55 protein-coding genes and 4 tRNA genes are annotated in these 57,174 nt (G+C 43.3%); 37 read left to right on the forward strand and 22 right to left on the reverse strand.

Annotated elements, in window-relative coordinates; translation table 11 throughout:
- Nucleotides 1–249: 249 nt before the first annotated feature.
- The 3 genes from mltC to mutY all read right to left on the reverse strand — a co-directional run bounded on the left by mltC (nt 250) and on the right by mutY (nt 2,780).
- A complete protein-coding gene (mltC, locus tag GKR71_RS17300) occupies nt 250–1,323 on the reverse strand; it encodes a membrane-bound lytic murein transglycosylase MltC (RefSeq protein ID WP_154634634.1) in 1,074 nt (357 codons plus the stop codon).
- A gap of 123 nt (nt 1,324–1,446) precedes the next feature.
- Nucleotides 1,447–1,716: an oxidative damage protection protein gene (locus GKR71_RS17305; RefSeq protein WP_006657365.1), complete on the reverse strand. Its 270-nt coding sequence runs from the start codon at nt 1,714–1,716 to the stop codon at nt 1,447–1,449.
- Entirely contained in the window at nt 1,713–2,780 is a 1,068-nt protein-coding gene (mutY, locus tag GKR71_RS17310) for an A/G-specific adenine glycosylase (protein WP_154634635.1), read from the reverse strand. Before mutY ends, GKR71_RS17305 begins: the two co-directional genes overlap by 4 nt.
- Before the next feature lie 237 nt (nt 2,781–3,017).
- On the opposite strand from mutY, the gene trmB reads away from it, so the two are divergent.
- The 5 genes from trmB to GKR71_RS17335 all read left to right on the forward strand — a co-directional run bounded on the left by trmB (nt 3,018) and on the right by GKR71_RS17335 (nt 7,032).
- On the forward strand, nt 3,018–3,734 hold the full coding sequence (gene trmB / locus GKR71_RS17315; protein ID WP_108479449.1) for a tRNA (guanosine(46)-N7)-methyltransferase TrmB: 717 nt from the start codon (nt 3,018–3,020) through the stop codon (nt 3,732–3,734).
- A 2-nt stretch (nt 3,735–3,736) separates the two neighbouring features.
- The gene (locus GKR71_RS17320; protein ID WP_036954142.1) at nt 3,737–4,066 is read left to right on the forward strand and encodes a YggL family protein; all 330 of its coding nucleotides are present in this window, start codon (nt 3,737–3,739) and stop codon (nt 4,064–4,066) included.
- 36 nt (nt 4,067–4,102) lie between these two features.
- Nucleotides 4,103–5,071 (forward strand): glutaminase B, encoded by a 969-nt coding sequence (gene glsB, locus GKR71_RS17325; RefSeq protein WP_410431244.1) that lies wholly within the window; start codon nt 4,103–4,105, stop codon nt 5,069–5,071.
- A gap of 42 nt (nt 5,072–5,113) precedes the next feature.
- Complete coding sequence (locus GKR71_RS17330) at nt 5,114–5,845, forward strand: DUF2884 domain-containing protein (RefSeq protein ID WP_036954148.1); 732 nt, start codon at nt 5,114–5,116, stop codon at nt 5,843–5,845.
- Between the two features lie 236 nt (nt 5,846–6,081).
- A complete protein-coding gene (locus GKR71_RS17335; protein ID WP_154634636.1) occupies nt 6,082–7,032 on the forward strand; it encodes a siderophore ABC transporter substrate-binding protein in 951 nt (316 codons plus the stop codon).
- Nucleotides 7,033–7,114: 82 nt separating this feature from the next.
- On the opposite strand, the gene hemW is transcribed toward GKR71_RS17335, so the two are convergent.
- From hemW to rsmE, 9 genes are all read right to left on the reverse strand, one after another.
- Nucleotides 7,115–8,254, reverse strand: a complete 1,140-nt coding sequence (gene hemW / locus GKR71_RS17340) for a radical SAM family heme chaperone HemW (RefSeq protein ID WP_036954150.1) — start codon at nt 8,252–8,254, stop codon at nt 7,115–7,117.
- Nucleotides 8,247–8,840 (reverse strand): XTP/dITP diphosphatase, encoded by a 594-nt coding sequence (locus GKR71_RS17345; protein ID WP_036954156.1) that lies wholly within the window; start codon nt 8,838–8,840, stop codon nt 8,247–8,249. The genes hemW and GKR71_RS17345 overlap by 8 nt, the downstream gene beginning before the upstream one ends.
- Before the next feature lie 15 nt (nt 8,841–8,855).
- Complete coding sequence (locus GKR71_RS17350; protein WP_036954157.1) at nt 8,856–9,440, reverse strand: YggT family protein; 585 nt, start codon at nt 9,438–9,440, stop codon at nt 8,856–8,858.
- 21 nt (nt 9,441–9,461) lie between these two features.
- A complete protein-coding gene (proC, locus tag GKR71_RS17355) occupies nt 9,462–10,283 on the reverse strand; it encodes a pyrroline-5-carboxylate reductase (protein ID WP_036954159.1) in 822 nt (273 codons plus the stop codon).
- A gap of 16 nt (nt 10,284–10,299) precedes the next feature.
- Nucleotides 10,300–10,992 carry a YggS family pyridoxal phosphate-dependent enzyme gene (locus GKR71_RS17360; protein WP_036954160.1) on the reverse strand — a complete coding sequence of 231 codons (693 nt, stop codon included), beginning with the start codon at nt 10,990–10,992 and terminating at the stop codon, nt 10,300–10,302.
- 128 nt (nt 10,993–11,120) lie between these two features.
- Nucleotides 11,121–11,540, reverse strand: coding sequence for a Holliday junction resolvase RuvX (ruvX, locus tag GKR71_RS17365; protein ID WP_036954161.1), 420 nt, complete (start codon nt 11,538–11,540; stop codon nt 11,121–11,123).
- Nucleotides 11,540–12,103: a YqgE/AlgH family protein gene (locus tag GKR71_RS17370; protein ID WP_108479443.1), complete on the reverse strand. Its 564-nt coding sequence runs from the start codon at nt 12,101–12,103 to the stop codon at nt 11,540–11,542. The genes ruvX and GKR71_RS17370 overlap by 1 nt, the downstream gene beginning before the upstream one ends.
- 142 nt (nt 12,104–12,245) lie before the next feature.
- A complete protein-coding gene (gene gshB, locus GKR71_RS17375; protein WP_036954166.1) occupies nt 12,246–13,193 on the reverse strand; it encodes a glutathione synthase in 948 nt (315 codons plus the stop codon).
- A gap of 9 nt (nt 13,194–13,202) precedes the next feature.
- Nucleotides 13,203–13,934 (reverse strand): 16S rRNA (uracil(1498)-N(3))-methyltransferase, encoded by a 732-nt coding sequence (rsmE, locus tag GKR71_RS17380; RefSeq protein ID WP_036954167.1) that lies wholly within the window; start codon nt 13,932–13,934, stop codon nt 13,203–13,205.
- A gap of 277 nt (nt 13,935–14,211) precedes the next feature.
- Between rsmE and GKR71_RS17385 the strand changes: the two genes are divergently transcribed.
- Nucleotides 14,212–14,889 (forward strand): prepilin peptidase, encoded by a 678-nt coding sequence (locus GKR71_RS17385; RefSeq protein ID WP_154600398.1) that lies wholly within the window; start codon nt 14,212–14,214, stop codon nt 14,887–14,889.
- Here the strand turns inward: GKR71_RS17385 and GKR71_RS17390 are convergent.
- Together GKR71_RS17390 and GKR71_RS17395 are read right to left on the reverse strand one after the other, a co-directional pair.
- The gene (locus GKR71_RS17390; RefSeq protein WP_154634637.1) at nt 14,882–15,526 is read right to left on the reverse strand and encodes a DsbA family protein; all 645 of its coding nucleotides are present in this window, start codon (nt 15,524–15,526) and stop codon (nt 14,882–14,884) included. The two genes, GKR71_RS17385 and GKR71_RS17390, sit on opposite strands and share 8 nt — an antisense overlap.
- A 146-nt stretch (nt 15,527–15,672) precedes the next feature.
- Entirely contained in the window at nt 15,673–16,545 is an 873-nt protein-coding gene (locus GKR71_RS17395) for an MBL fold metallo-hydrolase (protein ID WP_154634638.1), read from the reverse strand.
- 125 nt (nt 16,546–16,670) lie between these two features.
- On the opposite strand from GKR71_RS17395, the gene GKR71_RS17400 reads away from it, so the two are divergent.
- Nucleotides 16,671–17,585 carry a LysR family transcriptional regulator gene (locus GKR71_RS17400; protein ID WP_154634639.1) on the forward strand — a complete coding sequence of 305 codons (915 nt, stop codon included), beginning with the start codon at nt 16,671–16,673 and terminating at the stop codon, nt 17,583–17,585.
- Here GKR71_RS17400 and GKR71_RS17405 read toward each other — a convergent pair.
- The gene (locus tag GKR71_RS17405) at nt 17,565–18,500 is read right to left on the reverse strand and encodes a LysR family transcriptional regulator (RefSeq protein ID WP_108479438.1); all 936 of its coding nucleotides are present in this window, start codon (nt 18,498–18,500) and stop codon (nt 17,565–17,567) included. The two genes, GKR71_RS17400 and GKR71_RS17405, sit on opposite strands and share 21 nt — an antisense overlap.
- 123 nt (nt 18,501–18,623) lie before the next feature.
- Here GKR71_RS17405 and lysA point away from each other — a divergent pair, with 123 nt between their 5' ends.
- Nucleotides 18,624–19,898: a diaminopimelate decarboxylase gene (gene lysA, locus GKR71_RS17410; RefSeq protein ID WP_154634640.1), complete on the forward strand. Its 1,275-nt coding sequence runs from the start codon at nt 18,624–18,626 to the stop codon at nt 19,896–19,898.
- 94 nt (nt 19,899–19,992) lie between these two features.
- On the opposite strand, the gene fadE is transcribed toward lysA, so the two are convergent.
- A complete protein-coding gene (gene fadE, locus GKR71_RS17415; RefSeq protein WP_036954180.1) occupies nt 19,993–22,458 on the reverse strand; it encodes an acyl-CoA dehydrogenase FadE in 2,466 nt (821 codons plus the stop codon).
- 341 nt (nt 22,459–22,799) lie between these two features.
- On the opposite strand from fadE, the gene lpcA reads away from it, so the two are divergent.
- Together lpcA and GKR71_RS17425 are read left to right on the forward strand one after the other, a co-directional pair.
- On the forward strand, nt 22,800–23,378 hold the full coding sequence (gene lpcA, locus GKR71_RS17420) for a D-sedoheptulose 7-phosphate isomerase (RefSeq protein WP_036954182.1): 579 nt from the start codon (nt 22,800–22,802) through the stop codon (nt 23,376–23,378).
- 26 nt (nt 23,379–23,404) lie between these two features.
- A complete protein-coding gene (locus tag GKR71_RS17425; protein ID WP_108479434.1) occupies nt 23,405–24,172 on the forward strand; it encodes a class II glutamine amidotransferase in 768 nt (255 codons plus the stop codon).
- Here GKR71_RS17425 and GKR71_RS17430 read toward each other — a convergent pair.
- On the reverse strand, nt 24,143–24,880 hold the full coding sequence (locus tag GKR71_RS17430) for a L,D-transpeptidase family protein (protein WP_036954185.1): 738 nt from the start codon (nt 24,878–24,880) through the stop codon (nt 24,143–24,145). The genes GKR71_RS17425 and GKR71_RS17430 overlap by 30 nt on opposite strands.
- A 415-nt stretch (nt 24,881–25,295) precedes the next feature.
- Between GKR71_RS17430 and GKR71_RS17435 the strand changes: the two genes are divergently transcribed.
- The 8 genes from GKR71_RS17435 (at nt 25,296) to nqrM (ending at nt 32,640) form a co-directional block, all read left to right on the forward strand.
- Complete coding sequence (locus GKR71_RS17435; protein ID WP_036954187.1) at nt 25,296–26,639, forward strand: Na(+)-translocating NADH-quinone reductase subunit A; 1,344 nt, start codon at nt 25,296–25,298, stop codon at nt 26,637–26,639.
- Nucleotides 26,640–26,643: 4 nt separating this feature from the next.
- Nucleotides 26,644–27,882: an NADH:ubiquinone reductase (Na(+)-transporting) subunit B gene (locus GKR71_RS17440; protein ID WP_036954189.1), complete on the forward strand. Its 1,239-nt coding sequence runs from the start codon at nt 26,644–26,646 to the stop codon at nt 27,880–27,882.
- The gene (locus tag GKR71_RS17445) at nt 27,875–28,669 is read left to right on the forward strand and encodes a Na(+)-translocating NADH-quinone reductase subunit C (protein WP_036954191.1); all 795 of its coding nucleotides are present in this window, start codon (nt 27,875–27,877) and stop codon (nt 28,667–28,669) included. The genes GKR71_RS17440 and GKR71_RS17445 overlap by 8 nt, the downstream gene beginning before the upstream one ends.
- The gene (locus GKR71_RS17450) at nt 28,662–29,291 is read left to right on the forward strand and encodes an NADH:ubiquinone reductase (Na(+)-transporting) subunit D (RefSeq protein ID WP_036954193.1); all 630 of its coding nucleotides are present in this window, start codon (nt 28,662–28,664) and stop codon (nt 29,289–29,291) included. The genes GKR71_RS17445 and GKR71_RS17450 overlap by 8 nt, the downstream gene beginning before the upstream one ends.
- A gap of 4 nt (nt 29,292–29,295) precedes the next feature.
- Entirely contained in the window at nt 29,296–29,892 is a 597-nt protein-coding gene (gene nqrE / locus GKR71_RS17455) for an NADH:ubiquinone reductase (Na(+)-transporting) subunit E (protein WP_006657396.1), read from the forward strand.
- A 15-nt stretch (nt 29,893–29,907) separates the two neighbouring features.
- Complete coding sequence (nqrF, locus tag GKR71_RS17460; RefSeq protein WP_036954195.1) at nt 29,908–31,134, forward strand: NADH:ubiquinone reductase (Na(+)-transporting) subunit F; 1,227 nt, start codon at nt 29,908–29,910, stop codon at nt 31,132–31,134.
- Nucleotides 31,135–31,365: 231 nt separating this feature from the next.
- A complete protein-coding gene (locus GKR71_RS17465) occupies nt 31,366–32,397 on the forward strand; it encodes an FAD:protein FMN transferase (RefSeq protein ID WP_108479433.1) in 1,032 nt (343 codons plus the stop codon).
- 15 nt (nt 32,398–32,412) lie between these two features.
- Nucleotides 32,413–32,640 carry a (Na+)-NQR maturation NqrM gene (gene nqrM / locus GKR71_RS17470; RefSeq protein ID WP_006657399.1) on the forward strand — a complete coding sequence of 76 codons (228 nt, stop codon included), beginning with the start codon at nt 32,413–32,415 and terminating at the stop codon, nt 32,638–32,640.
- A 104-nt stretch (nt 32,641–32,744) separates the two neighbouring features.
- Here the strand turns inward: nqrM and GKR71_RS17475 are convergent, their stop codons facing one another.
- Together GKR71_RS17475 and GKR71_RS17480 are read right to left on the reverse strand one after the other, a co-directional pair.
- Complete coding sequence (locus GKR71_RS17475) at nt 32,745–33,110, reverse strand: hypothetical protein (protein WP_154600391.1); 366 nt, start codon at nt 33,108–33,110, stop codon at nt 32,745–32,747.
- A gap of 209 nt (nt 33,111–33,319) precedes the next feature.
- A complete protein-coding gene (locus GKR71_RS17480) occupies nt 33,320–34,216 on the reverse strand; it encodes a glycerophosphodiester phosphodiesterase family protein (protein ID WP_108479432.1) in 897 nt (298 codons plus the stop codon).
- Between the two features lie 234 nt (nt 34,217–34,450).
- Here GKR71_RS17480 and dinB point away from each other — a divergent pair, with 234 nt between their 5' ends.
- Nucleotides 34,451–35,506, forward strand: a complete 1,056-nt coding sequence (gene dinB, locus GKR71_RS17485; RefSeq protein WP_036954203.1) for a DNA polymerase IV — start codon at nt 34,451–34,453, stop codon at nt 35,504–35,506.
- Between the two features lie 81 nt (nt 35,507–35,587).
- Here dinB and pepD read toward each other — a convergent pair whose 3' ends face one another.
- A complete protein-coding gene (gene pepD / locus GKR71_RS17490; RefSeq protein WP_036954204.1) occupies nt 35,588–37,048 on the reverse strand; it encodes a beta-Ala-His dipeptidase in 1,461 nt (486 codons plus the stop codon).
- Between the two features lie 319 nt (nt 37,049–37,367).
- On the opposite strand from pepD, the gene gpt reads away from it, so the two are divergent.
- The 18 genes from gpt (at nt 37,368) to luxS (ending at nt 54,827) form a co-directional block, all read left to right on the forward strand.
- Nucleotides 37,368–37,832, forward strand: a complete 465-nt coding sequence (gene gpt / locus GKR71_RS17495; RefSeq protein ID WP_108479429.1) for a xanthine phosphoribosyltransferase — start codon at nt 37,368–37,370, stop codon at nt 37,830–37,832.
- Between the two features lie 169 nt (nt 37,833–38,001).
- Nucleotides 38,002–39,252, forward strand: coding sequence for an esterase FrsA (gene frsA / locus GKR71_RS17500; RefSeq protein WP_036954206.1), 1,251 nt, complete (start codon nt 38,002–38,004; stop codon nt 39,250–39,252).
- Nucleotides 39,253–39,323: 71 nt separating this feature from the next.
- Entirely contained in the window at nt 39,324–39,725 is a 402-nt protein-coding gene (gene crl, locus GKR71_RS17505; RefSeq protein ID WP_036954207.1) for a sigma factor-binding protein Crl, read from the forward strand.
- A gap of 115 nt (nt 39,726–39,840) precedes the next feature.
- Nucleotides 39,841–40,944 (forward strand): glutamate 5-kinase, encoded by a 1,104-nt coding sequence (gene proB / locus GKR71_RS17510; RefSeq protein ID WP_036954225.1) that lies wholly within the window; start codon nt 39,841–39,843, stop codon nt 40,942–40,944.
- A 2-nt stretch (nt 40,945–40,946) separates the two neighbouring features.
- On the forward strand, nt 40,947–42,200 hold the full coding sequence (gene proA / locus GKR71_RS17515) for a glutamate-5-semialdehyde dehydrogenase (RefSeq protein WP_154634641.1): 1,254 nt from the start codon (nt 40,947–40,949) through the stop codon (nt 42,198–42,200).
- A 132-nt stretch (nt 42,201–42,332) separates the two neighbouring features.
- Entirely contained in the window at nt 42,333–42,830 is a 498-nt protein-coding gene (gene aroL / locus GKR71_RS17520) for a shikimate kinase AroL (RefSeq protein WP_108479426.1), read from the forward strand.
- Nucleotides 42,831–42,956: 126 nt separating this feature from the next.
- Nucleotides 42,957–45,104, forward strand: a complete 2,148-nt coding sequence (gene aas / locus GKR71_RS17525) for a bifunctional acyl-ACP--phospholipid O-acyltransferase/long-chain-fatty-acid--ACP ligase (RefSeq protein WP_108479425.1) — start codon at nt 42,957–42,959, stop codon at nt 45,102–45,104.
- A gap of 1 nt (nt 45,105) precedes the next feature.
- Entirely contained in the window at nt 45,106–46,308 is a 1,203-nt protein-coding gene (gene lplT, locus GKR71_RS17530; RefSeq protein ID WP_036954211.1) for a lysophospholipid transporter LplT, read from the forward strand.
- Between the two features lie 14 nt (nt 46,309–46,322).
- Nucleotides 46,323–46,838, forward strand: a complete 516-nt coding sequence (gene pncC / locus GKR71_RS17535; RefSeq protein WP_036954226.1) for a nicotinamide-nucleotide amidase — start codon at nt 46,323–46,325, stop codon at nt 46,836–46,838.
- Nucleotides 46,839–46,930: 92 nt separating this feature from the next.
- On the forward strand, nt 46,931–47,998 hold the full coding sequence (gene recA / locus GKR71_RS17540; protein WP_036954212.1) for a recombinase RecA: 1,068 nt from the start codon (nt 46,931–46,933) through the stop codon (nt 47,996–47,998).
- Nucleotides 47,999–48,323: 325 nt separating this feature from the next.
- A complete protein-coding gene (alaS, locus tag GKR71_RS17545) occupies nt 48,324–50,951 on the forward strand; it encodes an alanine--tRNA ligase (RefSeq protein WP_154634642.1) in 2,628 nt (875 codons plus the stop codon).
- A gap of 225 nt (nt 50,952–51,176) precedes the next feature.
- The gene (csrA, locus tag GKR71_RS17550) at nt 51,177–51,362 is read left to right on the forward strand and encodes a carbon storage regulator CsrA (RefSeq protein ID WP_004264815.1); all 186 of its coding nucleotides are present in this window, start codon (nt 51,177–51,179) and stop codon (nt 51,360–51,362) included.
- A gap of 438 nt (nt 51,363–51,800) precedes the next feature.
- Nucleotides 51,801–51,893, forward strand: a tRNA-Ser gene (locus GKR71_RS17555).
- A gap of 11 nt (nt 51,894–51,904) precedes the next feature.
- Nucleotides 51,905–51,981 (forward strand) — tRNA-Arg (locus GKR71_RS17560).
- A gap of 173 nt (nt 51,982–52,154) precedes the next feature.
- Nucleotides 52,155–52,231: transfer RNA gene (locus tag GKR71_RS17565), tRNA-Arg, on the forward strand.
- Between the two features lie 102 nt (nt 52,232–52,333).
- Nucleotides 52,334–52,410, forward strand: a tRNA-Arg gene (locus GKR71_RS17570).
- Between the two features lie 184 nt (nt 52,411–52,594).
- On the forward strand, nt 52,595–54,154 hold the full coding sequence (gene gshA, locus GKR71_RS17575; protein ID WP_108479422.1) for a glutamate--cysteine ligase: 1,560 nt from the start codon (nt 52,595–52,597) through the stop codon (nt 54,152–54,154).
- A gap of 157 nt (nt 54,155–54,311) precedes the next feature.
- Nucleotides 54,312–54,827 carry an S-ribosylhomocysteine lyase gene (luxS, locus tag GKR71_RS17580; protein WP_036949818.1) on the forward strand — a complete coding sequence of 172 codons (516 nt, stop codon included), beginning with the start codon at nt 54,312–54,314 and terminating at the stop codon, nt 54,825–54,827.
- 84 nt (nt 54,828–54,911) lie between these two features.
- On the opposite strand, the gene GKR71_RS17585 is transcribed toward luxS, so the two are convergent.
- Entirely contained in the window at nt 54,912–56,198 is a 1,287-nt protein-coding gene (locus GKR71_RS17585; RefSeq protein WP_036949821.1) for a CNNM domain-containing protein, read from the reverse strand.
- Nucleotides 56,199–56,243: 45 nt separating this feature from the next.
- On the reverse strand, nt 56,244–57,035 hold the full coding sequence (locus GKR71_RS17590; protein WP_154634643.1) for a cytochrome C assembly family protein: 792 nt from the start codon (nt 57,033–57,035) through the stop codon (nt 56,244–56,246).
- Between the last annotated feature and the right edge of the window lie 139 nt (nt 57,036–57,174).

Below are 57,174 nucleotides of genomic sequence, written 5' to 3' on the forward strand. Positions count from 1 at the left end.
TCGAACCAAGGACACGGGGATTTTCAATCCCCTGCTCTACCGACTGAGCTATCCGGGCAACGGAGCGTATTAAACCTGATTTAAGAGAGTGAGTCAAGGCGGTTTCTAAAAACTTTTGATTGAATGCGTTTTTTTTCAGCGTTTCAATTAATTTTTAAGCAAATCAATGCAAAAACTCACAAAAGGTGAAAAAAAATGCCAACAACCGTGATGGTTTACTGGCATTTTTATCGCTATTTTAAGGATTTATTAGCGTAGATATTTTTTCTGCGCTTTATTCACTTTAATAAGATAATTACGAGATTCCGCCGCAGGGTGCTTGGTGGAAAGCGTTTCGTAAACTTCCCCCGGCTCGAGATTGTTAATACGCTGAGCCGCTTGTTTCTTATCATTGTGGAATACGCGTAGCACGCTGCCTGCGCCGCCGTTATAAGCCGTAATGACCGCATAGCGACGTGAAGTTGGGTTGCTGATATCGCCTAAATAACTATTTTGTAAGATAGCTAAGTATGCTGTACCCGTATCAATGTTTTGCTCTGGGTCAAACAGATAACTGCGGCTTGGTACCCCAGACTTACCTTGAGAGCGGAACACATCTTTACCGGCCGTGTTTGGCATAATTTGCATCAAGCCTAGCGCATCAGAACGGCTAACCGCGTATGGGTTGAAGCTCGATTCAATTTGCATAATAGCCAGAATTAATGATTCATCCACGCCGTATTTTGCGGAGGATTTCTTAATATAAGGCAGATATTTATGGGCGCGTTTATCTAAGTGGTTTGGTACTAATTGCATGGTCACCGACCAAACAATATTCATACCAGACTGTCTGCGCTGCATTTTATTGCTGATCAGATAATCTGCAAATTTAGTGGCTCGCCACTCCCAGCGGATCGGTTCCCCTGTATTATCCATCACCTGACCAAACAGGAACGGCTCTTTACTGTAGGGAATGTCGTTTATATCAGAATAGAGATCGATGGAATTCGGATCATCGCTCATCAATAAAGTGGTGACAATGGCTTTTTTCAGGTGTTCTGACGGTTCAACGGCGGAGATGGTCTCAACCGTGATAGTCCCTGCATCAAAGTTAATGTGGCTACGAGTACGATACTCATCAGTATATTTCACATAATCTTTTGGTCCTGCAATGAGGACTTCTTTGATCCCCCATATGTTTTCGATGTTATGAGCAAATTGCCCCATCAAAATATCAAAGCCATTAGTATCTTTGACGTAGTCGGGATTAAAGTCGGATTTCTGATTACTGGAGCAAGAGACAATCAGGGGAATCAACAATGTGAGTGCAAATAATTTTTTCATACGATCCACAATATTAATGCAAGCTAGCTACTTATTTGGTCGTTTACTCTAAAACATTCAAGTTGCAGGAGGTTAGTAAACCGAGCCATGCAACTTGAGGTTCGATAGGTATAGACCTAAAAACTATTTTTCCGGGGTATAGCCATCAATTTGAATATCGTGACCTTCAAATAAGAATTTCACCATTTCTTGTTCCAGCATTTTGCGATCGTCTGGGTTCATGGTGTTTAATTTCTTTTCATTGATCAGCATGGTCTGTTTTGTCATCCATTGACTCCATGCTTCTTTCGAAATCTCATTAAAAATACGCTTTCCTAATTCACCTGGGTAAAGCTGGAAATCTTGCCCATCAGCGTCACGTTGTAAGAAAGTGCAAAAAATGGTTCTACTCATTTATTTTTTCCTCGAATATCAGGTAGTAAGGCAAGTTGTTTTAGTAAACTTTCAACCGGAGCTGCAAGCCCAACGGTTGCGCCTAGGTGTAAGTTATACCAGAGTCCGTTGCCTTCATCCATGGCAGAGTTAAATGCCTGAATATTAACTTTTACAGGGATAATATCTAAATGGAAATGGCTAAACGTGTGGCGAAAAGCAATTAATTGTTCTGGCGTGTCATGTTGCAGACCAGAACCAGCCAGCCACTGAGCCAGTTGCTCATGGCTCTCAAACTGTGGGAATGCGAATAAGCCGCCCCAAATACCCGAAGGTGGGCGCTGTTCTAACCAGACATTATCTTGATGTTGAAGGATCAAAAACCATGCACTTTTTTCCGGAATTTTCTGCTTAGGTTTTTTCCCCGGATATTCTTGCCAAGAGTGGTTAGCATAAGCAATACAGCCGGTATTGAGTGGGCATAGCTCACATTTGGGTTTACTACGAGTACACACCATCGCCCCAAGATCCATCATGGCTTGGTTAAAATATTCCACTTCCACTTTGGGGGTGACATTGGTGCTGATTTCCCACAGGCGATTTTCTACTTCTTTTTTACCAGGCCAACCCGCGACAGCATAGCAGCGAGCAAGCACGCGTTTTACGTTACCGTCCAAAATTGGGTAATGCTGTTGTTGAGAAAGGGAGAGAATGGCGCCTGCCGTTGAACGTCCCACCCCCGGAAGCGCATTCACTTCCTCAAATGTGGTAGGAAATTGACCATTATATTGGGTGGCAATCACCTGCGCGGCTTTATGCAGATTACGCGCTCGTGCGTAATAGCCGAGTCCTGTCCATAAATGTAGAACTTCATCAAGGGGCGCATTCGCCAGCGCGGTAATATCCGCAAAGCGTTGGGTGAACTTTTCAAAATAGGGAATGACTGTGCTGACTTGGGTCTGCTGCAACATGACTTCAGAGAGCCAAACATGGTAGGAGGATTTTTCCTGCTGCCATGGCAAGGTTTTACGACCATATTTGTGATACCACTTGAGCACTGCACTTGAGAATTGTTGAGCTTCCATTATTTATAATATTTTTATCGCGATTTCAGTCATGGAGAGGATTGCAACATAGACGGTGATAGCTGTAAACCGCTTCTTGTGTAAAGTTATCCAATTATCAACTGCAAGATCCTTGAAGTTTTGCTAAACTCCCTTTCCCACCATACTTAGATATTAATTAATTAGGTATGTTTGGTTTTTTTTATACTCTTGTTGGCACATTATCTAACTGGACAACGAATTTTTTAGAACTTTATTATGATCAATAACGTTATCTCCCCCGAATATAATGAAGAAGGGCGGGTTATGCGCCGTGTCCGTAGTTTTGTCCGCCGTCAAGGGCGTCTGACAAAACGTCAGGAAGAGGCATTAGAAAGCGAATGGGCAGAAATGGGCATCGATTTTGTTAACGAACCCTTTGATTTCGCAAAACTATTTAATAATTCAAATCCAGTCACTCTGGAAATTGGATTTGGAATGGGCACCTCATTAGTGACGATGGCAGCACAAAACCCAGATCAAAACTTTCTGGGTATTGAAGTGCATGCACCGGGCGTTGGGGCTTGTTTGGCATCAGCAAAAGAAGAGAACATCACCAACCTACGCGTGATGTGCCACGATGCCATTGAAGTTTTAGACTTCATGATCCCGAACGGCAGCTTAGCAATGGTTCAGTTATTCTTCCCTGATCCTTGGCATAAAGCGAAACACAATAAACGTCGTATTGTGCAGGTGCCTTTCGCAGAAAAAATTCGCAGTAAATTAATTGATGGTGGTGTATTCCACATGGCGACAGACTGGCAACCTTATGCAGAACATATGCTTGAGGTAATGACCAGCGTGGCTGGGTATGAAAACGTATCCACGTCAGGGGACTACGTTCCTCGTCCAGAATCAAGACCAGAAACAAAGTTTGAAAAGCGCGGCCAGCGGTTAGGGCACGGTGTATGGGATTTAATGTTTAAGAGGGTTTAATCATGGCTAAACAACAACGTAGTCGCCGTTTACGTAAAAAAATGCGTTTGGACGAGTTCCAAGAATTAGGTTTTATTGTTAAGTGGAACTTTAAAGAAGGCACGCCAATCGAAGAAGTGGACAGCGTCGTTGACCAACTGATTGCTGAAGCTATCGAGCCAAACGGCCTAGCATTTGAAGCTAGCGGCTACATGAACTGGGAAGGGATTGTTTGCCTGCAGAAAATTGGTAAATGCACCGAAGAACACCGTCAAATCGTTGAAAACTGGCTAAAATCAAAAGGGATGAACGACGTTGTTGTTTCTGAACTGTTTGATGTTTGGTGGGAATAATAACTAGTTTGATTATTAATAAAGGCATCCAATTGGATGCCTTTGTTTTCTAGAGTAATCCATTCTGGAGCAAAACACTTGAGCACCCAGTTTTCTGACCAATTACTGCATGATATTTTGGAGCAAGTCCGCCCCCTGATAGGTCAAGGGAAGGTGGCTGACTACATACCGGCGCTTGGCGGTATTCCTTCACATCATTTGGGGATTGCGGTTCATACCGCAGAGGGCGATATTTTCACAGCGGGAGATGCGAGAAAACGTTTCTCAGTTCAATCCATTTCTAAGGTTCTGAGTTTAACCTTGGCAATGACGCGCTACGAAGAGCAAGAAATTTGGAGTCGTGTAGGTAAAGAGCCATCAGGGTTGCCGTTCAACTCATTGATTCAGATAGAGATGGAAAAAGGTATTCCTCGTAATCCCTTTATCAATGCTGGCGCGATTGTGATTGCCGACATGCTGCAATCTCGTTTGAGTGCACCAAAACAGCGGATGCTGGAGTTTGTCCGAAAACTTGCTTGCGAACCCGACATTAGCTACGACATCAATGTCGCTCGCTCAGAAATGGAACACGCGAGCCGTAATGCAGCTATCGCGTATTTAATGAAATCTTTTGGCAATTTTGATAATGATGTTTTAACGGTTTTAGAAACTTATTTTCATTATTGTTCTCTAAGTATGAATTGTGTCGAACTGGCTAGGTGTTTTACCTATTTAATGAATCAAGGTGAGTCGCCTTGTTCGATAGACCCAATTATCACGCCGCTACAATCTCGACAAATCAATGCGTTGATGATGACTTGTGGTATGTACGATGGTTCCGGTGAGTTTGCATTTCGTATTGGAATGCCCGGTAAATCAGGCGTCGGTGGCGGTATTGTGTGTGTGGTTCCTAACCAATTTACGGTGGCAGTATGGTCACCGGAATTAGATTCAGCAGGAAACTCTTTGGTGGGTTGTGCTGCCTTAGAGCTTTTATCTAAGCGAATTGGACGTTCTGTTTTCTAATTACCTCTCAATAAATATAGAGGTAATCGACGAGGAGATTTTATGTTACGCCGTACTTTAATTGCGTTTTCATTACTGGCCTGCGCCACTAGCCAAGCGGCGGATTACAACTGCTCGGTAACCCCTAAAGACGATATTTTTATGACGCCTGATAATGTCCAAGTCGTCGGTCGCAGTGGCGATTTAAAAATCACCCCAAATGGTGATGTCACGCTGAATGGCCAAAAAGTTGCACTGACCTCTGAGCAACAGCAGCAAGCACTGCGTTATCAATCGGCTATCCGTCAGGATTTACCGTGGATCAAAAAAGAATCTGAAGAGAAATTAGCGGCATCGCGTAAATCTCTCGATAAAGTGGTGGTTAAAGTGATTGGCAGCGATAGTAATATTCGCAACCGCCTGACTAAGCTTGAAAAAGATTTAAACGGTCAAATTAACCAAATCATTGAAACTCGTTCAAACGGCTACGCTTTCCACCATGAAGGCATCAAGAAAGTGGAAACTTCAGGGCGTGAATTAGTCAATGAAAGCTTAGGTGGGATTTTACAAGACAGTATCAATGAAATGGGGCGAAAACAGTTACTTGCTGGTGGTGATACCAACAAAATGCTGCAAGGCATGTTAGGTAGCCTTGGTGGGTTACAACAAGAAATTGATAGTGAATGGAAAAACCAAGAAAATAGCTTTCAGCAGTTTGGTCAGCAAGTCTGTTCTAAAGTCACTTCATTAGAGCAACAACGCATTAGCTTACTGAATTCAATTAACAGTAAATAATTCAGGTAGTTTGGTGAGTTTTCAACGCTATCATTGGTAATGAAAGGCAGTAATAGGGAAACTGATTACTGCCTTTTACATTAAAAGCCCCATCAAACCATACCGCCATAACTACAAACCATGACGGCATTAACATAAATAAAAACAATACTAAGAATCATTATCATTTAATTGACTTATGAGTAACTCTCCTTAGAATGCAGGTTTGGCTTAACGACTAAATGGGTGTTATTCATATGAAAAAGTTTATTCCAGCGGTACTGGTTTCCATCCTGTCATTCTCCGCGCCTTACGCACTGAGTGCTGAATCTGCTGCATTTACGCCAAACGCAATCACTGCACAAGGTGCTGAAAAAGTCACGGTTAAACACCTTTCCGGTAAAACGGAAGTGGTGAAAAAACCACAAAAAGTGGTTCTGTTTGATTTCGGTATTTATGACTCAATGCAAAAACTGGGGTTAGGGGACAAGGTTGTCGCTCTGCCGATGGGTAATGCACCTGCTTATGTAAAAGCGGGCATCCCTGCGACAGTCAAAAATGCAGGTGGCATGAAAGAGCCAAACTTAGCTGAGATCGCTGCATTGAAACCCGATTTAATCGTGATCACGGGTCGCCAAGGTAAATCTTACGATGCATTATCAAAAATTGCCCCGACACTGAATTTAGGCTCTGACAGCAAAAATTATATTGAGTCAGTGAAAGCCAACATTCGTTTAATTGGCGATTTATACGGTGACCAAAAAGCAGTGGACGAGCAACTGGCTCAATTGGATAAAACCATTGCAGAAGCCCAGAAAAAAGCGGCTGCATCCAATAAAAAAGTGCTGGTTTTACTGCACAATGACGGCAAATTAATCCCAAATAACCAAGCGGTTGTTTACGATGTGGTAAAAGCGCAACGTGCTGAATTACCTGTTCCAGCGGATGCTGATAAATCCAAACGCCGTGTGGTAGATACCAAAACTATCGCACAAGCGAACCCTGATGTGATTTTGATTGTGGATCGCAGTGAAGCGATTGGCGCAGGTAAATTGGAAAAAACGGTATTTGAAGACCAAAACATCCAAGAAACCAAAGCATATAAAGATGGCAAAATTACCTATTTGCAATCTGACCTGTGGTATCTCTCCGGTGGCGGTTTAGTCAGCCTCACTGAGCAAATCGATGCAGTCACCAAGGCACTGTAATCGATAGATTATTATTTTCGTTTATTACCTTTAGTAAAAGAAAAAGCCAGCGCAAGCTGGCTTTTTTATGGAGAAATAGAAATTATTCTTCCCCTAAAAACAGCTCTAAAAGGGAGTTTAAGAATAATTTTCCATGTTCGGTAATTTGCCATTCATCAGCGGTTTCTGAGATATAGCCTTTGGCTAAGGCTTCATCGATAGCAGGGCGAACCACAGACTCTGCCAGACCGGTATATTCAGTAAATTCACGGCGAGGCATCGCTTCAAGTAACCGGAAACGGTTCATAAAATACTCGAATGGGCGGTCTTCGTTCTCGACATTATATTGATTATCAAGATAACGACCTTCCATATAACCCCGCGGGTGCTTGGTTTTGACAGTACGTAAAATCTGCCCATCAGTTGAGGTTATTTTGCCATGTGCGCCACAGCCGATACCGAGGTAATCCCCAAACCGCCAATAGTTAAGGTTATGTTCGCACTGATAATCTGCTTTGGCATAGGCGGAAGTCTCATATTGCTGATAACCCGCCGCTGTCAGTAATTTATGCCCTTCGGTGTAGATATCCCATAGGGTATCGTCATCCGGTAAACGCGGCGGGCGAGAACCAAACTGTGTGTTCGGCTCAATGGTTAGCTGGTACCAAGAAAGATGCGGCGGAGCGAGTTCAATAGCTTGACGTAAATCCGATAGCCCTTCGTCGCGAGTTTGTGACGGTAAGCCGTGCATTAAATCCAAATTAAAGCTGCGTAGATTTAAGTTGGTGGCGAGCAGAGCCGCACGCTTGGCTTCGTTGGGACCATGAATACGCCCCAACATGATCAGTTTATCATCGCCAAAACTTTGTACGCCGATAGAAATGCGGTTGATCCCCGCAGCTTGGTAGCCTGCAAAGCGGTCAGCTTCCACGGTGCCGGGGTTGGCTTCCATGGTGACTTCCGCTTCAGGGTCTAAATTCACCCGCTGACGAACGCCATCCATCAACATCTGCATGGATTCAGCGGTTAATAAACTCGGAGTACCGCCGCCAATAAAGATGGTTTTGACAGGACGGACGCCAATCAGCGCCACGTCCTTATCAAGATCGCTAAGTAAATGTTCAACATACTCAGTTTGAGGGATTTCCCCCTTAAGAGTATGTGAGTTGAAATCACAATACGGACACTTTTGTACACACCAAGGAATGTGGATATACAGGCTTAATGGAGGAAGCTTAAGCATTTTTCAGGGCATCCAACATCATCGCAAGGGCTTTACCGCGGTGTGATACCGCCTGTTTTTCAGCTTTAGTCAATTCTGCAGACGTGCAGCCTAATTCTGGCACGTAGAAAATTGGGTCATAGCCAAAGCCACCTTGCCCCTTCGCTTCACGGGTTAATACTCCGTGCCAGCGACCATGAAACACTAACGGTGTCGGGTCTTCGGCATGACGCAGATAGACTAACACGCAGTTAAATTGCGCTTGGCGCTGCTCATCCGGCACATCTTTCATGGCATCGAGAAGCTTATCGAGGTTTTGTTGGTCAGTCGCATCTTCCCCCGCATAACGCGCAGAGTAAATCCCCGGCGCGCCGCCTAATGCATCAACAGAAATACCAGAATCATCAGCGATGGCGGGTAAGCCTGTTTGTGCCGCAGCATGGCGAGCTTTTAAAATTGCGTTCTCGATAAAGGTTAATCCGGTTTCTTCCGCGGACTCAACTCCAAGGCTGGTTTGAGCGACAATATCCATGCCAAACTCGCGAAGTAAATCCGCTAATTCATTAACTTTGCCCGGGTTACCAGTGGCTAATACAACTTTTTGCATTGTTTCTCTCTTCCCTTACATAATGCCGACGGAGAACAGCATGGCGGTTAACGCAGGGTCAATCATTAAAGAGATATCAACGCGTAAGTAGTTCAGGGCGATCAAAATAAACATCACAATCATCGCAGAGAAATCTAACCCGCCCATGGCTGGGATAATGCGACGAATCGGTGCCATTAACGGTTCAGTTAATTGGAACAGTAAATAATCGACAGGATTACGACCTTGGCTGACCCAACTTAAAATGGCGCGAATTAAAATCATCCAGAAAATCAATTTACCGATATAAGTCAGTAAGAGAATTAATCCCATTGGCAGTAAGGTTAGACCGATGGCCGGCAGCATATTGGTTGCCCACATGCCAAAGATAATGTCAGCAATTGCTAGTACAAACGCCACCAGCAGGGTTGCAGTATCAATGGAGCCAACAGATGGAATTAGGCGGCGTAAAGGCCCCACGATAGGTTGAGTGGCTTTAACTACAAACTGCGAGAATGGGTTATAGAAATCGGCGCGAACGCACTGCATCCATACTCTGAGCAGAAGCACAAAGATGTACAGTTGAATCAGGGTGGTAACAACAAAAACGATAGTCTGCATGGCTTATCCCAAAAAAATAAATTAAAAAAGTTTTTCCATTTCTTCCGCACGGTCAATCGCGCTTTGCATAGCGTTGGCGACGGTTTGCGGTAGATGACCTTGGTAAAATTGCTCTAAAGCCATTGCGGTGGTACCGCCTTTAGAGGTGACTTGCTCACGCAAGGTTGAAAATGGGGTATCTCCCTGTGATTTCGCTAATGCCACGGAGCCTTCAATGGCATTAAGAACCAGCTCGCGAGCTTGTTTTTCATCATAACCAAGCTGCTCGGCTTTTTGCTGCATGGATTCCATAAACAAGAAAAAGTAAGCGGGGGAGCTACCGGTTAACGCAATGATATTGTTGATTTCGCTCTCTTTGGTGCACCAGGTTGTTGAACCGACGCTTTCCATCAATTGCTGAGTAAATTGCTTATCATCTTCAGAAACATTCGATTGAGCAAACAAGCCACTAACGCCTTTGCCTACCAATGATGGGGTATTTGGCATAATGCGCACTAAACGCAGTGAATGGGCGAAATAGTCATTATAACGAGCAGCAGGAATACCCGCTGCGATGGTTAAAATCAGCTTGTTTTCTAAGTTTGTGAGTTTCTGTAATGGCTCACAAACCTCTTTCATCATTTGCGGTTTGACGGCAAGCACAATCACGTCTGCTTGTTGGGCGGCAGTGAAATTATCATTAGTGCTAATGATGCCGTAATCTTGCGCCATTTTATCACGGCGTACAGGGGTTGGTGAACAGACGGTGATCATCGATGCAGGATAGCCATGAGCCACAAGACCCGCAATAATGGCATTCGCCATATTTCCCGCGCCAATAAAGGCAATTTTGCGATGTTGCATGTTGTTCTCCTAAAGATTAATTATGGTACTGACGGGCGCCAAAAATTGCAGTGCCGATGCGGACAAGGGTCGACCCGCAGTGGATTGCGGCGCGCATATCGTCGGTCATTCCCATGGATAAGGTATCCACAGTCGGATAGTTAGCTTTCAACTGCTCGAATGCCTGTTCCATTTGGCGAAACGCTGCGCATTGGCGCTCATAATCGGTTTCTGGGGCTGGAATGGTCATTAACCCACGTAACACTAAATTGGGTAATTGGGCGACTTGAGCCGCAAGCTCATTTACTTCCTCAAGGGTTATTCCAGACTTGCTGTTTTCATCGCTAATATTAATTTGGATCAGCACATTCAGCGGCGCTTTATCTTGAGGGCGCTGCTCATTTATACGTTGAGCGATTTTGACGCGATCTAAAGTATGGAACCAATCAAAATGTTCTGCCACTAAGCGACTTTTATTGGACTGTAGTGGGCCAATAAAGTGCCAAACTAAGTCGGTTCTTTCTGCAAAGTGCTGGATTTTCTCCACGCCTTCTTGCACATAGTTTTCACCAAATTGGCGCTGACCCGCCTCAATGGCTTCCAGAATGGCTTCACAAGGTTTGGTTTTACTCACAGCTAACAGGGTAATATCTTGAGGGGAGCGGTGACACTCGGTTGCAGCAAGATGAATACGCTCAGTGACATCAGATAGGTTTTTTTGAATGGTCATGTTATTCAATACCGTTTTTCAGTTGCTTTCGGTGAATAGTGAGAATTAACCCTAGTGTAAAACATATTAAGGGCGAACGGCACCTTTGCAGCAACTGAATGGGGAAAATAAACGTAAAGATGTGCCTTTTAGTAATTTTGTTCAAACCAACTTTCTAAAATCACCACCGCAGAGGCAGAATCCACTTTGCCTTTACTTAGTGCGCGATAGCCACCTTGCTCAAACAGTCCCGATTTCGCTTCTACGGTAGACAACCTTTCATCATGTAGCTGAACCTGCACACCAAAGCGCCCGTGAATGCGATTGGCAAAATTACGTGCTTGGCTAGTAACGAGCTGCTCAGTGCCATCCATATTTAAAGGAAGACCAACGATCACAAGCTGCGGTTGCCACTCTTTGAGCAATTTTTCAATTTGTGACCAGTCGGGTCTGCCATCGCTGGCTTTTAATGAGGCTAACGCGCGAGCGGTACCGGTGATCTCTTGACCGACAGCGACACCAATACTTTTCGTTCCAAAATCAAACGCTAATAAAGTTCTTGCTGACATTAAGCATGCCCCGCTTGCATGGAGATATTATGAATGTCGATGCCTAAAAGGTTACCTGCGGCTTTCCAACGTTCGTTTAACGGCGTATCAAAAATCAGTTTAGGATCCGCTTTAACAGTCAACCAGCTATTTTCCATGATTTCATTTTCTAATTGCCCAGGTTCCCAACTTGAATAACCGAGCGTCACTAAAGAATTCATGGGATGCTGTTCACTGCCTAATGTTTCTAAAATATCTTTAGAGGTTGTTACCATAACATGGTCATTGAGGCGTAAACTTGCCGCATAGCCTGCAACAGGGGTATGGATAATAAACCCGTGCTCTTCAGAAACAGGTCCGCCCGCAATTACCATTTTTTCAAGGTTTCGCGTGTTGGTGTTGTCAGACACGTCAATTTCCAGCTTTTTCAGCATGGTTGCGACAGAAAAATCTTCAATAGGCTTGTTGATCACGAGGCCCATTGCGCCATTTTCATTATGTTCGCAGATATACACCACGGAATGGTCGAAATAAGGATCCGTCAGTGAAGGCATGGCAATTAAAAAATGATTCTGTAAATTCATAAATGGCAAGCTCAGGGGTTATGTTCCTATTCGTTATGATAAAGATAGCTTGTTACTGTGATGGCAAATAACACCAAAGGCAACCTCGAAAGGCTGCCTTTTAAATAATGTGTTTTTATTTACACACGATCCTTCATAAAAATTATTTTTTCAGGCGGCGCTCAATCGCATCCATCAACATACCGGTGATGGAGATATCAAATGCAGCTTCAATTTCACGGGCGCAGGTTGGGCTCGTGACGTTAATTTCAGTCAAGCGATCACCGATAATATCCAGACCCACGAAAATCAGACCTTTTTCTTTTAAGGTCGGTGCGACAGCGCGAGCAATCGCCCAGTCACTTTCTGTTAATGGACGGGCTTCACCACGGCCACCCGCTGCGAGGTTTCCACGGGTTTCCCCTTGTGCTGGAATACGCGCGAGGCAATATGGCACAGGTTCACCGTCAACCACCAGCACACGTTTGTCACCCTCTTTAATGGCAGGTAAGAAGTTTTGCGCCATGCAATAACGGGAATTGTGCTCCGTTAACGTTTCGATGATAACGCCAACGTTCGGGTCTTCTTTCTTCAAACGGAAAATAGACGCGCCGCCCATACCGTCCAGCGGTTTAAAAATCACGTCGCCGTGTTTTTTATGGAATTCACGCAGTTTTTCAGAGCTACGAGTGACTAAGGTATCTGGCGTTAACTCAGGGAACCATGCCGTAAACAGCTTCTCGTTACAGTCACGTAGGCTTTGTGGCTTGTTGACAATCAAGCTGCCCGCTTGCTCTGCGCGCTCAAGAATGTAAGTCGCGTAAATATATTCAGTATCAAATGGCGGATCTTTTCGCATTAAAATGGCATCAAGGTCGCTCAGGGCGATATCTTGTTCTGAATGGAACTCATACCATTTGGTTGGGTTCTCTTCTACCGTCACGATCTTTGTGGTCGCACGGGCTTCACCTTGGTGCAGGTACAGGTCGTTCATCTCCATATAATGGATTTCATAACCGCGGCGTGCAGCTTCCAGCATCATTGCAAAACTGGTGTCTTTCTTGATTTTAATGGATGAAATAGGATCCATTACTATGCCGAGCTTGATCATTTTATCTCCTTAACCCAAGTCACCTAAACGCACTTGTAATGCCGTTATAGCGGTTAGCGCGGTCGTTTCAGTTCGTAATACTCGTGGCCCTAACAGGATATCAGTAAATTGATAATTGGCTGTCATGGCAATTTCGTCAGCAGATAAGCCACCTTCTGGACCTATCAGTAATCTTACGTGCTTTAAATCAGTGGGGAGCGTGTTGATGCTCTCACTTGCCCGAGGGTGTAAATTAATTTTAAACGCGCCGTCATTTTCCGCACACCACGCTTCAAGGGATTGAACGGGGCGAATTTCAGGAATGCGGTTGCGACCACTTTGCTCACAGGCAGCAATGGCAATTTTTTGCCACTGCTGTAATTTTTTCTCTAAACGCTCGCCATCAAGGCGTACGCCACAACGTTCTGAAAGCAGTGGTGTGATTGTGTTAACGCCAAGTTCAACGGATTTTTGAATGGTAAATTCCATTTTTTCACCGCGGGACATCACTTGCCCAAGGTGGATATCTAATGGGGATTCACGGTCATCCAATGTGCTGTCTTGGATAGTGACAAACACATTTTTTTTCGTTGCTTCTGTAATTTCAGCGCGGAATATATGGTTGCTTCCATCAAATAATTCTAGCTGTTGTCCGGCTGTCATGCGAAGAACTCGACCCACATGGTTGGCTGCATCATCACAAAGCGAAATGGTAGTGTTAATTTGGAGTGGCTCTGGGTGATAAATGCGTGGAACGCGCATGATTTTTCCTTAGTCCAATAATTAAGATAACTGATGCAGGATATGGGGGCAGAATCTCGAAAAACAAGAGGACGGACTGAGTTTATAACTAAAAAGAGGGATTTTTTAGCTCGTCTGTGCCTTGCATTTCACACTCTCATATCCACGCTAAATTTGTCGATAAAACCGACCCAAAACCACGAAATTATAGTGTTGGTTTCTGCATTCATCGCCGTATAGTAAGCCCTGTCTTTGTCTAGTAAACCCATCTTTAGCGCTCATGGAAAAGGAGAACACCATGATTGATGCCGTAAATGGATTTTTAATACCTATGTCGTTAGTCACATTATTGTCCCTCTTGTCAGCGTGGCTGACAACTCGGTTACTAAGGGAAATTCCCGCCCGTTATTTTGATTTACCGGGTATTAGCATTTACGTCAATTGGGTATGGATAGGTTATTGGATATTGGGCGCGGGGATTGTGCTCCTTGGTTATCCACCTTCGGCTCTCGCTTTATTATTTCTGTTTTTCAACTTGGTTATTCCACTAGGTTTAATCGACTTAAAAACAGGTTATTTGCCAGATGTCCTCAATTATCCGTTATTAGTTTTTGGTCTGTTGTTTCAATGGGGAATGCCAGCGGGAAATTTGTTATCCGCTATTTATGCGCTGCTCTTCAGTTACATTGGGTTAGTGGCTATTACGACGTTAGTAGAGAAAATTCGTCGGCGACCGCAAATGGGGAGAGGGGATTTTAAGTTAATTACCGCGTGTGCGACGTGGCTCGGTCTATTCTATCTTCCCTATTTTCTGGGGCTTGCGGCGAGCTTAGGTTTACTGCATTTTCTTTGGCGCGCATGGCGAGAAAAAAAGGAACGGCGAGGCAAACAGAAATTCGTGCGGAGCATTCCGTTTGGTCCCGCCATTATTGGTAGTGCCAGTTTTTGGCTGTTGCTTAGCTGGCATCCTAATTAGCAGCTTTCACCAGTGAGTCTAAAAATTGTTGCCATTTTTCTGGCTCGCCAAGGTAGTTTTGCAGCGGTACGCGCAGCCATTTGCCTTGCTGTTCGATCAGTAGCGTTGGGAAGCCAGAAGCGCCAGATTGCCCAAGTAATTGCTTACTTTGTGCAATATGAGCGTCGGTTTCCGTTTGTGCACATTGGGCATAATCTTTTTGGAACTGGTCAATGTTTAAACCAATTTCTTGCGCCACTTCAGACAAGATTTCGGGCTGTTTAATCTGGCGCCCTGAAACGTAGTGAGCTTTCTGTAACGCTTTAAGCATTTCAACGCCTTTGCCCTGTTTTGTTGCCGCTAAAATGGCGGTTTGTGGTGGCGCAGAGTCCATTACTACATTGGATTGGTGCAGCATGGCTATGTAGTCATCACCAAAAACTTGCCCCGTCATTGCTGCAATGCGTTTATCTGATTGCAAAATATATTGACGGAATTGGTCATCAAGGTGTAGGCGTGCACTACCCGCAAGCATTCCGCCACCGTGCAATTCTAGGTGAATATTTGGGTGATTAGCAGCAATGGCAATTAACGGCGCAGCGGCATAACACCAGCCACAGTAAGGGTCATAAATATAATGTAGGGTAATTGTGTTCATGGTTTTTATTCTCTCTAATTCTTTGTTTTATCATTCTATTCGAATAGCTGAAAAGCTGGTCGTTAAAAAAACAAGCTAACGGAAAATAGCGGGTTAATCGTCGCTATCTCCGTTATTGACAGTCTTTATTTTCTATTGTCAGCGGCTTATTGTGGCCACTGCATTTCGCCTTTTACCACTTTAGCGCCTAATTCTAAGCTGGATTTATCATCCAAGTTTGGGTAGAGAGTTTCCATTTTCTTGATAAGTTCTGCGGAATCTTTACTTTGGCTGTTAGCTTTTTCAAAGTCCGTTAAATATTTTTGGGTAAAGGTCACACACGCCAGATCCATTTTGGATTTACCTGTAAAGTGTCCCGGAACAACCACACTTGGTTTTAGCGCTTTGATACTTTCTAGCGTTTGTTGCCAATCTTGGCGCGATTGCTTGGTTTGAGTGTCGGCAACCCAAACGTGGATATTGTCAGAAACAACGACACCCCCGACAACCGCTTTGAGTGAAGGCACCCAAACGTAGCTTCTGTCTGGTGATGCGCCATCTAACCCTTTAATTTCTAACGTTTCACCATCCACAGTGAAGTGATTGGTTTTGATAACTTCAGGCACCACAACTTTGCTTGGTGCTTCATTTTTTAAGACGCCGCCCCAGTAAGCCAGTTTGCCATCTTTAGTGGCGTTAATCGCATCAACGGTTTGTTGAGTCGCAACCACTTTGGCGTCAGGGAAGGCTTTAGTCAGCGTTTCTAAACCAAAATAGTAGTCTGGGTCAGAGTGGCTGATATAAATGGTAGTCAGCTTTTTATCCAGCTTTTTGATTTTATCGACCAACTGCTGAGCATCATTATTTTGGAATTGTGCATCAATTAAAACCACTTCTTTATCGCCGCTGATAATTTCAGAGGAGACCGGGAACACGCTGTTATTGCCCGGGTTATAAACATCTAAAGTTAAGTTAGCAGCCTGAGCAAAATGTGTGGCAGTAGCAAAGGCGGTTGCAGTTAATACAGTCGATAGTTTCATTTTCTTATCCTAATGTTAAGTCGTGTTGTGTGCCTGATTTGGCTTGGTGTGTATATTAAATTGCAATTAAGGTAAGAAAAACGCCATAATTAGGTCATCTTTGTTGCATAAATCGGTCAAATAATATGGATAGACTCAAAGCGGTGCAGGTGTTTATTACTATTGTAGAACAAGGTAGCCTCAGCGGTGCGGCAGATAAATTGGACATGTCCCGTGCAATGGTGACGCGCTATTTGGCTGAAATGGAACAGTGGGCAGGGGTGCGCTTGCTTAACCGTACCACGCGGCGCTTAAGTTTAACGTCAGCGGGGGAAGGGGTTTATCAACAATCATTGCAGCTAAATGCTATCTCTTTAAGCGTTCCGGTAGAGCAAAAGCACGATACGAAAGAGTTAGCGGGTTTGGTGCGGATTAGCTGCTCCCAATCCATCGCTCAAAGTGCGTTGTCTCTAGCCATTTCTGAGTTTTTGCAGATGTATCCCAATATGATGATTGATATGCAGATCTCGAATAAATCGGTGAATTTAATCGAGGAGCGTATCGATCTGGCTATCCGTATCACCAATCAGTTAGAACCGAATTTAATTGCCAAGCCGTTATCGACCTGCCATTCCGTAATTTGTGCTTCGCCGAAGTTTCTACAAGGTAAAAATTTACCCACCAAACCCGAAGATTTGGCTCTGATGGAGTGCCTCACTTACAGCTTTTTTGGACGTAGCCTGTGGAGTTTTGAAAAAGCGGGTGAAACCTCGACGGTATTAGTCGATGGACGTTTAAGTGCCAATGAATCCGCATTTTTAATGGAAGCGACATTAAATGGCGCGGGTATAGCGATGCAACCTTACTATTCCGTGGCGAGCTATTTGCAATCGGGGGCGTTGGTTCAGTTGTTACCGGATTATACACCGATGCCCCTTGGTATTTACGGGGTCTATACCAGTCGGCAGCATATGCCAACGCCATTACGTGCCGTGATCGACTTCCTTGCCAATTGGTTTAAAACCTCACCTCACTGGCTCTCATTGATGTCGCAGCGCTAAGGTGAGGTCATGCTCTATTTGTGTAAAGGTGCGTTGTAAATGCTCAGTGAAAATATGGGTGATTTGTGAAGATGGGCGGTGATTCGGTGTAATTAAGCTGACGGTAAATGGGATTGAAAAACTGAGTGGGCGGATCACCAGTTTACCTGCGGATTGCTGATAAAAATCTAATGCAGTTAGGGGATTGACGATAGAGACTCCAATTCCTTTCAATGTCATGGCGCAAATAGAGGAGGCGGAATGGGTTTCCATCACCATTTTGCGCTCCACTTGATGCTCAGCAAAGATGGTATCAATGATTTGCCGATAGCTATCTGTCAGAGACAGGCTAATAAAACGCTGTTGATGAAAATCTTGTGGGGTGAGGATCTTTTTCTGCTCAAAAGGGTGCCCAACGGGTAGTACACAAACCTCATTTAAGGAACCTAAAGTCAATTGTTCCGTGCCCGGCGGGGTTTGTAAGTGCTCAGTTAGCCCCACATCATAACGTTGGGCGGATAGCCACTCTTCTAATACGGGGGATTCTTGCGGGATCACTGTTAAGTTCACATCAGGATAATTTTCCATAAAGGCTTGGCAAACTTGCGGTAGTAAAGATTGTGCAAATGCAGGCAAGCAGGCAATGGAAATCTGGGCGTGTTCAAAGCGGCGAATAGTTTCTGCTGAGTTGCGAATACGCTCCAAACCATAATAGGAGTGTTCGACTTCTTCATGAAAGCGCAAGCCTTGCGCCGTAGGGTGTAGGCGACCTTTGACTCTATCGAATAATTTAAACTGTAATAAATGCTCGAGTCGCGCCAGTTCTCGGCTGATGGTTGGCTGAGAGGTATTTAGCAATGCTGCCGCTTCCGTGAGGTTGGGGGTGGTCATTACCGCACGAAAAATTTCAATATGTCGCCAAGAAATTGCCTGCATGATTGCTCCTCTCGTATTTCTATATCAAATATGAATAGACTTTAGCAAAAAGGATATTTTTTTTCCCGTCTTATTCGTCTAATAATCGAACTCACTATAATAAAACTTGCCAACGAGGTTCCGATGACCACATTCGCCAACACCACCAGCCAGTATCTCACTCCTGAACATTTACGTGCACTGCCTGCGCAGTTTGGTACGCCTGTCTGGGTTTATGATAGTGAAGTGATTATTGACCGTATTGAACAATTAAAAGTGTTCGATACCGTTCGTTTTGCTCAAAAAGCGTGTTCAAACATTCATATTCTGCGTCTGATGCGTGAACAGGGCGTGAAAGTGGATTCGGTGTCATTGGGTGAAATTGAGCGTGCGTTAGTGGCGGGTTTTCAGCCGGGGCGTGAAAAGTCGGAAATCGTATTTACGGCGGATGTGTTAGATCCAGCAACATTACTGAAAGTGACAGAGTTAGATATTCCTGTGAATGCGGGCTCTATCGATATGCTACAACAGATTGGTGAGTATAAAGCCGGTCACCCAGTTTGGCTGCGTATTAACCCGGGCTTTGGACATGGTCATAGCCAAAAAACCAATACGGGCGGAGAGAACAGCAAGCACGGGATTTGGCACCAAGATTTACCCGAAGCATTAGCGAAAATCCAACAGTACAACCTGAAGTTAGTGGGCATTCACATGCACATTGGCTCCGGTGTTGACTACCAGCATCTTGCTAATGTGTGTGATTCTATGGTGGAGCTAGTGATGTCTGCGGGCGTGGATATTGAGGCTATCTCGGCGGGTGGTGGTCTATCAACGCCTTATCGCGAACAGGATGAACTCATTGATGTTCAGCACTATTACAGCCTGTGGGATAACGCCCGCCAGCGTATCGCGCAGCACTTAGGTCACTCTATTGAATTAGAAATTGAGCCGGGGCGCTATTTAGTGGCGGAGTCGGGTGTTTTATTGGCACAAGTGCGTGCGGTTAAGGATATGGGCAGCCGCCATTATGTGCTGGTGGATAGCGGTTTTAACGATTTAATGCGCCCCGCGATGTATGGTAGTTATCACCATATTTCGGTATTGCCAGCAGACGGTGGCAGCGCTGTTTTTTGTTCATTAGGCAATCAGCCATTAAAAGAGACGATCGTGGCGGGTCCATTGTGTGAATCTGGGGATGTGTTTACCCAGCTAGAAGGCGGGATGGTGGAAACGCGTTTACTGCCAGCAGTCAACGTTGGCGATTATTTGGTTTTCCATGACACAGGGGCTTACGGCGCATCAATGTCATCGAACTATAATAGCCGCCCATTATTGCCAGAAGTTATGTTCATTGACGGAAAACCGACGCTGATTCGTCGCCGTCAAACTATTCAAGAATTATTAGCTTTAGAGCTGTAAATTAATTCATATTAATAGATGAATATAAATCAAGGGAGCTATTGGCTCCCTTGTTGTTTTTAGTACAGTGACAATTTTTAGCGCGTTAACTTAATTACGCCGCTTTTTTCTTTTTCGACTGAGATTCATCCTCTGACTCAGTGTGTGGCTTTTTTGATGGAACCACACCTAAATCATCGAAATCAAACTCATCGACATTAATAGTACGTAAGCGGCTGGCTTCTGCTTTACGTAAAATATCTGCTTCTTCTTGGGTGATAATGTTTTCTGGCAACATTTGGTCGGCTAACTTATCTAAACGCGTGAAACTGAATTTGCGTTCTTTTAAGCGGCAGATACGTTCAAAGATTGGCTCTGCGGCAATAATGTCATACAGAGCTTGGTTCACTAAGCCGTGCGGGTTGTTCTCTACAGGGGTTAGGAATTGACCACGTCCAATTCTGTCTCGTGTTTCCGATGGCTCCATCATTAGCTGCGCCAGCTTGTGATCCAGTCGGTCAGATGGCATCGACATTGCACGACCTGTCGGGAACAGAACAATACGCAATGCGCCAGCAATAAAGCGATTTGGGAAGTTTTTCAGTAAATCGTCCATAGCTTTTTCTGATTGATACAGACAATCTTCAACGGCCCATTTCACCAGCGGTAAATCCGCTTTTTGGCGACCTTCATCTTCATAACGTTTTAACGTTGCAGAAGCAAGATACAGATGGCTCAGAATATCCCCAAGACGAGCAGAGATACGCTCACGACGTTTTAAGCTACCACCTAGAACGCCCATCGACACATCAGAGAGTAGGGCTAAATTAGCACTTTGGCGGTTAAGCATTTGGTAATAACGGCGAGTTTCATCTTTAGTTGGTGCGCTGCTGCCGCGCCCATTGGTTAAACCTAACCAGAAACTGCGGCACTTATTACTGATCACATGACCAATATGACCGAATACCGCTTTATCAAACTTATTCAGGTTATTGTCTTGAGCTGCCGCCATTTCTTCGAGAACGTAAGGATGGCAGCGAATGGCGCCTTGTCCAAAGATGATCATGCTACGCGTTAAAATGTTGGCGCCTTCAACGGTAATGGCGATAGGTGCGCCTTGGTAGGATCTGGCAACGAAGTTGGAACTTCCTAAACAGATGCCTTTACCACCCGTGATATCCATCGCATCGATAATTGAACGTTGACCACGGTGAGTACAGTGGTATTTCACAATGGCGGAGAGCACTGCTGGTTTTTCGCCCAGCATAATACCGGAGGTAATTAGAGTTGCTGCGGCATCCATTAAATAGGCATTACCTGCAATACGGGCTAGAGGCTCTTCAATACCTTCCATTTTTCCGATAGGAAGTTTGAACTGACGACGGATATAAGCATAAGCCCCTGTTGCCATTGCGACACTCTTCAAGCTACCTGTTGAGTTGGATGGCAATGTGATCCCACGTCCAACAGACAGACATTCCACCAGCATTCTCCAACCTTGTCCCGCCATTTGCGGACCACCGATAATGTAATCGATAGGTACGAAAATATCTTTCCCGCGAGTTGGACCATTCATAAATGGTATATTTAATGGGAAGTGACGATGACCAATTTCAACACCTGGGGTGTTCGTTGGGATCAGAGCGCAGGTAATACCGAGATTTTTCTCGCCACCCAGTAGCTTATCTGGGTCAGTTAATTTAAAGGCTAAGCCTAATACAGTGGCGATTGGCGCAAGGGTGATATAGCGTTTGTTCCAAGTTAAGCGCATACCTAAAACTTGTTCGCCTTGCCATTCGCCCATACAGACAACACCAGCATCAGGAATGGCACCTGCATCAGAACCCGCCTCAGGGCTAGTTAATGCAAAGCATGGGATCTCTTCACCAGTAGCTAAGCCTGGTAAATAACGATTTTTTTGCTCATCGGTACCGTAATGTTGCAGTAATTCACCCGGACCTAATGAGTTTGGAACACCCACAGTGATAGCAAGGATACCGGAAACACCCGCTAATTTTTGCAGGACTTGAGATTGGGCGTAGGCTGAAAATTCTAATCCACCATACTCTTTTTTGATGATCATGGCGAAGAAACGGTGATCGCGTAGATATTGCCAGACTTCTGGCGGTAAATCTGCGAGTTCATGACTGACTTCAAAGTCATTCACCATGCCACAAACAGTTTCCACTGGACCATCAATAAACGCTTGTTCTTCAGCGGTGAGTTGTGGTTTTGGGTAGTTATGAAGTTTGTTCCAATTTGGTGCCCCACGGAACAGGTCACCTTCCCACCAAGTGGTTCCAGCATCAATCGCTTCTTTTTCTGTGCTAGACATCGGTGGCATCACTTTCTGGAACATTGTCATCGCTTTTGATGAAAACAGTGATTGGCGAATTGGCGTGATGACAAATGGCAGTAAAACCAGAGCGACGGGCAACAGCATCCAGTAGCTCCAGACATTAGCAGCTCCCATGGCTGCGGTATAAGCCAGTAATATAACGGTGCTCAGAATGAGTGAGCTTTTGTGGTAGCTCAGCACGCCGATTAACGCAATAAATAAAACAATACTGAGAAGGATCATAGTTGAAGCTCCTGTCTACTTGTAAGAGGTCTGACCTGTTTGTTTTATTAATCTATATCTGGTAATAAACAATTAGCAAGATATTTACATCTTAATTACAACTTGGCTCACAAAATCATCAGTTGCCTTTGTAAAGGGACAGCGGATGAAAAAATAGCCTGCATTTAGCTAGCCTCAGACCAGAAGCGCACTGCTGGAGATTTCGTCAACCATACCCCATACGGTACAATCAAAAGTAGAAACAAAATGTACCCTGTGCAACAATCGAGAAATCAAAGATAAATTACCTATAAAGACGTAATTATCTCCATCAAGCATTCGTGAAAATTAAGGGGAAACTCATGTACCAAGACTTGATCCGTGGTGAGCTGACTGAAGCGGCAGATACGCTATCAAAATTTTTAAGTGATGATGCAAATCTGCAAGCAATTGAGAAAGCAGCAGTGTTGCTGGCGGACTCTTTTAAAGCGGGTGGTAAAGTTCTCTCTTGCGGTAATGGTGGCTCTCACTGCGATGCAATGCACTTTGCGGAAGAGTTAACTGGACGCTATCGTGAAAACCGTCCTGGCTACCCAGCGATCGCTATCTCCGATGTTAGTCATATTTCTTGCGTGAGTAATGACTTTGGTTATGAATTTGTTTTCTCTCGCTTTGTGGAAGCGGTAGGGCAAAAAGGTGATGTGCTGCTTGGCATTTCTACCTCAGGTAACTCTGGTAATATTATTAAAGCGATTGAAGCGGCACGTGCGAAAGGCATGAAAGTCATCACCCTGACAGGGAAAGATGGCGGAAAAATGGCTGGAAGCGCGGATATTGAAATTCGCGTTCCGCATTTTGGTTACGCAGATCGTATCCAAGAGATCCACATCAAAGTGATCCATATTTTGATCCAATTAATTGAAAAAGAGATGGTTAAGTAACCATTTTTAGTAGCAGGAGACTTTAAATGTGTGAGTTGCTTGGCATGAGTGCCAATGTACCAACCGATATTACGTTTAGCCTAAGTGGACTGATTTCCCGTGGTGGGCAGACTGGCCCACATAAAGATGGATGGGGGATCACGTTCTATGAAGGATTAGGTTGTCGCACATTTAAAGATCCTCAACCGAGTTTTGTCTCCCCTGTGGCGCGTTTTGTGCAGGAATACCCCATCAAATCAGAAAGCATTGTGGCGCACATTCGTCAGGCGAACCGAGGGGATGTTTCACTGGTGAATACCCATCCGTTTACGCGGGAATTATGGGGACGAAACTGGACTTATGCGCATAATGGGCAATTGAAAGGGTTTCGTTCATTAAAGACGGGACACTATCGACCAATTGGTGAAACTGATAGCGAATGGGCATTTTGCTGGATTTTACATCAACTGAATCAAAAATATCCAAGAAAACCAACAAACTGGAAAGCTGTTTTCCGTTTTATTGGCGCTCTTGCGCAGCAACTGCGTGAAAAAGGGGTATTTAATATGTTGTTATCCGATGGGCAATATTTGATGGCGTTTAGCTCAACAAAGCTGCATTGGATCACGCGTAGGGCACCGTTTGGTAAAGCGAAACTGTTGGATCAGGACATCGAGATTGACTTCCAACAGTGCACAACGCCAAGTGATATTGTTTCAGTTATTGCCACGGCTCCCTTAACAGGTAACGAGACGTGGCAAAAAATTGAACCCGGTGAATTTGTGCTATTCGACCGTGGCCAACGCATACTGTGATTTAGATCCCAATAACTTAGTGGGCGTTTCTGGCATGCTGTTAACATGATATTTACCTAATGTTACTGATATTTCAGCAGGTTTGCCGGTTCGCTCAAAATAATCATAAGCAGGTTGAAGCTGTTTCCAGAAAGCATAATGCGTTGAATTGCGATAACGCAGCATATTCATTTTAGTCATGCGAAATGGATAAATGCTCACATCAACGGCAGGTTGACCATTTTGAAGTGCTTGTTCCACGGTTTGATAAATTTCCCCCATGGATTTATCTGTCATTGCATAACATCCGACAGACACACAGCTACCGTGAATCATCAGATAGTTACCAGAATACCCTTGCGTCTTATCGAACTCATTAGGAAATCCAAGATTGATAGATCGGTAATATCGACTATTTGGATTGAGTTGTGAGCGCGTGATCTGATAAAACCCCTCAGGGCTTTTCAAGTCACCTTCTATCTTTTTAGGACCTAGTCCACCAGAAAACTTACAGATAGGGTAGGTTTTGACTAATTTATACTTTCCTACGGCTGTTTTTTGGTAGAGCTCAAGCACACCCTCTTGCTTAAATATTTGAATAAATATCGGTGAATCAGGCTGAGCAGTTGGCTTACTATTAAGGGAGAATAATGTGTTTTCTTCTTGAGCAAATGCAGACGCTGCAAATGTGAAGAGTAAATAAACACCAATGGTTTTACTTATATGCATAATTAAGCCAAATGTTGAAAAATAAGCTGATTAAAAATGGACCAAATTCAGCATATTTTAGACGAATGGAACAAAATTTAATATATCAAGTTAATAATTTTCTAATGAATCATTATTGACTATAAATTAATCGATGCTCGATAAATGTGAGCCAACATGTAGGTATTTACGAATTGTTGCAACAAAATTTTAAATTTTATTGCAATTTGCTTGAACTAGGTCACTTCTATAACCGGACAGAGGTCGAGGGAACTGATAAAATTGACCTCGGCAGAAGAAGAGAAAGTGTAGCAATATTGTTAGATTTACTTACTCGAGTGGCGTAAGCAACTTGAGTTATTTTTATTATTGAGTCGCTATCATTCATTGCTGAATCGTTAGCTTAGGGTTTAACTGATAAACTTGTGCAGATCTTATGATTAAAATTAAAAAAGGCCTTAACCTTCCAATAGCAGGTGAGCCAGCCCAAGTGATAGAAGACGGCCCGAAAATTCAACACGTAGCTGTGCTAGGTGAAGAATATGTCGGAATGCGTCCTTCGATGCTGGTTAAAGAAGGTGAGCGTGTAAAAAAAGGGCAGGTTCTTTTTGAAGATAAAAAGAATCCTGGCGTGGTATTTACGAGCCCAGCCTGCGGTAAAATTATTGCTATTCATCGTGGTGAGCGTCGTGTACTTCAGTCTGTTATTATCGAAATCGATGGTGACGAACAAGAGACTTTCGAGTCTTATTCTACTGACCAACTCCCATCACTGACGAAAGAGCAGGTTGAACAAAATCTTTTAAGATCCGGTTTATGGACTGCTTTAAGAACGCGCCCATTTAGCCGTTCTCCGGAGCCAGGTTCATCCCCCGCAGCGATTTTTGTGACTGCAATTGACACTAATCCTCTTGCTGCTGATCCTTCGATTATTATTGGTGAAAATGCACAAGCCTTTACTGACGGTCTCATCGTTTTGAGCCGACTGACTGAAGGCAAGGTGCATGTTTGTCATGGTGCGGGCGAGCTTCCAAAACAAGCTGCTAATGCACAAATCACATACACACAATTTGCAGGGCCACATCCAGCGGGTTTAGCAGGGACTCATATTCATTTCCTTGAGCCTGTTAGCATTAGCAAAAAAGTGTGGAGCCTCAATTACCAAGATGTGATTGCTATCGGTAAATTATTTACCACTGGTCATCTTTATACTGATCGCGTTGTCTCTGTCGCAGGTCCGCAAGTTGAGAAACCTCGCTTGCTACGCACTCGCCTTGGCGCAGATATCTACGAATTAACCAAAGGTCAGCTCAAAGCAGGTGAGAACCGCATTATTTCTGGTTCTGTGCTGTGGGGCGTGACTTGTGATGATGCTCATCATTATCTTGGTCGTTTCCATAACCAAGTTTCTGTATTAGCGGAAGGTCGTGAAAAAGAGCTGTTTGGATGGATTATGCCAGGAGTGAACAAGTTCACTATCACGCGTACCACCATCGGGCATTTCTTGAAGAATAAACGCTTCAATTTTACCACGACGATGAATGGCGGTGAGCGTTCAATGGTACCAATTGGTAACTATGAGCGTGTAATGCCTCTCGATATTATGATCACCCACTTACTGCGTGATCTGCTTGCAGGGGACACCGATACTTCTCAGGAACTGGGTTGTCTGGAACTCGATGAAGAAGACTTGGGACTGTGCACCTATGTGTGTCCAGCTAAGTATGAATATGGTCCAGTACTACGTGATGTCCTGACCAAGATTGAGCTAGAAGGGTAATTCCATGGGTCTGAAAAATTTATTTGAAAAATATGAGCACCAATTTGAACCCGGTGGAAAATTAGCAAAATTCTATCCATTGTATGAAGCTGTTGCGACAGTTTTCTATACACCGGGCACGGTGACAAAAGGTCGCTCACACGTACGCGATACTATCGATCTCAAGCGCATGATGATTTTAGTCTGGCTTGCGGTTTTCCCAGCGATGTTCTGGGGTATGTATAATGTCGGTAACCAAGCTATTCCCGCGCTGCATCACTTATACAGTGGCGCTGAACTGCAACAAGTTTTAGCGAGTGATTGGCACTATTCTCTGGCGCAATTATTAGGTGCTTCTTTAGCGCCGGATGCCGGCTGGGGCAGCAAAATGCTGCTAGGTGCGATTTACTTCCTGCCAATTTACTTAGTGGTATTCTTGGTTGGCGGTTTCTGGGAAGTGTTGTTTGCCATGATCCGTGGTCATGAAATCAACGAAGGCTTCTTTATCTCCTCTATCTTATTTGCGCTGATTGTTCCGCCTACCATTCCATTATGGCAAGCGGCGCTCGGTATCACCTTTGGTGTGGTTGTTGCAAAAGAGATTTTCGGTGGTACAGGTCGTAACTTCCTTAACCCTGCATTAGCGGGTCGTGCTTTCCTTTTCTTTGCTTACCCTGCACAAATTTCAGGTGACTTAGTTTGGACTGCGGCTGATGGATTCTCGGGTGCAACGCCTCTATCACAATGGGCGACGGGTGGTGTGAGTTCACTGGTAAACACAGTAACTGGCGAGCCAATCACTTGGATGCAAGCTTTCTTAGGTAACATGCCGGGTTCAATTGGTGAAGTTTCTACCCTGATGATCTTCATCGGTGGCGCATTTATCATCTTCTTCCGTATCGCCTCTTGGCGCATCGTGGCGGGTGTGATGCTGGGTATGATTGCCATGTCTTACCTGTTCAACTTTATCGGTTCAGACACCAACCCACTATTTGCTATGCCATGGTGGTGGCACATGGTTTTAGGCGGATTTGCCTTCGGTATGATTTTTATGGCGACAGACCCTGTTTCCGCTTCCTTTACCGATAAAGGTAAATGGGCTTACGGGATTTTGATCGGCGTAATGTGCGTACTTGTTCGGGTTGTGAACCCTGCATACCCTGAAGGGATGATGCTCGCAATCCTGTTCGCCAACCTGTTTGCTCCTCTGTTTGACTATATGGTCGTTCAAGCAAATATTAAACGGAGAAAAGCCCGTGGCTAATGATAAACCAGTAAATAAAGATGGCGTCGGCAGAACGTTTATCGTTGTTTTCATTCTCTGCTTAGTCTGTTCCGTCGTCGTTGCCGGTGCTGCGGTTGGTCTGAAACCTCAGCAACAAGAACAAATGATGTTAGATACTCAGCGTAATATTTTAAGTGTTGCAGGTCTGCTGCAACCTAAAATGAGCGCTGAAGAAATTCAAAAAGTGTATGGCGAGCGTATCGAGCCTAAATTGCTGAATTTCAAAACGAATGAACTATCTAACAGCGTAAGTCGTTTTGACTTAAACAGCGAACTGCGTAGCGAAGAGACCAGCATCGCACTATCCCCAGAAGAAGACATTGCGAAAATTCGCCGTCGTGCCAATAGCGCTGAAATTTATCTGGTTAAAGATGAACAAGGGAAAGTGACCCAAGTGATTCTGCCAGTTTATGGTTCAGGATTATGGTCAGTAATGTATGCCTTTATCGCCGTGGATATCGATGGTGTAACCTCTCGCGGTATTACCTACTATGCGCATGGTGAAACGCCGGGTCTGGGTGGTGAAGTTGACAACCCACAATGGAAAGCGCAGTGGCCGGGTAAAAAACTGTTCAATGAGCAGGGTATCCCTGCAATCAAAATCGTGCGTGGTGGTGCCACCGATAACCCATTTGGTATCGATGGTCTTTCAGGTGCAACGCTGACTTCAAACGGTATTCAACATATGTTTGATTTCTGGCTAGGCGATAACGGTTTTGGTCCGTTCCTGAAAAAAGTTCGTGAAGGAGCGCTGAATAATGGCTGATTCTAAAGAAGTAAAACGCGTCCTACTAGGACCATTGTTAGATAATAACCCAATTGCATTGCAGGTTTTGGGTGTGTGCTCTGCATTAGCGGTGACCACTAAACTTGAAACTGCATTGGTTATGACCATCGCCGTAACGCTAGTTACCGCGTTCTCTAACTTTTTTATCTCATTAATTAGAAATTACATTCCAAGCAGTGTTCGTATTATTGTTCAAATGGCAATTATTGCATCATTGGTAATTGTGGTTGACCAAATCTTACGTGCCTATGCCTATGAAATCTCGAAACAACTTTCCGTATTCGTTGGTTTGATTATCACCAACTGTATCGTGATGGGGCGTGCTGAAGCGTATGCGATGAAAGCACCACCAATCGAAAGTTTTATGGATGGTATCGGTAACGGTCTTGGTTACGGTGTGATTCTGGTACTGGTTGGCTTCCTACGTGAGCTATTTGGTTCCGGTAAACTGTTTGGTATTACGGTATTTGAATCACTGCAAAATGGTGGTTGGTACATGCCAAACGGCTTATTCCTGTTAGCGCCAAGTGCATTCTTTATCATCGGTATGCTGATTTGGGGTCTACGTACTCTGAAACCAGCTCAGGTAGAGAAGGATTAAGAGCATGGAACATTATATTAGCTTGTTTGTAAAAGCCATTTTCATCGAAAACATGGCGTTAGCTTTCTTCTTAGGGATGTGTACATTCCTTGCGGTATCGAAGAACGTAAAAACTGCTTTTGGACTGGGTATTGCGGTAACTGTGGTGCTTGGTATCTCCGTCCCTGCGAACAACTTAGTGTACAACTTAGTGTTACGTGACGGCGCGCTAGTTGAAGGTGTGGATCTCTCATTCCTCAACTTCATTACCTTTATCGGTGTTATCGCGGCACTGGTTCAAATTCTGGAAATGATTTTAGATCGTTACTTCCCATCACTGTACAACGCATTGGGGATCTTCTTACCGTTGATCACCGTAAACTGTGCAATCTTTGGTGGTGTATCTTTCATGGCTCAGCGTGACTACAACTTCACTGAATCCATTGTTTATGGCTTTGGTTCCGGTATTGGTTGGATGTTAGCGATTGTCTTAATGGCCGCGATTCGTGAAAAGATGAAGTATTCAGACATTCCAGCGGGTCTTAAAGGGTTAGGCATCACCTTTGTCACGACCGGTTTGATGGCATTGGGCTTTATGTCCTTCTCCGGTGTGCAGCTATAAAGGCGAGAAGAATTCATGGATATTATTATTCTAGGCGTAGTTATGTTTACCCTGATTGTCTTGGCGCTGACAGGCCTGATCCTGTTTGCAAAGTCCAAGTTGGTCAATACAGGGAACATTAAAGTTGAAGTCAACGGCGATCCTGAGAAGAGCTTTGATGCTCCAGCAGGCGATAAGCTGTTAGGTATGTTAGCAAACCAGGGTATCTTTGTTTCTTCTGCCTGTGGTGGCGGTGGTTCATGTGGTCAGTGCCGTGTGAAAATCAAAGAGGGCGGTGGTGACATCCTGCCAACTGAGCTTTCACACATCAATAAACGTGAAGCGAAAGAAGGTTGCCGTCTGGCATGTCAGGTTAACGTAAAACAAGATTTGAAAATTGAATTACCTGAAGAAATTTTTGGCGTGAAAAAATGGGAATGCGAAGTTATCTCCAATGATAACAAAGCAACGTTCATTAAAGAGCTGAAGTTAAAAATTCCTGAGGGCGAAGTGGTTCCATTCCGTGCGGGTGGTTTTATTCAAATTGAATGCCCGCCTCATGTGGTGAAGTACTCAGACTTTGATGTGCCTGAGGAATACCGTGAAGATTGGGACAAATTCAATCTGTTCCGCTATGTTTCTGATGTCAAAGAAGAAACAGTACGTGCTTACTCAATGGCAAACTATCCAGAAGAGCGCGGTATTATTATGCTGAACGTGCGTATTGCAACGCCACCTCCGCGTAATCCCGATGTACCGCCGGGAATTATGTCATCGTATATTTGGTCACTGAAACCGGGAGATAAAGTCACTATCTCTGGTCCGTTTGGTGAGTTCTTCGCAAAAGAAACTGATGCGGAAATGATCTTTATCGGTGGTGGTGCGGGTATGGCGCCGATGCGTTCCCACATTTTCGACCAATTACGTCGTTTAGATTCTAAGCGTAAAATCAGTTTCTGGTATGGTGCGCGTTCTAAACGTGAAATGTTCTATACCGAAGATTTCGACCAATTAGCCGCAGAGCATGACAACTTTACATGGAATGTTGCACTTTCTGACGCTTTGCCAGAAGATAATTGGGACGGTTACACAGGATTTATTCATAATGTCCTGTATGAAAACTACCTCAAAAATCACCCTGCGCCAGAAGATTGTGAGTTCTACATGTGTGGGCCTCCTGTCATGAACGCCGCAGTCATTAAGATGTTAAAAGACCTTGGTGTTGAGGACGAAAACATCTTACTGGATGATTTTGGTGGCTGATTAGTTACTGTGAATTATCTATTAAGCGCTCAGGAAACTGGGCGCTTGTTGATTAAAAAGAGGAAAAAATGGGTTTTTTTCCTCTTTTTGGTTGTAAACTGTGAATCGCCAAATAGGCAATTCAATTTTTAAACGTGAGTATTCTCTAGATTTGTGAATGTTGAGTTTGTTAGACGTCTCAGCACCTACTCTTTCTCTAGTGGGCGCTTACAATTAACGCTGAGAAAATTTATGCTAAACAGAAAAGTATTTGCTCCTGTGCTGCTATTCGCAGCCACTCTTCTTCTTACCGCATGTGGTGGACCTGAACAAAAGAATCTTCAGGGACAAACCATGGGAACCTATTATTCTGTTAAGTTCGTGACAGACTCTTCAGAGCCTTCATCGGAAGCTATCCAAGCCGAAATCGACAAGCGTTTGGAAGAAGTGAACGACCAAATGTCGACTTATCGCCCTGGTTCCGAATTAAGTCGTTTCAATCAATCCAATGAAGTTAATGTGCCATTCCCTGTTTCTGCCGCGACGGCAAAAGTGGTCAGTAAAGCCATTGAGATTAATAAATTAACGGATGGCGGTTTGGATGTCACCGTTGGTCCACTGGTTAATTTATGGGGGTTCGGTCCAGAGGGGAGAGTCACAAAAGCACCTACAGATGAGGAGCTTGAAAAACGTCGTGCATGGGTGGGTATCGATAAACTCTCTGTACAAGACAACAACTTAATTAAAACCATTCCTGAGCTGTATGTTGATTTATCTTCCATTGCTAAAGGTTATGGTGTTGATGTGGTGGCGGAATATTTAGAGTCCATCGGTATCAAGGATTATATGGTTGATATTGGTGGCGAAGTCCGTACAAAAGGTAAAAATGGCAAAGATACACCATGGCGTATTGCGATTGAAAAACCTGCAACGGATGGTGTGAGTCAAACGGCACAGGAGATTATCGAGCCGGGAGATTTATCTATCGCCACTTCAGGGGATTATCGTAACTATTTTGAACAAAATGGTGTGCATTTCTCACACACAATTGACCCAAAAACAGGTAAGCCAATTTCCCACAATTTAGTCTCAATTACCGTATTAGCCGACGATTGCATGAGTGCGGATGGATTATCTACAGGTTTTAATGTGATGGGACCAGATGCGGGTCTTGCACTTGCTGAAAAGATGAATATTCCTGTTTTTATGATTGTGAAGACAGATAAAGGCTTCGAAGAGCGTTACACTAAAGCATTCGAGCCATTTTTACAGAAAAAACAGTAAAAGGAGGAAAGCAGAATGTTGAATGTTTTTCTTGCAGCCTTTGCCTTATTTTTGTTGGCGTTTTTAGGTATGTCCCTTGGGTATATTATTAAGCGGAAAAGTATCCAAGGCAGTTGCGGCGGTTTAAGTAGCATTGGGGTAGAGAAAGTTTGTGACTGCCCTGAGCCTTGCGATGCGCGTAAAAAGCGTATGGCACGGGAAGAAGCGCGCAAAAAAATGCTAGAGAAAAACCGCATTTTGTAATTTTTACTCTGTTGTGAATATTAACCCTAGTTGCTTTAATGAGCTGCTAGGGTTTTTTATTTTAAGGTTATTTTGATAAAAATAGTGATGTATTTCATTGCAAACTAAATTTTATGTAATGAAGTCGAGCATGATGTGGAAACAGGGTAGTGAACAAACATGTGTCGCGTATTTCCCTTGAAACTGAGAGTGACTTTGCCATTATCTTTCTCATTGAGCTTGCATGCTAAGTCAGCGATGCTACTCCATTTTTCTCCTGATTTTGTTGTGATTACTCCCATCCAATAGCTCTGTTCGGTTGAAGAAAAAGTGAACTCTGTGATATCACTTAATTTTTTTCCATTCATAAGATTATAAAAAATAAAAACATTTCCATACTCATTCGCATTGTTTTTGAAAGAAATTTCCACCTTTTTTAAGTCTTCATTCCATAGGTTCTCGATAGAAAGCAAGCCTTTTGATATCGCCATGTTAAATTCCTTATGAATAAGTGTTTAAATGTATTTACTTATTTTGGCATCGATACTTTACTAAGTAATTAATATTGAATGTTATTTACTATTAAAAAAGAAGGAAAGATAAGATAGGGGAATGTATGGATAGAAAAGATGAGTAATAAAAATAAGCTACTTAAATCGAATAAATCATTATCAAAATAAAGTAGCTTAATAATTAGTCTTTATTTTTTGAAAGCTTTTGGTGAGTCAACCATAACGGCATCAGCACCAATTTCTTTAGCTAGTTGATAATCACTGTCACTATTTACACCAAATACAATGATGTAAGCGTTGCCATTTTTTCTAAAGCAGTCGATAGCTTCTTTATCCCATGAGAGTGTTGCTGGTGAACGCGCTTCACCAAGGGTATATTTCTCAACGACTTCAACTTTACGATGCAGCTCAAAACCATACCAACGGGTTGCAGATTTATCATTATCAAGCATACATTGATGGCTCATTACGCTGTTTGCCAGCATGGTGCGAGTTTCATCTCGGCTTTCAAATAGTTGCAGTTTAGAGGAAAGTGGCTTAAGCGCTTTTAAAAATGCATCGTTAGTGGAATAAAAACGCACTTGGTTAAACGCGTTGGTTTTATTTAATAATGCCAAAATAGCTTGAGCTTGAGTATTAGGGTCTGCATCAGGAGATTTTAAGTCGATATAAAAAATCGTATCGGGGTATTTTTTTAAAACATCTTCTAGTGTGACGATAGTGGTTTGCGAAGTAGGTAGTTGCTGGTTATTTTTCTGATTAAATTTATACGCCGCATTTATCTGGCTTAATTGTTTGGCGGAATAATCAGAAATAACGCCACTTTTATCCGTTAAAGCATTTAAATCACTCGGACGATAAAGGACTAATTGATTATCTTTACTGAGCTGAACAGTTAACCAAATTGCATCAGCTTTATTGCTTTTGGCTTGTTCTATAGCATAAAGGGTATTTTCAGGGGCATCTGCGGTACCTGCGCGGTGCGCTACAATCTGCGGCATTAATGCGAAAGCGGATTGGCTAACCAAAAGTAGTAAGCCTATCGTAGCGGATTTTTTTAACACTGACGTTGATATAATTTGCATTTGTATAATCCATAATAATAGAAAATTCAATGAACTAACATGAGATTGACCGAGTGGTTGTTGTAATATGTTTCATCCGTTTTGTAAGCAATGCGCCTATAAATTAGGAGTAACTTTTTACTTTTTCGGTTATTTACAGTATTTCAGGAATACATTTCAATCAGATGAATAAGGTTGCATAGCTAATAAAACTACTGTATATTTATTCAGTAATTATTGGTTGGGGCGGCTATCATGCGTAAAATTATTCATATTGATATGGATTGCTTTTTTGCAGCGATAGAGATGCGTGATGACCCAAAATTACGCAATATTCCACTGGCTGTCGGGGGAAGTGCAGACCGACGTGGCGTATTGAGCACTGCAAATTATGAAGCGAGACGCTACGGTGTTCACAGTGCAATGTCGACGGCATTGGCGTTGAAATTATGCCCTCACCTGAAAGTCGTACCCGGTCGTATGGCGGTTTATAAAGACGTTTCCCATCATATTCGCCAAATATTTGCCCGCTATACCGATCTGATTGAGCCATTATCTTTAGATGAGGCCTATTTGGATGTGACTGATTGCCAGCAGCTTCACGGCTCTGCCACGCTTATCGCCGAGGCTATCCGCCAGCAAATTTTTGATGAACTTCAACTCACAGCTTCTGCGGGAATTGCTCCGATTAAATTCCTCGCCAAAATTGCCTCTGATATGAATAAACCCAATGGGCAATTTGTGATCACTCCACAGGAATTACCGGCATTTATTGCCACGCTGCCATTAAAAAAGATCCCCGGCGTTGGAAAAGTGACAGCGCAAAAACTTGCGGATATGGGGTTATTGACCTGCGCGGATGTTCAGCGCTATGACATGCTGGCGTTGGTAAAAAGCATGGGTAAATTTGGACAAGCTCTGTGGGAACGCTGTCATGGCATTGATGAACGAGCAGTAAATACCGAACGCTTACGTAAATCCGTTGGGGTAGAACGCACTCTCGCCAAAGATATTCATCAGTGGGAAGAGTGTTTGCCTTTACTCGATACTTTATACGATGAGCTACATTTTCGCTTAGAGAAAGTGAAGCCAGATCTGCGTATTGCTCGCCAAGGAGTGAAATTAAAATTTGAGGATTTTCAGCAAACGACGCAAGAGCATGTTTATCCCATTATAGATAAGCAGGATCTTATTCGGTTGGCACAGCAGGCTTGGGAAAATCGACGAGCAGGGCGGGGGGTTAGGTTAGTTGGTCTGCATGTGACATTGCAGAATCCACAAATTGAAAGGCAGCTTTCATTACTTTTATAGTTTTTATTATGTTTAAAGAATGAGAAAAATAGGGTCATAAACTGTCGCTTATGACCCTGATATTGATAGCTTAAAGCCTACTTAGTTTTTTACTGGGATAGCTTTTAAGATAGCAGTTAACAGTGTCCAGTATTGACCCACGCTCTCAATGTGAACGCGCTCATCTGGTGAGTGTGCTCCACGGATGGTTGGTCCAATGGAGACCATATCCATTAATGGATAAGGCTTTTTAAACAGACCACACTCGAGACCGGCATGGATAACCATGATATTTGGAATTTTACCAAACAGTTTTTGGTAAGTGTCGCTAACAATATGCATGACTGGTGAGTCTGCATCTGGTTGCCAACCTGGGTATCCACCTTCAGCACGGTGTTGAGCTTTCGCCAGTTTTGTCAGTGATGTCAGCATATTAACGACGTAATTTTTACCTGAATCGATCAGTGAACGGATTAAGAATATTACTTCCGCTTTGTCTTCAGTCATCTTCACAACGCCTTCGTTCAGTGAAGTTTCAACAACTCCTTTTACCACATCACTCATACGGATAACGCCGCTTGGTGCCGAGTTTAGGAAGAAAACTAAACGCTGTTGGCAATCATTCGTCAGGGCTTTTAAGTCACTCGTTGTTTCATCTAACAGTAAAGCTAGGTTAGGTTCTACTGCGGCTAATTCATTTTTCAGAATGCCTTCGTAGCGAGTTCTCAGCGCGGTTAATTCAGCCACTTTATCAGCTGGTACCGCGAAAGTTGCATGGCCTTCACGTGGGATCGCATTACGCAGTGTACCGCCAGTGAATTCCAGCAGTTTTAAGCTCAAGTCTTCAGCGTGACCCGCTAAGAAACGCGCTAACAGTTTGTTTGCATTACCTAAACCTAAGTGAATATCGCCACCAGAGTGACCGCCTTTAAGGCCTTTTAAGGTCATGGTGAAGGTTTTATAACCTTGTGGTAATGCTTCACGGGTTAAATCAAATGTGGCAGTGAAATCAACACCTCCTGCGCAACCCATGTAAATTTCGCCTTCTTCTTCTGAATCGGTATTGATCAGAATATCAGCTTGTAACCAGTTTGGTTGTAAACCGAAAGCGCCGTCCATGCCCGTTTCTTCGGTCATAGTCAGTAACACTTCCAGTGGACCGTGTTCAACGCTGTCATCCGCTAATACTGCTAATGCGGACGCCATACCGATGCCGTTATCTGCGCCTAATGTTGTACCTTCAGCAGTGACCCACTCACCATTGATATAAGGGCGGATAGGATCTTTAGTGAAATCGTGCTCTGTGTCGTTATTTTTTTGCGGCACCATGTCTAAGTGAGCTTGCAGTACAACAGGCTTGCGGTTTTCGTAGCCTTTTGTCGCCGGTTTACGGATTAAGATATTACCAACTTGGTCGCGCTCAACGTGAAAACCTTTCCCTTTAGACCACTCCATGATGTGGGCGGCTAAAGCTTCTTCGTGTTTTGATGGGTGAGGAATGGAGCAGATTTTAGCGAAAATATCCCACAGTGGTTGTGGTTTTAGCGTTGATAATTGTGACACGTTCTTCTCCTTGACACTTTGATCGTAATCTTTCCGTCATATTTCAAGCTGGGGATTGGCTTACACCCAAAACAATCGACTGACGGCGTTGGTCGCTTAATTTAAGATTGCACTTAAGTGTAATAACTCAGGTTTTAAGCGGTTTTAAGTATTGATTCAGTATAACACTTTCTATCGAATAATGGAGAGCGTTAATAAGAATAATTCATTTAGTGGGATGGTTTCGCTGGTTTTTCCTGCGTCAAATCACTATAATCTCGCGCAACCTTTTTTCCGCAAGACACATTTCTGTTTTACTCACCTTCGGGACCCGAATTTTATGAGCGAAAAATATGTCGTAACGTGGGATATGTTGCAAATACATGCCCGTAAACTCGCACAACGTTTATTACCAGCAAAACAATGGACTGGTATCATCGCAGTTAGCCGTGGTGGTTTAGTCCCTGGCGCACTGTTAGCGCGTGAGCTGGGTATTCGTCATGTTGACACCGTTTGTATCTCTAGCTATGACCATGATAACCAACGCGAATTGAATGTAATCAAACGCGCTGAAGGCGATGGTGAAGGCTTTATCGTGATTGACGATTTAGTGGATACTGGTGGCACAGCGAAAGCTATCCGCGACATGTATCCAAAAGCACACTTCGTGACTATCTTTGCAAAACCAGCAGGTCGCCCATTAGTGGATGATTATGTGGTTGATATCCCACAAAACACTTGGATTGAACAGCCTTGGGATATGGGCGTTGTGTTTATCGATCCTCTGTGCGAACAAGATAAGTAGTCCGAACGAAATAATTTAAATCTGTTTAGCCGTGATAGGGTTGTTTGATAAAAACAACACATTATTACCTAAGTGATTTGAGCTAAACACGATATGATAGAGGGGAGTGCGAAATGCACTCCCTTTTTGTTTATGTGACAGATTTAATAGGTAAAAGTAGGGAACCCACATGACTCAGCAAAATTTATCCGAAAAACTTTTTAAACCTCGCGTTAGACAAGTTGAAACATCAACGTTGGTTTCTTATTCCTCTCATACTTTGTCCCAATTAGAGAACCACAGTGTATTAAGTGGCTCTTCACATAATCATTGGTATCGTACTCTCAACCGGTTAATGTGGATTTGGCGTGGTATTGATGCGATTGAAATTGAAGAAGTTTTAAGCCGTATTGCCATCTCAGATGCTAAACGCAGCCGTGATGAATGGCTTGATACTGTCATTGGCAATCGCCGTGGTAATTGGTGTTTTGAATGGTCTAATCAAGCCATGCGCTGGCAGCAAAAAGCCTTAGAATTTGAAAAAGGTCAGGAAGCGTGTGATGCGTGGCTGCGTGCCGCTAACTTATACAGCATTGCGGCTTACCCGTTTATTAAAGGGGATGAACTGGCGGATCAAGCGATTGTATTAGCCTGTAAGGCTTATGATAGCGCGGCAAAATTCTCACAGTACCAATTGAAAAAAATCCCATTCAAAGTCGATGGTGGTAAAGAAGTCTGTGGCTTTTTACACATACCATCGAATGTTCAAGGTCCTTACCCAACCGTGATGGTTTGTGGCATGCTTGATAGCCTACAGACAGATTACAGCCGCTACTTTAGAGAGTATTTAGAGCCTCGAGGGATTGCGATGTTAACGCTGGATATGCCATCTATCGGTTATTCCAGTAAATACAGCCTTTCGCAAGAAACCAGCACGTTGCATGAACAGATAGTTCGCCAGCTCGACACCATTCCATGGATTGACCACACACGATTTGCCATCACAGGGATCCGTTTTGGCGCGAATATCGCTGTTCGTTTAGCGTATATGTGCCCAGATAAAATCAAAGCAGTAGCGGTGATTGGTCCTATCGTTCATAGCCTATTGCATGAAGAAAAATACCAAAAAGATATCCCCCGTATGGTGCTGGATGTTTTTGCTAGCCGCTTAGGGGTTTATCAAGTTGATGGTCAATCATTACGCCATGAACTCAGCTGCTATTCACTGCGTAATCAAGGTTTGTTAGGTCGCCGTAACCAAGTCCCGATGATGTCAGTATGTTTTAAAAATGATCCCTACAGTCCGAAAGCTGATTCAGACTTAATCGCTCGTTCGTCTATGGATAGTCATTTGTTGACGTTGCCGAGTAGCCCTATATTAGAGGCTTTCGAGCGATCAATGTCAGATACAACCAAATGGTTAGAAAGTAAAATATTATAATTGTATTGAATAGCTTGCTTATTTTTTAACATTTGCTAAAAAGGGATCTTCCCAAGAAGGAGATCCTTAATATGGCGTTACCGACTGATTACACAAATGGAAAATTTTTAAAGAAATTTGCTGCGATAGGGCCTTATTTACGTGAGCAACAATCTATCAAAAACTGCTACTTTTTTGATAGCTTGGTTGTCTGTGTTAATGCGAATATCGCGCCTGAAAAACGTGAGTTTTGGGGATGGTGGTTAGAACTAGCCCCTATGGATGAAGGCTTCGAATTTGCTTACAAGTTAGGGATCTACAACAATCAGGGAAGTTGGCAAGCAAAAACCTTGAAAGATGCCGCAACGACGGAAGCCGTCGAAAAGAACCTGCATGCCTTCCATCAACGCCTTACCCAGCAATTATCTGCCCTAGAGTTAAGCTTGTTCCCATCCCCCTTAATGACAGAATTAAAGCTGGAATTAAGCGCATAAAATTGTTTTAAACCAACTTTTGTTTAATTTTGCGTTATGCCTGTTGGCATAACGCGCATCTCCTGATAAAACTGATACCCACTTTGTATTTATTAATCCTAATGGCAGAAAAATGATGAAAAATAGCCAAACACTCGTGGTCAAACTTGGCACAAGTGTCTTAACAGGGGGTTCACGTCGTTTAAATCAAGCTCACATTGTTGAGTTGGTTAGACAGTGTGCGCAGCAATATGAAAAAGGTCACCGAATTATTATTGTCACGTCTGGCGCAATTGCCGCAGGGCGTGAACATCTCAATTACCCCGAACTGCCGGCCACCATTGCATCTAAACAGCTGCTGGCGGCGGTCGGTCAAAGTCGTTTAATCCAATTATGGGAAAGGCTTTTTTCCATCTATGGGATCCACATTGGACAAATGCTATTAACGCGTGCAGATCTTGAAGATCGCGAACGTTTTTTAAATGCGCGAGACACACTGCAAGCGCTGTTAGATAACGGCATTATTCCGGTGATTAATGAAAATGATGCAGTGGCGACGGCAGAAATTAAAGTAGGGGATAACGATAACCTATCCGCACTTGCTGCCATTCTTGGTGATGCAGATAAATTACTGTTATTAACCGATATTGAAGGCCTGTATGACGCGGATCCTCGCAGTAATCCGAACGCAAAATTAATCCCTGAAGTTCACGGTATTAATGATGATTTACGCCGTATGGCAGGGGATAGTGTAACGGGCTTAGGCACCGGTGGAATGGCAACAAAATTACAGGCGGCAGATGTTGCAGGCCGTGCTGGGATTGACGTATTCATTGCAGCGGGAAATAAACCAGATGTCATCAATTCAGTGATTGAAAATATCCCTGTAGGAACTCGTTTTTATGGGCAGAAAAATCCAATGGAAAACCGTAAACGCTGGATTTTTGGGGCGCCAGCGGCGGGCGATGTTTACATTGATGACGGCGCACAATTAGCCATCACTGAAAAAGGTAGTTCGTTATTGCCAAAAGGCATTAAGAAAATTGAAGGCGATTTCTCCCGTGGCGCAGTGATCCGTATTCGCAATATGGCAGGTAAAGATTTGGCACATGGCGTAAGCCACTATAATAGTGATGCGCTCAGAATGATTGCCGGTCACCATTCCCAAGATATTGGTAAAATCCTTGGCTATGAACATGGCTCAGTAGCCGTTCATCGCGACGATATGATAGTGAGTTAATTATGTTAGAACAAATGGGTAAAGCGGCGCGCGAAGCGTCATGGCAGTTGGCTCAATTTAATACCAAACAAAAAAATAGTGCACTTGAGCAAATTGCTGATCTCTTAGAGCAAAAGAGTGCCAGTATTTTAGCGGCTAATCAGCTGGATATGGCTCAAGCTCAACAAAGCGGTATGAGTGAGGCATTACAAGATCGTTTATTGCTGACCCAAGCGCGCTTAAAAAGCATCGCGGATGACGTCAGAAAAGTGTGCCAACTGGCTGATCCGGTAGGGCAAGTCCTTGATGGTAGCGAGTTAGATAGCGGGTTAAATTTACAACGTCGCCGTGTTCCGTTAGGGGTCATTGGAGTTATCTATGAAGCTCGTCCTAATGTCACTGTGGATGTCGCTTCTTTATGTTTAAAAACGGGAAATGCGGTCATTCTGCGTGGTGGAAAAGAGACGCATAATACCAATCTTGCGGTGGTAGAGGTTATTCAGCAAGCGCTGAAAAATAGCGGGCTGCCAGCCAATGCAGTACAGGCAATCAATAATCCGGATCGTGAATTAGTGACCCAATTGTTAAAATTGGATCGCTATGTGGATATGCTGATCCCTCGCGGTGGTGCAGGGTTACATAAACTATGTCGTGAACAATCCACGATCCCGGTGATCACTGGCGGAATTGGTGTTTGCCATACTTTTGTAGATGACTCTGTGGATTTTGATAAGGCACTAAGTGTCATTACTAATGCTAAAGTTCAGCGCCCAAGCGCATGTAATTCATTGGAAACACTGTTGGTTCATGAAAATATTGCAGCGAGTTTCTTACCGCGTTTAAGTGAGAAAATGGCTCAGCAGCAAGTGACATTACACGCCAGCGAAAAAGCAATGGCATTCTTGAAAGATGGTGTGGCTAAAGTGGTGCCTGTTCAAGCGGAAAACTTAGTTGATGAATGGTTATCTTTGGACTTGAACGTTGAAATTGTTTCAGGGATTGATGCCGCTATTGAGCATATTCGCCATTATGGTACCGCGCATTCTGACGCCATCTTAACGGAATCTATTCACCAAGCGGATTACTTTGTACAGCGTGTGGATTCAGCTGCGGTATACGTGAATGCCAGCACCCGTTTTACCGATGGTGGACAGTTTGGACTCGGTGCGGAAGTGGCTGTGAGTACCCAAAAACCCCATTCCCGTGGACCTATGGGGTTAGATGCTCTGACTACTTATAAATGGATTGGTTACGGTGATTTTTTAAGTCGACCATAATTTAATCATAATAATTTCGAGCCACACTGCGTGTGGCTTTATTTTTTAGGCTATTCGCCATTTAGGCTAACCCGCTAGAAGCATGTGTATGGCAAATTTATCATAGTAATCATGATGATGGGATGAATATAGATGTTCTACATTATTGGGCCTAGAGGCTCAGGAAAAACAACAATTGGTAAGAAACTCGCGGAAAAAACGGGTTACCAGTTTATTGACACTGACAAACTTATTTTTGAACATGCAGGAATGAGCATCGCTGACATTGTCAAGCAACAAGGTTGGAACTATTTTCGTCAGCTTGAAAGCCAAATTCTTGCTTCAATCGAACCACAAAAAGCGATTGTTTCAACAGGGGGCGGGATTATTTTAGCCTCTGAGAATCAGCAGGTTATGCGAGATAATGGAACGGTTATTTATTTACGTTCAACCCCAGAAACTCTCGCACAGCGGCTGGCGGCAGAGCCTCAAGCAGAACAGCGACCGAGCTTAACCGGAAAATCACTGCTTGAAGAAATTGAAGAGGTAATGGAGCAGCGTGATCCTATCTATTTATCGACTGCGCACCACGTTATTGATGCCAATCAATCCATTGATGCTATCATTAACCAGATCGCAAATTTGAGATAAATATTAGGTATACCAGTACCTTTAGGAATAAACCCCTTAATGAGGTGCATGGGTATCGAGATAATTATTGTAGTATCTAATTGTTAATCAATAGATAAAATTATCATCATAAGAAAGGGAATCATTATGTTGGCAAAGATAATAAAAAAAGTACTGAAGTTTTTGTTTCGTGTCGAAGTCATTGGCAACCCAAATGAGTTCAATCAAGACAAATGTATCATTACGCCAAACCATGTCTCTTTTCTTGATGGTGTGTTGATTGCGCTATTCTTACCAGTAAGACCTGTATTTGCTGTGTATAGCACGGTGGCGACGCCTAAGATGATCAAGCGTCTTAAGCCTTATGCCGATGTTGTTGCATTAGATCCAAAAAATCCATTAGGTCTCAGACACCTTGTTCGTGAAGTGGACAAAGGTCGCCCCATCGTTATTTTCCCAGAAGGCCGCATTTCTGTTCATGGCTCTTTAATGAAGATCTATGAAGGCGCTGCTTTCGTCGCTGCTAAATCAGGGGCAAAAATTGTCCCTATTCGTATTGATGGTGCTGAGCGAAGTCATTTTGGGCGCTTAAAAGGGGTTATCCCGTTAAAGTGGTTCCCGAAAATCAAGTTACATATCCTACCTGCTGAAGCCATTCCTATGCCGGATGCACCTCGTGCGGTTGAGCGCCGAGCACTAGCGGGAGAACATCTTTACCAAATCATGAAAGCGGCACGTATGGCAAGCCGCCCGCAAATGACATTAGTCGAAGCCTTTATTGATAGTATTGAGCGTTATGGACGTCGTTCTCGCTGTATTGAAGATATCGCCTTTAAAGAGGATAGCTATCAAGGATTACTAAAAAAATCCCTTGGTGTTGGACGAATTATCGAACGCTATACCCATGAAAATGAGCGTGTAGGGTTATTGCTACCCAATGCGACAGTGACCGCGGCAGCAATTTTCGGTTGTTTAATGCGTGGGCGAGTGCCTGCGATGCTGAACTACACTGCGGGGAGTCATGGGATCAGTAATGCACTGAAAGCATCGACGGCAAAAGTGGTTTTCACCTCAAGACAATTTTTGGAAAAAGGGAAGCTGACCCATATTCCTGAGCAAGTACCTGAAGCCACGTGGATTTACCTCGAAGATTTAAAAGATACTGTCACTTTCCAAGATAAATGGTGGATTGCTAAGCACTTATTTTCACCACGTAATGCGATTATTCCTCGAAATGTGGATGATGAAGCTATTGTATTGTTTACCTCTGGCTCTGAAGGAACGCCAAAAGGCGTAGTACATAGTCATCGAAGCTTAATGGCGAACGTTGAACAGATAAAAACCATTGCCGACTTTACGCCGCGTGACCGTTTTATGTCATCGCTTCCGCTATTCCATGCATTTGGATTAACGGTTGGGTTATTTATTCCACTGTTTTCGGGTAGCCGTGTTTTCCTATACCCAAGCCCATTACATTACCGAATTATTCCTGAGTTAGTGTATGACCGAAATTGTACCGTTCTGTTTGGAACCTCAACATTCTTAGGTAATTACGCACGTTTTGCCCATCCGTATGATTTTGCAAGAGTACGCTATGTTGTCGCGGGAGCCGAAAAACTGTCGGATAAAACCAAGAAAATTTGGTACGAAAAATTTGGTATTCGCATTCTTGAAGGCTACGGGGTGACTGAGTGTGCGCCGATTGTCTCTATTAATGTCCCTATGGCGGCGAAAGAAGGCTCTGTAGGACAGATTTTACCCTGTATGGAAGCCCGTATTATCCCATTGCCGGGCATTGAGCACGGCGGAAAACTTCAGCTGAAAGGCCCAAATATTATGAAGGGCTATTTACGAGTTGAAGCGCCGGGTGTGTTAGAAGAGCCAAAAGCCGAGAATGCTCAGGGCGAGATAGAGCCAGGCTGGTATGACACAGGGGATATTGTTGAGTTAGACAATAAAAACTTCTGCACTATTAAAGGACGAGTGAAGCGATTTGCTAAACTCGCTGGCGAAATGGTTTCTCTTGAAAGCATTGAACAAATGGTGGCTGAGATTTCGCCAAGTTGCGACCACGGAGTTGTGACTAAACCCGACAGTAGTAAAGGCGAAGCGTTGGTGCTATTTACCACAGATAAGGATCTTGACCGAGGCGCATTATCTGCTGCAGCGAAAAGTAAGGGTTTAACCGAATTGGCTGTTCCGCGGGATATCCGCTGGGTTAAAGCCTTACCAGTATTAGGCAGTGGAAAAACGGATTTCGTAACATTAAAACAGATGGCGTTAACAGGGGAATAATATGCAGGAGAGCACACCAAACACGCCACTGATGAGCACAGGGATGAAGGCCGTTCTGGCATCTCAGTTTCTTTCTGCGTTTGCAGATAATGCTTTATTATTCGCGATATTAGCGCAGTTAAAAGCGGAATTTTACCCAGAATGGAGCCACCCAATTCTACAAATGGTGTTTGTTTTCACCTATATTGTACTAGCACCATTTGTGGGGCAAATAGCGGATAGATTCTCAAAAGGTCGCGTGATGCTGTTTTCCAACATATTTAAATTTGTTGGAGCATTGGGGATCTGTTTAGGGGTTAATCCATTCCTATGCTATGGGTTAGTCGGTGTCGGTGCTGCGGCATATTCCCCTGCAAAATACGGTATTTTAGGCGAGTTGACTGGCGGCGATAACTTAGTCAAAGCTAACGGTTTAATGGAAGCCTCAACGATCGCCGCGATTTTAGTGGGTTCAGTGGTGGGCGGCATGCTCTCTGACATTAACCTATTATTGGCGTTGGGAACCTGCTCTTTACTGTATGCGCTAGCGGTCATTGTAAACTTTTTTATTCCACATTTAGCGGCTGCAAGACCAGGAACAGGATGGAATTTCAAACTGTTGCTGGTGGATTTTTTCTCCGCCTGTCGTATTTTATGGGCAAACCAAGAAAGCCGATTCTCCCTTGTGGGTACCAGCATGTTTTGGGGCGCAGGGGTGACATTACGTTTCTTGCTGGTGGCATGGGTGCCCGTGGCTCTTGGCTTGCAAGATAATACAACCCCGACCATTTTGAATGCGATGGTTGCAGTTGGTATTGTGGTGGGGGCAGGGTTAGCGGCGAAATTTATTACCTTAAAAACGGTTTACCGCTGTATTCCCGCAGGGATCGTGATTGGGGTTATGGTGGTTTTCTTGTCACTGCAAACCAATATTATTCCTTCATATTTTATATTGATGATATTAGGGATTTTTGGTGGGTTATTTGTAGTTCCACTGAATGCTTTGCTCCAAGAGAAAGGTAAAGAAACAGTCGGGGCAGGTAATGCCATCGCAGTACAAAATCTCGGTGAAAACAGCGCCATGCTATTAATGCTAGGGTTATATTCTCTGGCGATAAAGGTTGGGTTCTCAGTCGTGAGCGTGGGTGTCGGTTTTGGTGTAGTGTTTGCTATCGCGATTGCAGGGCTGTGGATTTGGGATCGCGCTCGTAAAAAAACAGCATAATGGTGAATAGCCAAATGATAGATGAGAAGCAACTCGAAATATTAAGTATTCAGTTAGGACAGCGTTTACTGCAACTTGATAAAACAGTGACGGCGGCAGAATCCTGTACTGGTGGATGGATTGCCAAAGTGTTGACGGATATCGCAGGCAGCTCAGCTTATTTTAACCGTGGGTTTGTAACTTACAGTAATGAAGCCAAGCATCAAATGATTGGGGTAACGAATGACTCATTAACGCGTTTTGGTGCAGTCAGTCAGCAAGTGGTTCAGGAAATGGCACTTGGCGCATTAAATGAAGCTCAAGCAGACTTTGCAATGTCAGTCAGCGGAATTGCTGGACCGGGCGGCGGGAGTGAAGATAAACCTGTCGGGACAGTTTGGTTTGGTTTTGCATTAAAGCAGGCCAATGGTACTGTGGATGTTGTGACTCGTCATCAGATATTCGAAGGTGATAGGTATCAAGTTCGTTTACAATCAACAGGTTATTCGCTGGAAACGCTTTTACAGTTAATATCTGAAAAATTTTCTTGATACTGTATGATTATACAGTATACTTAGTTCCAACAAATCGAATTCAATCGTTTTATTCGCAATGGTTACCACCATTGCCTTAGGGAGTGAACATGGCTATTGATGAAAACAAACAAAAAGCACTTGCTGCGGCATTAGGTCAAATCGAAAAGCAATTCGGTAAAGGCTCCATTATGCGTCTTGGTGAAGACCGCACAATGGATGTTGAAACCATTTCAACAGGCTCTTTATCTCTTGACGTTGCTTTAGGTGCGGGTGGTTTGCCATTAGGGCGTATTGTTGAAATCTACGGTCCTGAATCTTCCGGTAAAACGACATTAACTTTGCAAGTTATTGCCGCAGCACAACGTAGTGGTAAAACGTGTGCATTTATTGATGCTGAGCACGCACTTGACCCTATCTATGCGAAAAAATTAGGCGTTGATATTGATAATCTCCTGTGTTCCCAACCAGATACTGGTGAGCAAGCGTTAGAAATCTGTGATGCATTAACTCGCTCTGGTGCAGTAGACGTGATCATCGTTGACTCCGTTGCAGCATTAACACCAAAAGCTGAAATTGAAGGCGAAATTGGTGATTCTCATATGGGCCTTGCGGCGCGTATGATGAGTCAAGCAATGCGTAAATTAGCGGGTAACCTGAAAAACTCAAATACCTTGCTGATTTTCATCAACCAGATCCGTATGAAGATTGGTGTGATGTTTGGTAACCCAGAAACTACGACTGGTGGTAACGCACTGAAATTCTATGCTTCTGTCCGTTTAGATATCCGCCGTATTGGTGCAGTGAAAAACGGTGAAGAAATTGTTGGTAGCGAAACTCGCGTTAAAGTTGTGAAAAACAAAGTTGCAGCGCCATTTAAACAAGCTGAATTCCAAATCCTTTATGGTGAAGGTATCAATACCTTCGGTGAGCTGATTGACTTAGGTGTTAAACATAAGCTGATTGAAAAAGCGGGTGCTTGGTACAGCTATAACGGCGACAAAATTGGTCAAGGTAAAGCGAACTCGACAACTTACCTGAAAGAACACCCTGAAGTTGCACAAGAAATTGATAAAAAGCTGCGTGATTTATTATTAAACCACACAGGTGAATTTAACAGTGCAGCAACTGATTTCATCAGTGATTCTGATGAAGAAGAAGTTCCAGAAGAATTTTAATTCAACGCTAACTTGTTGAAATAAGCTGATATCAAAAGCGCCATTCTTAATTGATTGGCGCTTTTTTGTATCTGCCTATCACAATAATAGTTTATTGAACAGTTTTTCTGTGGAAAAATACCCTAGCCAGAGGTATAAACATACTTTCAGAAAATATTCAGACGCTTTACAATGAAAGCCGCGAATGGATGTATCTATATTTTACTTCTATACAAAGAGACTTTATCTTATCAGTCACTTTTTAATCGGAGAGTTGATTAGAGGTGATGCTACATTCCATCTCAACAATTCGTAATTCTGTTTCCAGCTTGATATCGGGATAAATATGAGTAAAAGCACCGCTGAGATCCGTCAAGCGTTTCTCGACTTTTTCCATACGAAAGGTCATCAGGTGGTAGCCAGCAGTTCGCTAGTGCCAAATAATGACCCAACACTATTGTTCACTAACGCAGGGATGAACCAGTTCAAAGATGTATTTCTTGGTCTGGATAAACGAGCATATTCCCGAGCGACAACCGCACAACGTTGTGTACGTGCAGGTGGTAAACATAACGACTTAGAAAACGTGGGCTATACAGCTCGCCACCACACATTCTTTGAAATGTTAGGTAACTTTAGCTTCGGTGATTACTTTAAGCACGACGCTATTCGCTTTGCATGGGAACTTTTAACCAGCGAACAATGGTTTAACCTGCCAAAAGAAAAACTGTGGGTTACTGTATACGCGACTGACGATGAAGCTTACGATATTTGGAACAAAGAAATTGGTGTTCCTGTTGAGCGTATTATTCGTATCGGTGACAACAAAGGTGCTCCTTACGCCTCTGACAACTTCTGGCAGATGGGTGACACAGGGCCTTGCGGACCATGTACCGAAATTTTCTTTGACCATGGCGATCACATCTGGGGTGGCCCTCCAGGAAGTCCAGAAGAAGATGGCGACCGCTATATTGAAATCTGGAACCTCGTCTTTATGCAGTTCAACCGTCAATCTGACGGTACCATGGAACCACTACCAAAACCTTCTGTAGATACAGGTATGGGGCTGGAACGTATTTCTGCGGTTCTGCAACACGTAAATTCGAACTATGAAATCGATATTTTCCGTGAACTGATTGCTGCAGCAGCAGAAGTGACAGGTGCAACTGACTTGTCCAACAAATCTCTGCGCGTTATTGCTGACCATATTCGTTCATGCGCATTCTTAGTGAGTGATGGTGTCATTCCATCAAACGAAGGTCGTGGTTACGTTTTACGTCGTATTATTCGTCGTGCGGTACGTCATGGGTACATGCTGGGCGCGAAAGAAACGTTCTTCTATAAATTAGTTTCTACCCTAATTAAAGTGATGGGACCTGCTGCGGAAGAGCTACAGCGTCAACAAGCTTTAGTTAAGAAAGTATTAAAAACGGAAGAAGAACAGTTTGCGCGTACTTTAGAACGTGGTCTGCAATTATTAGATGACGAGCTGGTAACACTGAAAGGCGATACGCTAGACGGTGAAACGGCATTCCGTCTCTATGATACTTATGGATTCCCGCTAGATTTAACGGCTGATGTTTGTCGCGAGCGCAATCTTAAAGTGGATGAAGAAGGCTTTGAGCGTGCAATGGAAGATCAGCGTCGTCGTGCGAGAGAATCAAGCGGCTTTGGCGCAGACTATAACGCACTGATTAAAGTTGACAAACACAGTGAATTCTCAGGCTATCAGCATGATGAACAGCAAGCGACTATCACTGCATTATATAAAGATGGTCAGCCAGTTGATTCCCTGCAAGCGGGAGATGAAGGTTTAGTCATTTTAGATAAAACCGCATTCTACGCAGAATCAGGCGGTCAAGTTGGTGATACTGGTGTTCTTAAAAATGACAGCGCTAACTTTACGGTTACTGATACTCAAAAATATGGTCAAGCAATTGGTCATGTAGGTAAAGTTGAATCTGGCTCATTAGTTGTTAACCATCGAATTGCGGCTATAGTCAATAGTGAAAGACGTAATGCTATTCGCCTAAACCACTCGGCGACTCACTTATTACATGCCGCATTACGCCAAGTCTTAGGCGAGCACGTTTCTCAAAAAGGCTCGTTGGTGAATGACAAGTATCTCCGTTTTGACTTCTCTCATTTTGAAGCGATGACACAACAGCAACTGCGTCAAGTGGAAGATATTGTGAACGCGCAGATCCGTCAAAACTCAGAAATTGAAACTGAGTTGATGGATTTAGAGGGTGCGAAAGCGAAAGGGGCTATGGCATTATTCGGTGAAAAATATGAAGAGCGAGTACGTGTTCTGAGTATGGGGGATTTCTCCATCGAATTATGTGGTGGTACACATGCTAGCCGCACAGGGGATATTGGTTTATTCAGTATCTTAAGTGAGTCAGGTACCGCTGCTGGGGTTCGTCGTATCGAAGCGACAACTGGCGCAACTGCAATGGAGCACTTACATGCTCAATCAGAACAACTTTCTGCTATTGCTCATCTATTAAAAGGTGATGCAAATAGCCTAGTTGAGAAAGTTAAAGCTGCATTGGAAAAATCACGAAATCTTGAAAAAGAGATTTTGCAATTAAAAGATCAGCAAGCCTCTCAAGAAAGTGCTTCACTAGGTAGTAAAGCGAAAGATGTTAAAGGTATCAAACTATTAGTTAGTCAATTAAGCGATACTGATCCTAAACTATTGAGAACAATGGTCGATGATCTAAAAAATCAGCTGAAATCGGCGATTATCGTGCTTTCAACCACAAGTGGTGATAAAGTCAGTATAATTGTTGGTGTGACTAATGATTTGACTGCTAAAATTAAAGCAGGTGATTTGGTATCCTATGTTGCTCAGCAAGTAGGCGGTAAAGGTGGCGGTCGACCAGACATGGCGATGGCTGGAGGTACTGACGTAAGCGCATTACCAACAGCGATGGAAAGTGTCGAACAATGGGTTGATTCGAAACTGTAATTGCTGCGAAGTTACCCCATTTTAATGGGGTAACTTTAATCTGTTGCAGCATTGTTAATATGTTGCCGGTAGTGTTATATTTTGCTTGTAAATAATTAGAATTATTGCCTTGATGGCATCAATGCTTTAGGTGAATGTCATTGCTTTACGTTTTCACGGTGTGTGATGGACAATAGCGGGGAATACCTAGAGACCCGACTCTTTTAATATTTCAAGGAGCAAAGAATGCTTATTCTGACTCGTCGAGTTGGTGAAACACTCATGATAGGCGATGAGGTAACAGTGACCGTATTGGGCGTAAAAGGCAACCAAGTACGTATTGGTGTTAATGCCCCAAAAGAAGTTTCTGTTCACCGTGAAGAAATTTATCAACGGATCCAGGCCGAAAAGACTCAACCAGACAATCAATAATAATGAATAAGCGTCCAGTGAGTTATCACACAGCAATCATGGGCGCTTGTCTTTCCCCTTTTTATCTTTAGTAATTCCTTAATCTTTCTATTTTTTAATTGGCTTAACACATTATGTTGGTGTTGAGCGCTATCTCTTTGAATGAATCCACCTTTCTTTCTGTACTATTTTTATGCCACTAAGCTATGTGCTATCAACTTTCTCTATTTTTTTCTGAATTTTTTATAATAAGAGTGAAGATAATAAAGGGGCAAAAAAGCACGGAAATATTGCTTTTTCGGTGTTAAACTAATCATCTTGCTTGTGAAATGTGCAAACGATCATTGGAATGCAAAAAGTTTGGAAAAATTGTTTGACTTCTAAGTCTAGGAAAGTAATATGTGCGCCACACAGAGACGAGATGTTTAAACAAAAACAAATCGTATGTGACTAAAATATGGTGAGGTGGCCGAGAGGCTGAAGGCGCTCCCCTGCTAAGGGAGTATGCGGTCAAAAGCTGCATCGAGGGTTCGAATCCCTCCCTCACCGCCATTTTAGGCTCTGCATCCGTAGCTCAGCTGGATAGAGTACTCGGCTACGAACCGAGCGGTCGGAGGTTCGAATCCTCCCGGATGCACCATTTTCTACCTTATAAGCAAAGCTGATAGGGTGATGTTTTGGTTTATAGCGAACTGAAACGAAAGTAGTTTAGATTTAATATGGTTCTTAAAGCTAATAAGATTTATAACCATAAATATTGAAGTAGATTTTGATTAAGCAGTATTGAGAGAGAAGTACGTATTGCACTAAAATGCATCCGTAGCTCAGCTGGATAGAGTACTCGGCTACGAACCGAGCGGTCGGAGGTTCGAATCCTCCCGGATGCACCATCTCTTAAACATTTCTGTTAGTATCAACAATTCTGTCATCAATTTCATAAATAAAAATTACTGCTGTAGTCATACAGCATCGATTGATAATCGACAAATTTTGCATCCGTAGCTCAGCTGGATAGAGTACTCGGCTACGAACCGAGCGGTCGGAGGTTCGAATCCTCCCGGATGCACCATCATTAAAAACTCCTCAATTTGAGGAGTTTTTTTTTGCCTAAAATCCTAACTTACTATCTTCCTTCCTTTTCTTTCTGTTTTCTCATCGGGTAAACCACACATCTAGACAGCGACAATTTATGTGATTTAAGCTAAAGTAATCACCTTATTAAAATAAAACTAAATCACAGGCGGGAGGTCGATTTGATCCCGGACGTATCAAAAGCGCTCTCATGGTTAGAAGCGCACCCGGAAATTCTCAATGGCATTCAACGTGGTATTGAACGTGAAACACTACGCGTGACACCTCAAGGTGCGTTAGCCGAGACATTGCATCCAGATGAGCTGGGGAAAGCCCTTACCCATAAATGGATCACCACGGATTTTGCGGAATCCTTACTCGAATTTATTACTCCTGTAGATAAAAGCATTAGCCACAACTTGGCTTTTTTGCGAGATCTACATCGCTATACGGCACGTCATTTACAAAATGAAAGAATGTGGCCGTTAAGTATGCCTTGCTTTATTGCAAGTGAAGATAAGATCACGCTGGCGCAATACGGTAGCTCCAATGTGGGGCAGTTTAAAACACTGTATCGTGAAGGGTTAAAAAACCGCTATGGGGCATTAATGCAAACCATCGCGGGGGTTCACTATAACTTCTCATTCCCAATTGAGTTTTGGAAGGCGTGGGCGGGTGTTGAAGACGCAGAAAGCGGAAAGGAAAAAATTTCTGAAGGCTATTTACGCCTAATCAGAAACTACTATCGCTTTGGTTGGGTGATTCCATACTTATTTGGTGCATCTCCCGCTATTTGCGGCTCTTTCTTGAAGAACAGAGAAACCTCACTGAATTTTAATAAAACTGAGTGTGGTACTTATTATCTGCCTTATGCAACCTCATTGAGAATGAGTGATTTAGGTTACACCAATAAATCTCAGAGTGATTTAAATATTACGTTTAACCACCTTGATGAATATGTGGAAAATCTGAAGAAAGCTATTCATAAGCCTTCTACTGAATTTGAGAAGTTGGGCGTGAAAAAAGATGGCAAGTACGTTCAGCTGAACACTAATGTGTTACAAATCGAGAATGAGCTATATGCACCAATTCGTCCGAAGCGTGTACCACAAGGGAATGAATCGCCTTCTGATGCATTATTACGTGGCGGTATCGAATATATTGAAGTTCGCTCCCTTGATATCAACCCATTTAGTCCGATTGGGGTTAATGAAACCCAAGCTCGCTTTGTGGATTTATTCCTCATCTGGTGCGTGCTTGCAGATGCCCCGGAAATGAATGTTCAAGAGTTGGATTGCTGTCGCAAAAACTGGAACCGCGTGATCCTTGAAGGTCGTAAGCCGGAACAGGTGATAGGCTTTGGTTGTGGTAGCGAGCTTAAGCCATTGGTTGAAGTGGGACAAACGCTGTTTAAAGATCTGATCCGTGTGGCTGAAGTCTTAGATACCTGCTGTGATGCCAAATACAAAGATGTGTGCCATCAGTTTGTCGCCATGTTTGAAGATCCAAACTTGACCTATTCAGCGCTGGTGATGGACGAAATGCTGGAAAAAGGTATTGGTGGTTATGGGTTAGAATTAGCTGAAAAATATTATCAGCAGTTAATTAATGAACCTTATGAAGTGATCACTGAAGAGCAGTTTGAACAGGCGCGTTTGGCTTCAATTGAGAAACAAAAGCGAATGGAGCAGGATCAGAGCGAAAGCTTTGAAGAGTATCTTAAGATCCACGCTGGACGCTAAAAGAAAATGGCCACAACAAGGTGGCCAAACAAAAAATCTTTTAAAGAATTAGGGATGATAACAAATTGCGCGTCTTTCACATATTAAGACTCTGCATTTTTGGATTAGTTTCATTTTTTTTCAAAATTATTTTTTTTATTTTTATGGAGGTCATGAAATGCCGTTATTAGACAGTTTTACTGTGGATCATACGCGTATGGCTGCTCCTGCTGTTCGTGTAGCGAAAACGATGACAACGCCTCATGGGGATACTATCACTGTATTCGATTTACGCTTTACAGTCCCAAATAAAGAAGCAATGACAGAAAAAGGAACACATACCCTAGAGCACCTTTTTGCTGGCTTCATGCGAGATCACCTTAATGGTAACGGTGTTGAAATCATCGATATTTCGCCAATGGGATGCCGTACAGGCTTCTATATGAGCTTGATTGGTCAACCGGATGAACAGCGTGTTGCTAACGCCTGGAAGGCTGCTATGCAGGATGTGCTGCATGTGCAAGATCAAAATAAGATCCCAGAGCTTAATGTGTACCAATGTGGTACTTACAAGATGCACTCTCTTGAAGAAGCTCAGCAAATTGCTCGCAGTGTGCTTGCGAAGGATATTCTCGTCAATAAAAACGATGAGCTTGCATTGCCAGAAGAAAAGCTTGCCCAGCTTCACGTTTAATTATTGAAAAAGATAGACTAAAAAGCCTTAAAATCACCGATCAATTGGTCAGGTTTTTAAGGCTTTTTCCATTGAAATGAACAATTAAAATTCAGGGGCTTGTGAGTCAAAACCGAGCGGAGTGATTTTTACCTGCTTGATAATATTATCGCTGATCACTAAAACTTCGATAACATAGTGACCAACAACTATTTGTTCTTCAGGCTGTGGAATATCACCTAATACCTCTAAAACCATCCCATTAACGGTTCTAGGACCATCAATAGGAAGGTTCCAATCAAATGCTTTATTCAGGTCACGAATGTTTGCTGTTCCATCCACAAGGACGCTGCCGTCGCTCTGAGGCATGACTTCTTCAGCTAGAGAAGGCGACATTGATGTTGTGAAATCACCGACAATTTCTTCCAAAATATCTTCTACGGTGATCAAACCTTGGATCTCACCATACTCATCAACGATGATGCCAAGCTTCTCTTTTTTATGCTGGAAATTAACCAACTGAACGTTGAGTGGCGTACTATTGGGAATGAAATAGATACTATCGGCGGCTTTGATCAAATTCTGCTTGTTGAACTCACGTTTCTCTACCATCAATCGATAAGCTTCTCGCACACGCAAAATACCAATCAAATCATCAAGAGAATCACGATACAGGACAATACGTCCATGAGGGGAATGAGTGAGCTGCCTAACAATCGACTTCCAATCATCATTAATATCGATCCCCACAATTTCATTACGTGGCAGCATAATATCGCCAACGGTGACTTTGTCTAAATCAAGAATCGAAATCAGCATGTCTTGATTACGGCGGCTGAGCTTGTTTTTGGACTCATGAACAATGGTACGCAACTCTTCTTTATTGACCGCATCATTACGAGTATTTGAGACATTTATCCCACAGCAACGCATAAAAAGGGCAGAAATAGTATTAAACGCCCACACGACAGGTAGCATGATTTTTTGCAGTGGTGTAAGAATAAAGCTACTAGGAAAGGCAATACGTTCTGGATACAGTGCCGCAATGGTTTTTGGCATCACTTCTGCAAATAGCAGAATAACAAATGTGAGCACGCCAGTTGCAATGGCGACACCCATATTGCCATATAAGCGGATCCCGATAATGGTCGCGAGAGCAGAGGCAACAATGTTGATTAGGTTGTTACCAATCAATACTAAGCCCAGTAAGCGGTCGGGATGGCGTAGTAGTTTTTCAACACGGATAGCGGAGCGATTACCTTGTTTCGCTAAATGTTTTAACCGATAACGGTTCAACGTCATCATACTGGTTTCTGACGCTGAAAAATAAGCGGATAAAAAAATTAAAACAATCAGTATGATGATTAGAGTACCAGTAGATACTTCATCCAAAACAAGGTTCCTTTTTTATAACAGCCGTTTAAAGCTAAAATGGCTCTACGCCATGGTTAATTGCTGAATCAATCGATTACCAAAAAACGCCAAGGTAAGGATAAGTGAACCGCCCACATGGAAAAAGAGGACGCGTTTGCCTCGCCATCCACCATGAAAATGTCCCCACAGCAAAATAACGTAAACAAACCAAGCAATGACGGAGAGTACGGATTTGTGGATATTCTCTTTATCAAAAATGTTATCCATATAAATAAAGCCCGTGCACAGTGTTAAGGTCAAGAGAATGACTCCCACCTGAGTGACGTGAAACATTTTGCGTTCAATGACCATCATTGGCGGCATATCAGGGCTAAATTTCAGAATTTTGTTTTTAAGTTGGTAGTCAATAATGGCAACTTGAAATGCATATAACGCCGCGATAAGCAACGTAGCATAGCTTAATAATGCTAAGCCAATATGGACAAATAATGGGGTGCTTGCCTCTAAATGAGTGATAAACTCACCCGGCATAATTGTAGATAAAATCAGGTTAATAATCGCGAAACTATACACAATAGGGGTTAAGTACCACGCGCGCCCTAAATAGGAAACCACGGTCATAATCAAACACATTAAGAGGCTGACAGAGGAGCCTAAATTTAAGAGGGTGAGATTTTGCCCGCTGGCTTCACTAAAAATTTGTAATTTCAATGTGATTGCGTGAGTAACCATCGCCACGATAGCTAATAAAATAGCCAATCGACGATAAAGAGCTTGCTTGCGCACTTGTCCGGGAACGATCAGCAGCGGACTGACCATGTATGTACAAACTGCTATGACTGCAAATACGGGCATAGTATAGTGTCGTTATTCATTTTAAGTGGATAGTAATTAACTAGTATAACCCGTGCAAGTGTAGGCTCCAACTATTGGTATGACGTATCGCTGTATATTCTTTACTAATCGCTCATTTAGGCTAACTAAACGAAGCAGC

It is taken from the genome of Providencia sp. wls1922, assembly GCF_009706505.1.
Classification (GTDB): domain Bacteria; phylum Pseudomonadota; class Gammaproteobacteria; order Enterobacterales; family Enterobacteriaceae; genus Providencia; species Providencia lanzhouensis.

What these genes read in the sequence shown, in the direction of transcription:
- mltC (WP_154634634.1), bottom strand. Translation starts at nt 1,323, where the DNA reads ATGAAAAAATTATTTGCACTCACATTGTTGATTCCCCTGATTGTCTCT.
- GKR71_RS17305 (WP_006657365.1), bottom strand. Translation starts at nt 1,716, where the DNA reads ATGAGTAGAACCATTTTTTGCACTTTCTTACAACGTGACGCTGATGGG.
- mutY (WP_154634635.1), bottom strand. Translation starts at nt 2,780, where the DNA reads ATGGAAGCTCAACAATTCTCAAGTGCAGTGCTCAAGTGGTATCACAAA.
- trmB (WP_108479449.1), top strand. Translation starts at nt 3,018, where the DNA reads ATGATCAATAACGTTATCTCCCCCGAATATAATGAAGAAGGGCGGGTT.
- GKR71_RS17320 (WP_036954142.1), top strand. Translation starts at nt 3,737, where the DNA reads ATGGCTAAACAACAACGTAGTCGCCGTTTACGTAAAAAAATGCGTTTG.
- glsB (WP_410431244.1), top strand. Translation starts at nt 4,103, where the DNA reads ATGCCTTTGTTTTCTAGAGTAATCCATTCTGGAGCAAAACACTTGAGC.
- GKR71_RS17330 (WP_036954148.1), top strand. Translation starts at nt 5,114, where the DNA reads ATGTTACGCCGTACTTTAATTGCGTTTTCATTACTGGCCTGCGCCACT.
- GKR71_RS17335 (WP_154634636.1), top strand. Translation starts at nt 6,082, where the DNA reads ATGAAAAAGTTTATTCCAGCGGTACTGGTTTCCATCCTGTCATTCTCC.
- hemW (WP_036954150.1), bottom strand. Translation starts at nt 8,254, where the DNA reads ATGCTTAAGCTTCCTCCATTAAGCCTGTATATCCACATTCCTTGGTGT.
- GKR71_RS17345 (WP_036954156.1), bottom strand. Translation starts at nt 8,840, where the DNA reads ATGCAAAAAGTTGTATTAGCCACTGGTAACCCGGGCAAAGTTAATGAA.
- GKR71_RS17350 (WP_036954157.1), bottom strand. Translation starts at nt 9,440, where the DNA reads ATGCAGACTATCGTTTTTGTTGTTACCACCCTGATTCAACTGTACATC.
- proC (WP_036954159.1), bottom strand. Translation starts at nt 10,283, where the DNA reads ATGCAACATCGCAAAATTGCCTTTATTGGCGCGGGAAATATGGCGAAT.
- GKR71_RS17360 (WP_036954160.1), bottom strand. Translation starts at nt 10,992, where the DNA reads ATGACCATTCAAAAAAACCTATCTGATGTCACTGAGCGTATTCATCTT.
- ruvX (WP_036954161.1), bottom strand. Translation starts at nt 11,540, where the DNA reads ATGTCAGCAAGAACTTTATTAGCGTTTGATTTTGGAACGAAAAGTATT.
- GKR71_RS17370 (WP_108479443.1), bottom strand. Translation starts at nt 12,103, where the DNA reads ATGAATTTACAGAATCATTTTTTAATTGCCATGCCTTCACTGACGGAT.
- gshB (WP_036954166.1), bottom strand. Translation starts at nt 13,193, where the DNA reads ATGATCAAGCTCGGCATAGTAATGGATCCTATTTCATCCATTAAAATC.
- rsmE (WP_036954167.1), bottom strand. Translation starts at nt 13,934, where the DNA reads ATGCGCGTTCCACGCATTTATCACCCAGAGCCACTCCAAATTAACACT.
- GKR71_RS17385 (WP_154600398.1), top strand. Translation starts at nt 14,212, where the DNA reads ATGATTGATGCCGTAAATGGATTTTTAATACCTATGTCGTTAGTCACA.
- GKR71_RS17390 (WP_154634637.1), bottom strand. Translation starts at nt 15,526, where the DNA reads ATGAACACAATTACCCTACATTATATTTATGACCCTTACTGTGGCTGG.
- GKR71_RS17395 (WP_154634638.1), bottom strand. Translation starts at nt 16,545, where the DNA reads ATGAAACTATCGACTGTATTAACTGCAACCGCCTTTGCTACTGCCACA.
- GKR71_RS17400 (WP_154634639.1), top strand. Translation starts at nt 16,671, where the DNA reads ATGGATAGACTCAAAGCGGTGCAGGTGTTTATTACTATTGTAGAACAA.
- GKR71_RS17405 (WP_108479438.1), bottom strand. Translation starts at nt 18,500, where the DNA reads ATGCAGGCAATTTCTTGGCGACATATTGAAATTTTTCGTGCGGTAATG.
- lysA (WP_154634640.1), top strand. Translation starts at nt 18,624, where the DNA reads ATGACCACATTCGCCAACACCACCAGCCAGTATCTCACTCCTGAACAT.
- fadE (WP_036954180.1), bottom strand. Translation starts at nt 22,458, where the DNA reads ATGATCCTTCTCAGTATTGTTTTATTTATTGCGTTAATCGGCGTGCTG.
- lpcA (WP_036954182.1), top strand. Translation starts at nt 22,800, where the DNA reads ATGTACCAAGACTTGATCCGTGGTGAGCTGACTGAAGCGGCAGATACG.
- GKR71_RS17425 (WP_108479434.1), top strand. Translation starts at nt 23,405, where the DNA reads ATGTGTGAGTTGCTTGGCATGAGTGCCAATGTACCAACCGATATTACG.
- GKR71_RS17430 (WP_036954185.1), bottom strand. Translation starts at nt 24,880, where the DNA reads ATGCATATAAGTAAAACCATTGGTGTTTATTTACTCTTCACATTTGCA.
- GKR71_RS17435 (WP_036954187.1), top strand. Translation starts at nt 25,296, where the DNA reads ATGATTAAAATTAAAAAAGGCCTTAACCTTCCAATAGCAGGTGAGCCA.
- GKR71_RS17440 (WP_036954189.1), top strand. Translation starts at nt 26,644, where the DNA reads ATGGGTCTGAAAAATTTATTTGAAAAATATGAGCACCAATTTGAACCC.
- GKR71_RS17450 (WP_036954193.1), top strand. Translation starts at nt 28,662, where the DNA reads ATGGCTGATTCTAAAGAAGTAAAACGCGTCCTACTAGGACCATTGTTA.
- nqrE (WP_006657396.1), top strand. Translation starts at nt 29,296, where the DNA reads ATGGAACATTATATTAGCTTGTTTGTAAAAGCCATTTTCATCGAAAAC.
- nqrF (WP_036954195.1), top strand. Translation starts at nt 29,908, where the DNA reads ATGGATATTATTATTCTAGGCGTAGTTATGTTTACCCTGATTGTCTTG.
- GKR71_RS17465 (WP_108479433.1), top strand. Translation starts at nt 31,366, where the DNA reads ATGCTAAACAGAAAAGTATTTGCTCCTGTGCTGCTATTCGCAGCCACT.
- nqrM (WP_006657399.1), top strand. Translation starts at nt 32,413, where the DNA reads ATGTTGAATGTTTTTCTTGCAGCCTTTGCCTTATTTTTGTTGGCGTTT.
- GKR71_RS17475 (WP_154600391.1), bottom strand. Translation starts at nt 33,110, where the DNA reads ATGGCGATATCAAAAGGCTTGCTTTCTATCGAGAACCTATGGAATGAA.
- GKR71_RS17480 (WP_108479432.1), bottom strand. Translation starts at nt 34,216, where the DNA reads ATGCAAATTATATCAACGTCAGTGTTAAAAAAATCCGCTACGATAGGC.
- dinB (WP_036954203.1), top strand. Translation starts at nt 34,451, where the DNA reads ATGCGTAAAATTATTCATATTGATATGGATTGCTTTTTTGCAGCGATA.
- gpt (WP_108479429.1), top strand. Translation starts at nt 37,368, where the DNA reads ATGAGCGAAAAATATGTCGTAACGTGGGATATGTTGCAAATACATGCC.
- frsA (WP_036954206.1), top strand. Translation starts at nt 38,002, where the DNA reads ATGACTCAGCAAAATTTATCCGAAAAACTTTTTAAACCTCGCGTTAGA.
- crl (WP_036954207.1), top strand. Translation starts at nt 39,324, where the DNA reads ATGGCGTTACCGACTGATTACACAAATGGAAAATTTTTAAAGAAATTT.
- proB (WP_036954225.1), top strand. Translation starts at nt 39,841, where the DNA reads ATGAAAAATAGCCAAACACTCGTGGTCAAACTTGGCACAAGTGTCTTA.
- proA (WP_154634641.1), top strand. Translation starts at nt 40,947, where the DNA reads ATGTTAGAACAAATGGGTAAAGCGGCGCGCGAAGCGTCATGGCAGTTG.
- aroL (WP_108479426.1), top strand. Translation starts at nt 42,333, where the DNA reads ATGTTCTACATTATTGGGCCTAGAGGCTCAGGAAAAACAACAATTGGT.
- aas (WP_108479425.1), top strand. Translation starts at nt 42,957, where the DNA reads ATGTTGGCAAAGATAATAAAAAAAGTACTGAAGTTTTTGTTTCGTGTC.
- lplT (WP_036954211.1), top strand. Translation starts at nt 45,106, where the DNA reads ATGCAGGAGAGCACACCAAACACGCCACTGATGAGCACAGGGATGAAG.
- pncC (WP_036954226.1), top strand. Translation starts at nt 46,323, where the DNA reads ATGATAGATGAGAAGCAACTCGAAATATTAAGTATTCAGTTAGGACAG.
- recA (WP_036954212.1), top strand. Translation starts at nt 46,931, where the DNA reads ATGGCTATTGATGAAAACAAACAAAAAGCACTTGCTGCGGCATTAGGT.
- alaS (WP_154634642.1), top strand. Translation starts at nt 48,324, where the DNA reads ATGAGTAAAAGCACCGCTGAGATCCGTCAAGCGTTTCTCGACTTTTTC.
- csrA (WP_004264815.1), top strand. Translation starts at nt 51,177, where the DNA reads ATGCTTATTCTGACTCGTCGAGTTGGTGAAACACTCATGATAGGCGAT.
- luxS (WP_036949818.1), top strand. Translation starts at nt 54,312, where the DNA reads ATGCCGTTATTAGACAGTTTTACTGTGGATCATACGCGTATGGCTGCT.
- GKR71_RS17590 (WP_154634643.1), bottom strand. Translation starts at nt 57,035, where the DNA reads ATGCCCGTATTTGCAGTCATAGCAGTTTGTACATACATGGTCAGTCCG.